This is a genomic window from Paenibacillus pinihumi DSM 23905 = JCM 16419, assembly GCF_000422505.1.
Lineage (GTDB): Bacteria > Bacillota > Bacilli > Paenibacillales > Paenibacillaceae > Paenibacillus_D > Paenibacillus_D pinihumi.
Window position 1 is genome coordinate 57,672 of record NZ_AULX01000030.1, and the last position, 42,240, is coordinate 99,911.

The 42,240-nt window shown below is 38.7% G+C and carries 20 protein-coding genes and 2 pseudogenes (1 of these 22 cut by a window edge); 1 reads left to right on the forward strand and 21 read right to left on the reverse strand.

Translation table 11 applies throughout. From position 1 onward, the window contains the following. From H583_RS0111480 to H583_RS0111500, 6 genes are all read right to left on the reverse strand, one after another. On the reverse strand, nucleotides 1–3,657 hold the 5' portion of the coding sequence (locus H583_RS0111480) for a non-ribosomal peptide synthetase (RefSeq protein WP_028560595.1). It extends 6,324 nt beyond the left edge of the window; only the first 3,657 of its 9,981 coding nucleotides appear in the window; it begins with the start codon at nucleotides 3,655–3,657; the stop codon falls past the left edge of the window. Further along, nucleotides 3,657–11,387, reverse strand: coding sequence for a non-ribosomal peptide synthetase/type I polyketide synthase (locus tag H583_RS0111485; protein ID WP_154665867.1), 7,731 nt, complete (start codon nucleotides 11,385–11,387; stop codon nucleotides 3,657–3,659). Before H583_RS0111485 ends, H583_RS0111480 begins: the two co-directional genes overlap by 1 nt. 11 nt (nucleotides 11,388–11,398) lie before the next feature. Beyond that, nucleotides 11,399–18,781 carry a non-ribosomal peptide synthetase gene (locus tag H583_RS0111490; protein WP_028560597.1) on the reverse strand — a complete coding sequence of 2,461 codons (7,383 nt, stop codon included), beginning with the start codon at nucleotides 18,779–18,781 and terminating at the stop codon, nucleotides 11,399–11,401. A 93-nt stretch (nucleotides 18,782–18,874) separates the two neighbouring features. Continuing rightward, a complete protein-coding gene (locus H583_RS37985) occupies nucleotides 18,875–19,003 on the reverse strand; it encodes a transposase (RefSeq protein ID WP_081667150.1) in 129 nt (42 codons plus the stop codon). 24 nt (nucleotides 19,004–19,027) lie between these two features. After that, entirely contained in the window at nucleotides 19,028–19,279 is a 252-nt protein-coding gene (locus tag H583_RS0111495; protein WP_028560598.1) for a phosphopantetheine-binding protein, read from the reverse strand. Nucleotides 19,280–19,557: 278 nt separating this feature from the next. Then, nucleotides 19,558–21,180, reverse strand: coding sequence for a B12-binding domain-containing radical SAM protein (locus H583_RS0111500; RefSeq protein ID WP_028560599.1), 1,623 nt, complete (start codon nucleotides 21,178–21,180; stop codon nucleotides 19,558–19,560). A 132-nt stretch (nucleotides 21,181–21,312) separates the two neighbouring features. Between H583_RS0111500 and H583_RS32645 the strand changes: the two genes are divergently transcribed. Then, nucleotides 21,313–21,549 carry a transposase gene (locus H583_RS32645; RefSeq protein ID WP_051236332.1) on the forward strand — a complete coding sequence of 79 codons (237 nt, stop codon included), beginning with the start codon at nucleotides 21,313–21,315 and terminating at the stop codon, nucleotides 21,547–21,549. A 73-nt stretch (nucleotides 21,550–21,622) separates the two neighbouring features. Here the strand turns inward: H583_RS32645 and H583_RS32650 are convergent, their stop codons facing one another. The 15 genes and pseudogenes from H583_RS32650 to H583_RS37015 all read right to left on the reverse strand — a co-directional run. Further along, nucleotides 21,623–23,521 carry a carbamoyltransferase C-terminal domain-containing protein gene (locus H583_RS32650; RefSeq protein ID WP_051236334.1) on the reverse strand — a complete coding sequence of 633 codons (1,899 nt, stop codon included), beginning with the start codon at nucleotides 23,519–23,521 and terminating at the stop codon, nucleotides 21,623–21,625. 111 nt (nucleotides 23,522–23,632) lie between these two features. Then, the gene (gene fabD, locus H583_RS0111515) at nucleotides 23,633–24,862 is read right to left on the reverse strand and encodes an ACP S-malonyltransferase (RefSeq protein WP_028560600.1); all 1,230 of its coding nucleotides are present in this window, start codon (nucleotides 24,860–24,862) and stop codon (nucleotides 23,633–23,635) included. Between the two features lie 9 nt (nucleotides 24,863–24,871). After that, nucleotides 24,872–26,467, reverse strand: coding sequence for a non-ribosomal peptide synthetase (locus tag H583_RS32655; RefSeq protein ID WP_036709312.1), 1,596 nt, complete (start codon nucleotides 26,465–26,467; stop codon nucleotides 24,872–24,874). A gap of 4 nt (nucleotides 26,468–26,471) precedes the next feature. Further along, the gene (locus tag H583_RS0111525) at nucleotides 26,472–27,650 is read right to left on the reverse strand and encodes an acyl-CoA dehydrogenase family protein (RefSeq protein WP_028560601.1); all 1,179 of its coding nucleotides are present in this window, start codon (nucleotides 27,648–27,650) and stop codon (nucleotides 26,472–26,474) included. Then, the gene (locus H583_RS0111530) at nucleotides 27,647–27,901 is read right to left on the reverse strand and encodes an acyl carrier protein (protein ID WP_028560602.1); all 255 of its coding nucleotides are present in this window, start codon (nucleotides 27,899–27,901) and stop codon (nucleotides 27,647–27,649) included. Before H583_RS0111530 ends, H583_RS0111525 begins: the two co-directional genes overlap by 4 nt. Nucleotides 27,902–27,938: 37 nt before the next feature. Further along, nucleotides 27,939–28,790, reverse strand: a complete 852-nt coding sequence (locus H583_RS0111535) for a 3-hydroxyacyl-CoA dehydrogenase family protein (protein WP_028560603.1) — start codon at nucleotides 28,788–28,790, stop codon at nucleotides 27,939–27,941. A 27-nt stretch (nucleotides 28,791–28,817) separates the two neighbouring features. Further along, nucleotides 28,818–29,078 carry an acyl carrier protein gene (locus H583_RS0111540; RefSeq protein ID WP_028560604.1) on the reverse strand — a complete coding sequence of 87 codons (261 nt, stop codon included), beginning with the start codon at nucleotides 29,076–29,078 and terminating at the stop codon, nucleotides 28,818–28,820. A gap of 30 nt (nucleotides 29,079–29,108) precedes the next feature. Beyond that, on the reverse strand, nucleotides 29,109–30,137 hold the full coding sequence (locus tag H583_RS0111545; RefSeq protein ID WP_028560605.1) for an HAD-IIIC family phosphatase: 1,029 nt from the start codon (nucleotides 30,135–30,137) through the stop codon (nucleotides 29,109–29,111). Between the two features lie 47 nt (nucleotides 30,138–30,184). Beyond that, nucleotides 30,185–30,895, reverse strand: coding sequence for a thioesterase II family protein (locus H583_RS0111550; protein WP_028560606.1), 711 nt, complete (start codon nucleotides 30,893–30,895; stop codon nucleotides 30,185–30,187). Between the two features lie 41 nt (nucleotides 30,896–30,936). Beyond that, nucleotides 30,937–34,047, reverse strand: coding sequence for a cyclic peptide export ABC transporter (locus H583_RS0111555; RefSeq protein ID WP_028560607.1), 3,111 nt, complete (start codon nucleotides 34,045–34,047; stop codon nucleotides 30,937–30,939). Nucleotides 34,048–34,077: 30 nt separating this feature from the next. Beyond that, entirely contained in the window at nucleotides 34,078–38,598 is a 4,521-nt protein-coding gene (locus H583_RS0111560; protein ID WP_028560608.1) for a non-ribosomal peptide synthetase, read from the reverse strand. Nucleotides 38,599–38,881: 283 nt separating this feature from the next. Further along, nucleotides 38,882–39,427: an antiterminator LoaP gene (gene loaP, locus H583_RS0111565; protein WP_028560609.1), complete on the reverse strand. Its 546-nt coding sequence runs from the start codon at nucleotides 39,425–39,427 to the stop codon at nucleotides 38,882–38,884. 901 nt (nucleotides 39,428–40,328) lie between these two features. Beyond that, nucleotides 40,329–41,345, reverse strand: coding sequence for an ROK family transcriptional regulator (locus tag H583_RS0111570; RefSeq protein WP_028560610.1), 1,017 nt, complete (start codon nucleotides 41,343–41,345; stop codon nucleotides 40,329–40,331). Nucleotides 41,346–41,390: 45 nt separating this feature from the next. Then, nucleotides 41,391–41,861 (reverse strand): annotated as a pseudogene (locus tag H583_RS38130) (transposase family protein); the annotation flags it as partial. Between the two features lie 120 nt (nucleotides 41,862–41,981). Then, nucleotides 41,982–42,240: pseudogene (locus H583_RS37015) on the reverse strand (ISNCY family transposase); the annotation flags it as partial.

A 42,240-nucleotide genomic window follows, 5' to 3' on the forward strand; every position in this document is an offset into this window, starting at 1 on the left:
AAGCATCTGCCCTTTACTGCAGCTTCCAACAAAAAGAACACAACTCTTTTCATTGAAGTCCGGGGTAACATTAATATTCTTTCGCCCTATCCATTCAGGTTTATAAAATACTTCCTCAACAGGACGCTTTTGCTCCAGGAATAAATTAAAAAGCTCATCATAAGATTTTCTGCTTTTTTCGATTATTTCCCGGGGATGACGCTGACTGAGAATGATTTCCGTCGAACTGCCACCAAAAGACAAAGGAGGATATATATTAGAATCATCCTGCCCATCGGGTGCCGGATACGATAAAAAGGTATACCATTTCTTCAAATTAAAACGATCTGCATAGGCACAAAGCCCATTGATCGCATGAAGCAAACCTGCCCCCAGGCTATTGCTCTGTTTCCCGGTATAGAGAACCCCAGGCAGACAGAACATAACAAATTTATAATTCAGATCTTTTGTTCCGTTAAACAAGTTCATGACAAAAGACCATTTTTCTCCAGTGTAATCCAACTCGCGTTGCTGCTCATGAGCCTCTAGTATAAAGCGTGAATATTCATCTTCCTTAACCAGGCCTGCACAGAAAATTCCATCTATACTCTCCCGTGGTAAGGCTGCTAACAAGGAATCTAATTCATTTTTATTATAAAAATCACACTCTACGGTTTCGACTTCGATACCCTTTTCTATTAGTTCCTCTAATGCTTTTACATTATTTAATGGCCTCCGGCTCACAAGGGTCAGTTTTCCCTTTTTCAATCCCGACAAGGCAGACCTGACAGGTAATAGATAATCATCTTTTAGACGATCATCTTCACAGAAAAGAATATTCCATCCTCTGTTTTCGGTAGAGAAGTCAGGAAACTCCTGCATCATTTCAATTGGCTTAAAGTCTTCAACATAACGTTTTTTCCCGCGATATGCGAGCAGGCAGCTTCCTTCCGGCCTGATGACCTCCCCGGCAATTTGCCGGGCAATCAGTTCAAAATTTACTCTTCCCGAAAGGAAGTCAAAATCGATATGTTTTAGCTTTACCAGCGGGAACTCAATCGGAATATTGCGGATCAGCCCCGTCAAACCCGCTTTATCAACAATGACCTCTTCATTTCCTCCAACAGAGTGAAGATTATTGGAGATGACAAAAAGATTCTTCTCATTCTTATTCGCTGTCTCTATATACCCCAAGGCCTTGGCCAAGTGCAGAAGACTGTAATAACTGCTATTCGTCAATTGAGCAAACGGGAAATCGCTTGCCCCGGCTGCCGCCTCTTCCGTCAAAGAGAATTGATGAATATAGGTTAAGGTGCTGCGCTTCTCTTTCTCCAGCAGATACAACAATTGAACGTAATCTTCAAAATTGTTTTCACGGATGATGTACTTACTATCGCTTTCTTTATAGAAAGAGTCCCCTTTTGTGACAACAATAATCGTGCGGTCCCATTTTTCCATAGCTTTTAATAAAAATTCTTGAAGTTTCGAATTATCGGCGAATAAAACAATGGTATCCCCAGGTATGGCGGCAGCAGCTGCTGCTGCCGGCCTGCTTTCCCAAGTCCGTTCGAACAACTTAAAATCTTTATTTTCATCCGGATTATCCAGGGGAGTTTCCTGTTTCAAATTAATGCTATCCAGCTTTAAGGTAAACTGGGCTTTATCAAAAACATAAGTTGGTAAAGGTACAACATAGTATTCTTTACCTGCATATACCTTCTCCCACAAAATTTCCAGCCCATGTTCCCAAAGAGAACCGACAGTTTTAAAAATGAAGGGAGAATTACTTAAAGCTTCATTTGACTCTCTAACAAGATGTATATATTCAATACAATCATTCTGTTTTGCCAAGTCATCAAAGACCTTTTTAAAACCGGCGGAGTTCCCTGCTTCAACAACAACTGAAACTACATCTTGTTCTTTTTGAATATTCTGTTTTAGAGCTTCCCAATTTTCCGGAGTGATGAGTTCACAGGCACTGCCGGTGTATTCCGCAATGAGATCTGCATATTTACTTTGCACCGAGGCGTTATCGGTGGTAATTTGCCCATCAGAAGAAAAGAGCAGAAAAATCTTCTTTTCTTTCTCGGGATATTTAACATCGCGGCAGCCGGAGAACAAGTCGGCAGCATCTAAACGTTCTATTGCTTCATTTTTATTCCGGCAGACAATGTATCGACGCAGGTTAAAATGCTTTCTTCCGGAACGCGTAGTATATGCTGCATCAGAGATATCGATATCGTTATTCTCGAAATATCCTTTATAACTGGCTGCTATACCCTTTAAGGATTTTTCCGTCTTGGCGGAAAGTAATAACAGATGAAAATCCTCTTCCTCTGTCCGGTTATTGCGAGCGATTTCTTCGGGACGTTCTTCGAGGACAAGGTGAGCATTTGTACCGCTGATACCAAAAGAGCTGACACCCGCTCTCAAAGGGGTATTTCCTACGGGTACAAAATCACGGGTTGTCTCATTCACATAAAATGGGCTGTCTTCAAAATTAATCCCTTCATTGGGTTTCTTATAGTTCAAACTGCGTATAAGTTTCTTATTTTTCAAAGATAAAGCTGTTTTTATTAATCCTGCAATCCCTGCGGCTGTATCCAGATGTCCGATATTGGATTTTACCGATCCGATCGCGCAATAATTTCTCCCTTTGGAATTAAAGGCTTTTTTCAAAGCCTCGATCTCGATCTGGTCACCGATTTGTGTCCCCGAGCCATGAGCTTCCACATAACCAATACTTTCCGGCTCCACCTCTGCCATATAATGAGCATTAGCAATAACTTCCGCCTGGCCATCGATACTGGGAGCTGAAAAGCCGATTTTCCGAATGCCGTCATTGTTTACTGCCGAACCTTTAATTACAGCATAGATATAGTCATTATCTTCCAGAGCCTGATCCAGCCTCTTTAAAAGAACTACACCGCCCCCATTTCCTCCTACAGTACCGCTGGCATCTTTATCGAAAGACCGGCAATGTCCGTCTTTGGACAGAATCATCCCGTCCTGATATACATACCCTTGTTTAAAAGGAAAATTAATACACGCACCGCCTGCAATTCCCAAATCAATAGTTCCGCTTAAAAGACTCTGGCATGCCAGATGGACACCAACAAGGGAACTGGAACAAGCGGTACTCAAATCAAGGCTTGCTCCCGTAAGATTCAATCTGTAGGATGCAATCGTTGATAAAAAATCCTTATTACTCAGTATTGAGGCCTGGTAGTATTCGGATAGCAGTTTATCTGCGGAACTTGCAGTAGCCACCTGCCAGAGCAAATTATCAGAGGCTGTGCCGAATACACCGGTACGGTATTTATCCATTTTATCGGCATAGCCGCTTTCTTCCAATGCCGCCCATGAACATTCAAGAAAAAGGCGAATTTGAGGATCCAATAATAAAGCCTCTTTATTTGAAAAGTCAAAAAAGGCTCCGTCAAAATAGTCCGGTTTATCAAGATACCCGCTGGCAGGAATATAATTCTTATCATCCACCCGAAACTCGGCAGGCATATTTTTCGCTGTTTCCTCTTTATTAAAAAAGGTAATGGATTCTTTTTCTGTCAGAAGGTTTTTCCAGAATTCATCCGGAGTGTCAGCGTCCGGAAAACGACATCCTATTCCGATAATTGCTATTTCAAAGCCAGTCTGTGATTTTATATTTTTATAGCGCATTATTTTCTTCGACTCCTCCTTAACATATTTTCCATTCTCTTTTTGCCCTCAGCAAGAGAACTCTCGATCGTAAGATGATTATTGGATTCGGAATTAATTTCTCCACTATTCATGAAGTGAACTAAAGATCGGATGGTTGTATACTTAAACAAATATACTACCGGTATATCAATCTCTAGCTCATTACGAATTAAACGGTTTAAATGCATAATCTTCAGGGAATTCCCGCCAAGATCGAAAAAGTTCTTAAGCACACTGATTTTTTCTTCTTCCAGTTGAAGTACATTACTCCATAGTGTCAGCATTTTTCGTTCCGTTTCATTTCCGGGGGTTACAACCTGCTCCAGTTCCATCGCTTCTTTTGGATCCGGCAGAAGAATATAATTAATTTTCTTATTGGAGGTTAATGGTACTTCTTCTATTTTAAGAATAAAAGAAGGAATCATATAATCAGGCAAAACCTTTAACAGAAAAGTCTTTATTTCTTCAGCTTTATATTCATGGTTTGAGACATAATAGGCAATAATATATAAATTCTCATCACTGCCATTGTTTATGATGACTACCGCATCAGATACACCAGGTATCTTCAGAAGATTATGTTCAATTTCGCCCAATTCGATGCGGAAGCCGCGAAGCTGGACCTGCCTGTCGACCCGACCGGCATATTCAATCTCGCCTTCATCTGTCAGCCGGGCTTTATCTCCGGTCTTAAAAACTCTTTCGGCGGGTTGATAAATATTTTTTGGAAAAACCTTCTCGGTTAATTCCGGTCTGTTCAAGTATCCCCTGGACACCCCGGCACCACCGACAAAGAGTTCACCATAAACACCCGGAGGCAGCGGAGCACCGTTGTTGTCAAGAATATAAGCACACATACCCGGTAAAGGAGTACCGATACTGCTCGTATTATTTTCAATATCTATTGGAGTTATCTCTTTAATTGTGACATGAACAGTTGTCTCCGTTATACCGTACATATTAATAAATTTTACATCCGGAAAAAGCTCTGACCATTTCTTCAACTTGGCCGGAGTTAATGTTTCACCACCGAAAATAACATAACGGATATCAAGAGAAATATCTTCATCAGAAACGGCTTCCTTACTTAAATTATAAAAAGAGGAAGGCGTCTGATTTAAAACGGTTATATTCTCTCTGGACAGTAACTTTAAAAACTGTCGGGTATCTTTTCTTTCTTCCCGGGATAAAACACATAATTTACCCCCGAACAGCAAAGCACCCCAAATCTCCCAAACAGAAAAATCGAAACAGTAGGAATGAAATAAAGTCCAGGCATCTTTTTCATTAAAACCGAAAATAGCTTCGGAATTTACGAATAGGCTATACAAATTTCTGTGTTCGACCATTACTCCCTTCGGATTGCCGGTCGTCCCCGAGGTATAAATAATGTACGCCACATCCGCAGGATTGTTAATATTGTCGATCTGTTCCGGCTCGTCCGCATAACTGCTCTTATCGCCTACATAATAAACGTTGCCTGTCTCGAACAGATGATCATGTTTAATGTCACGCTGTGTCAGCAAGCAGCGGCTGCCGCTGTCTTGCAGCATAAACTTACAGCGCTCCTCGGGATACTCCGTATCGATCGGCAGATAAGCCCCGCCGCTTTTCAATGTCGCAAGAATGGCAATAATCATTTCTATAGACGGCTGGAGGTACAAAGCAACCACAGTACCGGGACCGACGCCATCTCTTCTCATTTTATTAGCCAGCTTATTGGCACTTATCAGGAGTTCACCATAAGTTATTTCCTCATCACCAAAACGAACGCAGGCCTTTGAGGAATACCTGCGAGCCTGTTCATCAAACAACTCTATTATTGTGCCAGAGGCAGGAATCGCAGCCGGCTCCCTGCCGGTAATAAAGGAGCAGGCTTCCTCCTCTTTTGTCATCAAATCCAAACGGGAAACCTTTTCATTTATTTTTTCTTTAACCTGGCCTGCCATCCGGATAAAGCAATTGCTCATCCTTTTAATCGTCGATTCTTTAAACAGGGAAGCATTATAATCGAAAATTAGCTCCAGCTCATCACCTTGTAAAAAGGCAGTACACTGGAGATCATATTTCGCCACCTTGTGCTGGCAATTCAATTTACTGATATTCAAGTCAGCTAAATCGGCGACAAAATCATCGGACGACTGCATGACAAACACAATATCAATAAAAGGATTACGGCTTGGATCACGGTCAACATTCAGCTCTTCGATTAACTCCTCGAATGGGTATTCCTGGTTATCATAAATCCGGATCATTTTTTCTTTGAAGCGCAATACAAATTGTTCCAGACTTAAATCAGAATCGATTTCGGTTTGAACGGCAAGCAGATTTACAAATACACCAATCAAATCTTCAAGTTCCGGACTTCTCCTCCCGGCCACAGGGACCCCGACCATGATCTTATCTTGTCCCGTCATGCGGGAAATGAGCAGATTAAACAGGGAGAGCAGAAGAATGAAAAGAGTCGAATTGGTATTTTTCGCTATATCCTGCAGCAGTCGGGTCGTTTCTTTGTCAAATTTAAAAGCGACCTGCTCGCCTGCTTCTTCACGAATAGGCGGACGCTTATAGTCCGTCGGAAGATTTACAACAGCATATCCGTTCTTAAATTCATTCAGCCAGAATTCCCGCTGTCGTGCTTTAATCTCCTGCTGTTCAATCGAGTTCAGCCAGTCGGCATAATCTTTGTATTGAATTTTCATTTTCGGCAGTGCTTGCCCATTATAATAATGCACAAAATCCCTCACGATGATTGTGTCAGAAACACCATCAGTAGCTATATGATGGATATCAATGATGAGCAGATGTTTGTTTTCTGCGACTTTCCCCAAGCCGATTCGGATTGGAAGCTCCTGATCCAAATCGAAGGGACGACGGAAACCATCTACCACAGCCTCCAGTGCACCCGGATCAGCTATCACTAGTTTTGTTATACTAAAGTTATGCTCGTCCATGATGACCTGACACGTTTTTTCCTGTACCAACTGATAGATTGTTCTTAAGATTTCATGACGGTCGATAATATTTCGGAAAACAGCCTCCATTTTCTTATAGACTATTTCCCCTTCGATGATGAATGCCTGAGTTTCATTGTACAGACAGCTATCCTTGGCTATCGATTGTATAAGGTACAGTCTATTCTGGGCCGGGGAGATCGCATACGAATCTTTCGGCTCCGCTTTGGAAATGGAAAGAGAAGTACGAGTCATATACTTTTCCAAATACTCGGCTGTTTCCGCAATAGTAGCATTCTGAAAGAATTGCATTAAAGGAAGCTCATTTTTAAACTCCTTTGAAATTTTGGATATCATTACAACTGCTTTCAAGGAATCTGCACCAAGCTCAAAAAAGTTGTCCAGCACACCTATATCTGATATGCCAAAAAAGTCTGTCCAAATGGCAAGCAGTTTTTTCTGTATATCCGTTTCGGCCTCTTGGTAAGGTGTCAGCAGATGGGGTCTAGTTTTACTAGGGCCGCCAAAGGAAGTTTTCCCTTCCAAAGCGGTTGCTGCTACTTCATCGGCTGTTTTAACGGAAGACAACCCGACCCATTTGTCGATGCGCAAGGCCAGATCCCCGGAAGAAACAACAAAATGATTTCCCCGGTGAGGCAATAACCGTTCCAAAATCCGGTAACTCTCCTCCTCCGGGATAGCGAGCATCGAATTACTTTCACCTAACTTCGAAACACTTTCAGTTTCATCAAACTTAAAATCCCATGTTTCCCAGTTCACACAAATTAAGAAATCCCGCATTTCTTCATCCAAGGATTCAAAGAAACCATCGAGATAATAGTTGGCGGCAGCATAAACCGTATATCCCAACCCTCCTAAGATCGGCGAGAGAGAAGACATTAGCAACATAAAATCGAGACCATAATCTTTGAACAGATCATACAACACCCTGGTGCCATTAATCTTTGGCTCGAACTGCTCGTAGCATTCCTCAGGAGTAATATGGGAAATTGTCCTGGAAAGTTCAGCCCCGGTAATCCCTGCCGCGTGTATGACTCCGTTAATCTTGCCCCAGGCCGCCTCGCATTCAGCTACGATTTTTTTCATCTCTGCAGGGTCTGCTGCATTAGCTTCAAAGATTTTAAATTCTCTCTTGTCTTCTTTAAATTTATGGAGCTGTAATACCCTGTTATAATTTTTGTCTGTCTTATTTTGAAGAATACTGTCCCACTGCTTTTCATCCGGTATAGCGGTTCTGCCAACGAGTATAACCTTGGCATTGTACTGTCTGGTCAGATAATCGGCAAAAGACAGACCGATATTTCCCAATCCTCCGGTAATCAGGTAGACGCCATTATCTTTCAACCGCTCTCCGCCCGTTCCAACCGACACTCTTTCATAGCCCCGTTCCCAGCGCTTATTGTTGCGTAAAGCGATTTCTCTGGCGGAGTGAAGATGATTAAATTGAGCAAGCAAAACCCCGGTTTTAGTGGACTCGTCCATGTCGATATAAAAACAATCGGTATTTATATTCTCCTGGGACATTGTTTTAATCAACGCCAGCATGAGGGACTTTTCGGGATAAACCTGTTCATGACCATAAACCCGGTACATTCCTTTGGATACAACATAAACAGAAGTCTTTTTATTGAACTCAAAAGATTGAAAGATATTTAATAGACTGAAAAAACCTAACCCAAGTCCAGTATCAAATGCAGTATTTTCCCCATACGCACTAAACAGATGCAATATTTTATCAGGGGAATTACCTAGTGATTTAAGTCTTTCAAAGAGCTTTTCATAGTCCGCCTTATTACCGGGATTAATGATATACTCCTGATTATTCACCTCGGAGAACTCTTCCCCGCAAATGACAGTTATTAATTTATTGCCTTTGGAAAGTTGATTGTTAATTTGACTGGCCCTGTCCGTGGAATCACTGAATATTAAAATACAGGAGTCAATAATCTCTTGGACTTCCGGCAGAGGGGCAAGCTTCCACGAAGGCTGGTAATACCAATCATCCGGTGCTTCTTGTACCTCACTACTTCGAACCGTATGCCTCTTCGAGGCTGAAGGAAGATAACCGTCTTCTTTGTAAATAGGATATACTTTTCTCTCGAAGGGATAAGCAGGCAAAGGCACCCTGAAAAAATCCCCGCTTCCATAAAAGCCTTGCCAGTCTACGTTCATGCCTTGAGTCCATAAACCCGTTAACCGGCTATATAAATAATATTCTTCCGAAATATTTTCGCCGTCGGCTTTTACCAACTCATATGCCCGGGAACCCTGGGCTTTGCTTTGATATCGCTTCAATAAATTAGTTAAATCCATCCCCGGCCCGAGTTCAAGGAATACAGCATTGTTTGCAGTAAATATCTCTTCGGCACCTTTGCAGAAGTTTATCGTCTCTCCGATATGTCTTGCCCAATATTCGGGAGAAACAGCGAGCTCAGCGGATAATTCTTTCCCGCTAATTCCGGATACAATGGGTACAGCAGGCTTTTGCAGTGACAGTTGAGACAGGAAAGCTTCAAGTTCAGGTATAATCGGGTCCATAACATACGTATGGCTGGCAAAAGGAACATTCACGGGAAAACAGAATATTTTTTTGCTTTTCATCTGTTTTTCAAAAAGCCGTACATCTTCTTCCAGACCGCCGACAATACAGGTTTCACCGTTATCGATTGCTACTTCAACATTATGGTCCAGCAAAGCCTTCACTTCGGCATAAGGGAGAGGGACGGATAACATCGATCCCTTGGGTACACTTTCCATTAAATTGTTTCTTAATGCTATAAACTTAATGATATCCTCCAGCTTAAAAACACCGGCGATATAAGCAGCTACCAATTCACCAAAGCTATACCCAATCACCACATTTGGATGTATACCCCAGGATTGCAGTAGTTTCGCCAGGGCGCATTCGAAGCTGAATAGAAGATATAATTTGCCCTTGCCGGATTCGGAAGGAGATACAGGCGCAGCTGCCTCCATAAAAGATTTAACATCATAAGCAGCATAGGATTTAAAATACTCGAAGCAGCGGTCCATTTCGTCCCGGAACACCGGCTGCAGCCGATAAAGCCTTTTTCCCATTTGCGGATATTCCGCTCCCTGACCAGGAAACATGTAAACAATTTTATGTCTGCCCAAAAGAGCCTCGTTTTCCACAACCTGACGAGGAGCGCTTCCTTCCAGAGCATGGATGCACTCCTGCTTGTCTTTACAAATAAAGGCCCTTCTGTACCCGAACTCCTCTCTCCCGGTCATCAACGTGTAGGAGATATCCTCCAGCCTTTCACCGGAGGAGTTCTTAACGTAATCCAATAAATTCGAAGTCTGCTTATCCAGAGCGGATACACTCTTAGCAGACAAACCGATGATTTTATATTCTTCTTCGGAAGAGTCTTTTTCGACTACAGGAGGAGATTCGAGAATAACATGGACATTAGTCCCCCCTACTCCAAAAGAACTGACGCCACCGTAAATCTTCTCATTCCTACCTGTCTTTAAATTTACCAGCTCCGTATTCACATAGAACGGGCTATTTTCAAAATTCAAATTTTCATTCGGACTTTCGAAATGAAGGGTCGGGAAAATCTCACCATACTTTACTTCGAGAATCGCTTTTATCAGTCCGGCTACTCCTGCTGCGCTGTTTATATGACCGATATTCGTCTTAATGGAGCCTAGAGCGGTTTGTTTCCTTTTAGTAGTATTAAAAACTTCCGCTAAAGCATTAAACTCTATCGGATCACCTATACTTGTTCCGGATCCATGAACCTCAACAAATTGAATATCGTCGCTGCTAAGCTCGGCAAATTCAAGGGCTTTCTTTATGACGTCGACCTGACCATCGAGGCTCGGTGCAGCATAGCCAATTTTCCTGTTACCGTCATTATTTATGGCAGATCCACGGATAACAGCATGAATCGTATCATTATCCTTCAGCGCATCTTCCAGCCGTTTTAAAACTACAACCCCTACTCCATCGCCGAATACACTCCCGGAAGACTTTTTGTCGAAGATTCTGCAATGGCCATCCCTGGACAAAATCAGCCCTTCTTTATATATATAGCCATTTCGCTCAGGAGTCATAATGGAGGCACCGCCTGCTATAGCCATATCACTGTCTCCATCCAAAAGAGACTGACAGGCATAATGGACAGCCGCTAAAGATGTCGAACAGGATGAAAACAGATTCATGCTTGGTCCGCGTAAATTGAGTTTATAGGATACTCTGGTGGACATCAGGTCCATATCATTAAAAAAGGAATTTGAAAAAAGCTCTACAATTTTTTCAGGATCATACATATGTTCTTTTTCAACCTGTTTAAACAAAGTAATATATTCCCAATATTGATTGGAAGTGCCCCCGACAAACAGACCTATCGGCTTATTATACCTTGAAGGGCCATAACCCGCGCTTTCAATTGCTTCCCATACACACTCATGCATGACCCTAATCTGGGGATCCATGATTAAAGCTTCTTTTGGGGTATATTCAAAAAAGTCTGAATCAAACTCTTCAGCAGACTTAAATGTGGATCTCGCGTTAACAAAATTTGGATTTTCGATTACGGACTGCGAAACACCCAAGTCCAGAAGCTCTTCCCTGGATAAGAACTCGATTGATTCAACCCCATTTTTTAAGTTATTGTATAACTCATCAATCGATTCAGCTCCCGGGAAACGACCGCTCATTCCAATGACTGCTATTTCCAAACCTGTTGGCTCTATCTCTCGACCCAAAGCTAATTCACCTACCCTTTGCGTTTTTGCAGTCGCCGTTGTTTTCTATCCTTAATTTTACTTAATTCCTCTTCGCTCGTTATTTTTACATCATCGGCACCTTTAGGAGCATTCAGTTTATATAAATATTCAGCTAAAGCCAGCACCGAAGAATACCTGAAAAGTTCTACTATTGTGAGGCTGATATTGAATATCTTACGTATATTCAGACATAACTGAATAACATCCAGCGAGGAAGCGCCCATATCAAAAAATGTAGCATTTTCTTTAATCTCAGCGAATCCGAAATAGTCCCTGACGATCGCCCCCAGAGATTCTTCAATCTCTCTTAAAGACATGGTTTGCAGAGTCAATTGCTTCTCAGATGCGGCATTATTTAACGCAAGATCCTTTTTATAAACCCATTTTTTCAATCTTCCGGACAATGGCACAGATGAGACTGCGACCTGGGGAATATTTCGCAATGCCAGCACCCGCTCCATAGCTTCTATCCCCTCTGCTATGCTCATAAAGTAATCGGTGACGGATGCATTGTTGTAATCAAATCTCGTTTCTTTATTTTCGATATCCCAGCCTTCCCAGTTGACACTGATCCAGCGGGTCTCTGAACTATCCCTTGTGCCAGCAAAATAATCCAGATAAATATTAGCTGAGCTGTAAGCTGCAAATCCCAGTCCGCCGACAATGGAAGAAATGGAAGACATTAAAAGGCAGAAATCCGGCTTACGGGTTTTTATAAGCTCTGCGAGCACCTGCACGCCTTCTATCTTCGGATCAAATTGCAAGTTGACATCATCCGGTGTAAGCTCATTCAGTGAACGGAACAAAGATGAATCACTTGAAGTCGGGGCGAATATAACCCCGTCCAGAGAACTGTATTTCTCATCAATTATTTTAAAGACCTTTTCCATTTCTTCGGATTTATGAACACCAGCGGCAACGTAGATACACTCGGAGCCTAGAGACTGGAGTTCTTTCAATCTCTCTGCTTTTCGCGCGGCACCGGCATCCCTTGAGCTTTCGCCAGTGTCCGAAGAAAGCTCCGTCCTTCCGGTTATGATAACTGTAGCCTTATAATTCTCCAGAAGGTAACGGCACAGGTGGAATCCTACCCCTCCCAAGCCGCCAACCACAAGATAAACCCCTTGTTCCTTTAGAGCCCCATTCCGCTTTACGGATTCTTCAAGTTTTAAAGGCTGATAATCCAATTCCCAGCGGATTTCATTTCTGTAAGCCGTCATAGGGTTTTCGGAATTTTGCCTAAGTTCCTGTTCGATATATCTATAGGAAGAATCATTGTTGCCAAGTGCTTTTTCATCCAGCTCCAGGCATTGGAATGATAAATTATTGATTTCTTGAGCGGCGACCATTGAGGCACCGATAACCAATGATTTCTCAGGTACTCTTGATTCTCCGCCTGAAATACGGTGAAGATTGGTAGCCAGATTCATCAGCTTAACATGATTTTGAAGATTACATTCCTGAATCGCATCAGTCATATACACAGTAGCCAGAAAGTAGGTCTCATTTATATCACCGGCTGCCCGTTGCCTGCTGTTATCTTCAGCTGCAAGACCGAAACAGTTAATAATATAATCGAGTTGATTACCATCGCGGGTGATTTCCGTCACCAGCTCCTTATATTGCGAACGACAACCAAGATTAAGCACATAGGAATTTTCCTTTGCAGGAGCAAAGGATTTCCCAGGAAATACGACAAAAACTTTATATCCTGCATGATTCAAGTATTCGATCAGCCCTTGAGAAAAATCATTTTCCTCGCACAGAACCAGTACACCGGAATTTATTTTTTCTGGAGTGCTCTCCAGCAGCAGACTCTGCTTCCAGACAGGAACATAAAACCAGTCAGGCAAAGATTTGCGGCTGTCATCGTTCTCAACGGGAAGAGCCTGGGATGTTTTGCTCTCTAGCCAAAAGGATTCTTTTTTGAAGCTATACGTTGGCAAGGATAACCGTGAGACCTGTTCGGTAGAGCAGAAATACTCCCAATCGACAGCATATCCAATTGACCATAAAAAGCCGGTAATATTGTTGAACGCGTCTTTTTCCGTTTCGAGAGGATTTAAGCAGGTAACTCCCTCTTGCTCAACAGACTCTCCGGCAAAACACATGATTCCTGCCCTGCCCTTTTTATTTTGATTTACCCATTCGACAAACTCTTCCACCGGGGACTCCCCCTTCTCCTGTAACAGGAAGGAGACAGGCAGTTGGTCATTTTCCCTGGAGAACCAGTTCCGGGACTTATGAGACCAGCACGGGATAGAAGGAACAGCCAGATCCCCCGCATAACCTTCAAGCCCCCTGCCCTTTTCTTTCATCATTTCCAGGGCGTTTTCAAAGCTTAATACCCCGGCCAGACACAAAGCGATGATCTCATTGTCCCCGTATCCTGCCACCCCGGCAGGTTTAATCCCAAGAGAGATAAACATCTTGGCATAAGAGTAAAGAAAAATTGTATCTATTACTCTGTTGAATTCTTCATTAGCAACTTCGCCGGCATTGGAAATTCGCGCTGCAAAATATTCACTGAGTCCGGGGAAGGAAACGCTATCCCCAATCAAAATGTTTTGCTCCAACTCCTTTTTCAATAAAGGCTCGGCAAAAAAGCAATCTATATTTTTAAAGAATACGCCGTCAGTATCATTGCCAAAAACAAAGTAGATGGCATCCTCTCCATTGCTTTCATCGGCAACACCTGCCTGCTGAGTTTTTTCCAGCTGTTCGATCCCCTCAGACAGATCTCTGCAACTTACATATCTGCGATATTTAAAATGTTTTCTGCCAACTTGTAAGGTATAAGCGATATCCGGCAAAGCAAGGCCAGAGTTGGCCTTGAAAAATTGAATGTACTTTTCTGTCAGCTCATTTAAAGATTGTTCCGTCATGGCGGAGACCAGAATCAAATGATTGGATCGCTGTGACGGTCTCCTCTCATAAGACGGAGCCTCTTCCAAGATAACATGGGCATTTGTTCCGCCCTGCCCGATCGAGTTTACAGAAGCCCTGAGAGGATGACCTGTTTCCGGGAATTTTTCGGCTTCGCTCCCCACATAAAATGGACTGTCGATTAAATCGATATCCAGGTTAGGGACATTAAAATTCAATGTCGGAGGAATCGTTTTATTCTTTAACATAAGAACGGTTTTTACAAAGCCTGCAATACCTGAAGTACAATCAAGATGACCAATATTAGTTTTAATAGAACCTATGGCACAAAAAGCTTTCTCCTTCGTATCAAAAGCCTTTGTGGCAGCTTCTATTTCTATTAAATCGCCCATCCTTGTTCCGGCTCCATGGGTTTCCATGTAACTTATTGAAGTCGCAGGTACCCCGCTTACCTTTAAAGCATCCTGGATAACATCAGCTATTCCTTCTACACTGGGAGCATAATAACCGACTTTTCGGTCACCGTCATTATTGACAGCAGATCCTTTGATTACCGCATAAATATGATCTTTATCAGCCAGTGCATCCTCTAGCCGTTTCAGGACGACAGCTGCCGAGCCTTTGCCAGGGACAAAACCATCCGCGTCATTATCAAAGGTTTTACACTGGCCGTCTTTTGAATAAATCATCCCATCTTCAAAAAGATACCCGCTCTTATCCGGCAGAGGAACGATCGTTACACTTCCCGCCAGAGCCATAGAGCATTCTGAACGCAATAAGGATTGAGCTGCCGTATGGATCGCGACAAGAGATGTCGAACAGGCGGTATACAAAGATACAGCTGGACCTTTTAAGCCAAGTTTATAGGCAACAAGCTGGCTCATATAATCTTTATTGCTATAGAGCTCTGTAGTAAATAAACCGATTCTCTCCGCCATTTCCGAAAACATGGATGTCTTTTCCCAAAACAAATTCGGGGAAGCGCTCGCAAAGATCCCGATAGGTTTAGGATATTTCCCGGGATCATACCCTGCATCTTCAAGTGCTTCCCAGGCAACTTCATGAAAAACCCTTACCTGAGGGTCCATGACCGCAGCTTCATTCGGTTTATAACCAAAAAACTCCGGATCGAATAAATCAATCCCTTTCATAACTCCCTGAGATTTCACATAGTTCGGATTATTCTGCAGCTTTCTGTCAACGTTTGCCTTATCAAGCTCCTCTTCAGAAAGGACAGAAATTGAATCGACTCCGTCAGCGAGGTTGTTCCATATTTCATAAATATCAGAGCCGGCAGGAAGACGGCCGGACATCCCTACCACGGCAATGTCATGGGCAGTTCCTTCTTTCGGCTCCATTCGTTCGCTGATGATAGCGGTTTCAATTCCACCTGAAATCAATTGAGCTTGTTTTCGAATCGTCGTATACTGGAACAACTCTGCGATTTTAATTTTTTTGTCGAATGTACTATTGATCTTATTATTCAGCTGAATAAGAATGATCGAATTACCGCCCACATCAAAGAAATTTTCCTCTAGCCCGATCATTTCCCTTCCGAGGAGTTCTTTCCATATACGCAAAAGTTCTTTTTCGTGATTCGTGTTAGCATCTCTTGAAGGAGTCTCCTGTAATCGGACAGCGTTCATGTTATTTAATTTTTTGTAATCAATCTTCCCGTTTAAGGTATACGGAATCTCCTCGATCTGCTTAAATTCCGCAGGAATCATATAGTCCGGTAAGTAGCGTGCCAGTTGCTCCCTCACGTAAGCGGGGCTCAAGCTGCTATCGGCTTTATAGAAGGCAAGAATTCGCTTCCTGCTGTCATCATATTCATTAACAACGGCAATGCCTTCCTCGATCCCCCGGATATTACGCAAGTTTGATTCGATCTCTCCCAGCTCGATCCGATATCCCCGGATACTAACCTGATTGTCAATTCGGCCCATGAAATCAATATCGCCACCGGGAAGCCATCTGGCCTGATCCCCGGTTCTATAAAGGGTTTTGCCTGCTATAATCTCCGTCGTGAATTTTTCTGCTGTGAGCTCCGGGAGATTTAAATAGCCACTGGCGACTCCGAGCCCGGCTATGCATAGCTCTCCGGGAACTCCGATCGGTGCAAGTCTTGATTCGGCATCCACAATAAAAATTTGTGCATTTTCTATTGGTTTTCCAATAGGGATTTTAGTAGTACCGGCGTCCAAATCTGCACAATTATAAAATGCAGCACAAACGGTGGCTTCCGTCGGTCCGTAAGTATTATAAACAGAACAGTCTTGCTTCAATCGGTCGATATATTCATTCTTGAGCACATCGCCGCCGCTGATAAACAGTCTGACATCTTTCAACTTTTCCAGCTTGTTCAGTTCATTCAGCATCAGCGGCGAGCAGGAAACAATGGATACTTTCCGTTCTCGTATAAACTTATGAACCTCATCGATATCAAGGATATTATCATGATTCAGTATGGCTACTTCCCCCCCGTTTACCAGGGCAGGGTAGATCTCCTCAATACTCGCATCAAAAGCCAGAGATGCCTGCTGGAGAACAACATCTTCTTTATTAACAGCAAACTCTTTCGAGAAACAATTGACATAGGATGCTGCATTTTTATGGCTTACCATAACTCCTTTTGGATTCCCCGAGGTTCCTGAGGTATAGATGATGTAACAGCAGCTATTAATATCAATATCAACTTCAATACTGGAATTATCTAAAGCAGTTGAATTTTCAATATGCGTAAGATTAATTATTTTCCCGTCATAAACTTTTGTGACCTTTTGAGCCGTTGAACCTGCAGCTATCACGCAGGAAGCCCGGCAGTCATTTAAGATATAACGGAGTCTCTCTTCCGAGGTCAACATATCGATGGGTACATAACAGCATCCAATTTTTTGGACTCCCAACATGGCGGCAACAGCCTTTACTGACTTCGGAAGGAATAAGGCAATTGTACTGCCGGGAGTAATGCCGCTTTCAGTTAAAGCCCGTGCAATATTATCGCTCATGGAATTCAGTGTTTTATAATCTATCTTCTCATCAGCTGTACTTATAGCCATTTTTGCAGGGTAAGTATGAGCGGCCTCTTCAAATTGCCTAACTAGAGGGATAGAGGCATCCAAAGTAAGATCCTCTTTATTAAACTCTTCAAGAATGATCCTCTTCTCCTGAAGACTGAGCAGACTCAGTTCATCGCAAGTCCCGTTAAGATTAGCCGCAACCTGCTCCAGCATAAATAAAAAGTCTTTGCTCAATCTTTGGATAATAACCGGATCTATTGCAGCCTTATCATATGAGAAGGTTATTTCCATAGAGTCAAATAATTCAATTCCGACAATCAAGGGATAATTGGAAAATTCCCAAGAGGCGAAGGATTTCAGCTGTAATTCGCTATTACTCAACTTCTTCATGTCCACCGGATAATTTTCAATGACCATAATGGAATTGAATAGTTCCCCGCTCGTATTGCCGTATTTCTTAATATCGACTAATGGCGTCGTACATACTTCCTGCTGTTCACCGATAGCCCGTGTTATCTCTTCAATAACATCCAGTATTTTTTTATTTGCTGAAAAGTCTATTCTTAACGGAAGCGTATTGATAAAAATTCCGATTGTATCCTCAAAAGATTGTCCGTCTATCCCTCTTGAAGACAGAGTATAACCGAGGGTGACTTCCTTATTGTTTTGATACGTCTTCAGCATAGCTCCATACACAAAATAGCAGAAGGATGAAAGGAGGACGTTCCTTTCTTTTAAAAGACTTTCGATTCTCTTTTGCAGCTTACTTTCGATGACCATCTTTTCTTCCATATATAATGCTGCTTTATTATCACGGGGGGTAATGAACCAGTTTAATTCAACATCATGCCCCTTTAAGTAATTGGTCCAATAGGCCTCTTCTTTCTTTTTATCTTTTCTTACCAGATTTTTTATATAGTCCTGATAAGTCCCCTTGCCTGCCGGAAATTTAATATTTTCAGGTTCAAGACCGTAAAAACGGAAAAAATCCTTTAACAGGATATATGTACTCCAGCCATCATACAAAATATGGTGATGAGTGATAAGCATAAAATGTTTATGCTCATCAAAGGTACACAAGGTTACCCGGAAAGGGACCTCATCCAAAGAAAAAGTATCATTTCTGTCTTTATCCAGAATTTCAGCATACTCCCGCTCACGATTGTCCGGAGATACCGTGGAGAGGTCAAAAAAACGGATGGGAAGGAGATGCTTCTTCAGGTTAATCTGAATCGGATTATTCAAACCTTCCCAGCGGAAAAGTGTTCTAAGCATCTCATGTTTCTCAACGATCTTATTCCACACTTTATTAAAAGTGACAGGAGTCATCCGGCCTTCCAATTCTATAGCCAATTGGGCATGATATATTTGAGAGGCAGGCTCCATAAGATAGTGAAAAAGCATCCCCTCCTGCACAGGTGTAAGCCGCAATATATTTTCCACATTATTCTTATTAAGAATTCTCATTTATTAAACCCCCTTCTCAAATGAATAAAAATGCTGAGTTGCTCATAGCTCGATCCTGGTCATGATCCTGGAGTCTTCATAAGATCCCTGCGTTCATAACTGTTCTTGTATGTATTTTTTGATTGCATCTGCTGTGATATTTCCTACTGTAAACACATAATATCCTCTTGCCCAAGATGCCTTGTTCCCTTTGGTTGTTTGATCGAGATGCTTATCAAATATTTCTCAGACATTTATTCCATGGCGTCATTCGTATAAACGGGTCTCAATGTAAGATAACAAACTGCTCAAAGTTGACAATTTGGTATACTCAAGATTTTCATCTTCAATTTCAAAATTAAATTCGTTCTCAAGTAATACAATGAGTTTAACAAAAGCAATAGAATTGATACCATAATTAGTTAGTACATCATCTAACTTGATTTCATCCACATCGGTGGTAAGTTCCATGTTTTCTTTCATAATCCTTCTAATCTTTGCTTCTGTTGATTCTGACATATATACCTCCAATAAAATATTATAGTATTTCTTTTCATTATATTATGAAATCATCTGATAGCATCTTATGGTGAATGTATTCCAGAGTGTAATAGTATCTATTATCTGAACGACCCTGCACTAAACGTGCAGGGATTCACCTCTGCGACTGAAAGTCGCAATTCCGGCTAAAGTTCCGACGAAATCGTTATGACTACACTGAAAGTGCACTGAAATGTCCTCTTGCTTAAGCAAATGGAAGTCTGCAAAATAGCCAGATGCCCAAGATGCTGTGCTCCTTACAGTAAAACCTTACTTAGGTATTCAGGATTTAGTTTGATCAGGCTTCGAATCAGCGAGTATCGTTTGTTTTGCATTTTACTCATCATTTCCGTCAAATACTGGTGATTCAATTCATCATCAATGATTCCTGCAAACAAATTTCTATCGTTAGTGGTTTGAGACATGTTCAACAGCTTGCTATAACAGCTGTAATTCTTTTTGTTCAAATCAAGGATGAATGCATCAATATAATTCACGAATTCCTGAACCAACAGCTTTGCCGGAATATGTTCATCTCCATCGTAATAATTAAAAAACACTGTTAGAAAACACTTGTATCTTGAAAGAGGCTCAAAGATATTTCCAAACATCTTCCTTTTTTCCAAGAAATAATTCTCCAAAAACTCATAAAGATTTCCAATTCTTTCGTCGGCAAAACGATACCCGATTGCTTCGTCATATTTCGCATCTTCTAGCAATCCATCTTTCTTTGTAGCTTCATACAGTCCCGCTCCTTTTGAAAGATGCAGCTTACTCAAATGGCCAAAACCACCCAATAAGTTATACTGATTCATAAATTCCATATTCTCATATAATTTGTCGTAGGTGGAATATGGGTTGAAATTAATGAATCCCATATGGTAATTTATATCGTTCTTTTCGAGATCGTCCAGTAGTTTTCTTGAATCATCGACTGTTACCCCTTTGTTATACAGCTTCAAATCGTCATCGTTGCCAGCCTCTATCCCAGCAAATACACCAACTAATCCAGCTTTTTTCAGTAGGCCCAGATAGTTATCCGTTGCTTTTTTATACATATCCGCCCGTAAATCCAGCATAAAAAAAATCTTCAAATCCCTGCGCAAGATTTCTTCAGCAAGTTTTACTCCTCTATCTAATGTAGGGATTTCAAAACTGCCATCGGCAATCGAGAAGTTAATGATACCAAGATCTCTATTTATCTCTTCCATCTCGTCGACGACCTTTTTGATGCTCCTTCCCCTCCAACCACGAGTTTCGCCGCCCTTCCAATATTCAGGAATAATGCAAAAGCTGCAATTCATATAACATCCTCTGGAGGTTGACAAATAAGCTTGTTTTAATTTATGTTGCACGATAAGGTCCCTACTTGGAAAGGGAAGGATGTCCAGATCAGGAATCAATGTCGCCTGCTCATTCATGATGATTTCACCATCATGATTCCGATACGTCAGCCCTTTTACCCCGGATGGATCTCCGTCGCAATTTAGGCACTCAAGCAATTCAAAGGTTGTAATTTCGGCTTCTCTTTCTATGGCGTAATCGATATACTCCAGCTCAGACAGTATTTCACACGAATAATTCAACACAGCTGCTCCTCCAATAAATAGCGTGGTATTCGGCAGCCTGTCATGAAAAACATCAAGCAATTTATAGCCGTACTTTTTCGTAGGTTCATTAATGCATAATCCCAGAAAATCCGGACGGTAATTAACAATATCATCAATATAGTCCTTATCGACGGTATCATCATCCTCTTTTATAATGGGGGTAGAGATTTTAACCATGTAACCCTTTTCTCTCAGATAGGATGCAAGGAAACATATTTCCACTTCTTCAGGTTCACCCACAGCACTTAACAAGACTTTGTTTTTTTTCATATATTATTCTCCTTTTTTCATTTTTTTGTAAAAGAAAGAACCGCTTCGGAACTATAGCGGCCAAAGGCGTAAAAGTTATCCTTATACAAAGCCTACAAAGCTTCGTCGCGTCTAGCCAAGGTAGACTGGGCTTTGCAGATACGAGAACTGTTACATGTCCATTATGCACAAGCCAAGCGAATCCGGCTCGTAATGGACAACTTAAACATGGATACGATTGCATCACTTTATGAGGCATTTCTTCCTTCTGAGGTACTCAGCCTGGCCAAACGCTTGGAGATCCACTATATATCCAAGCATGACAGTTCAGCAAATATTGCCGAGATCGAACTCAGTGCACTTACGCTGCAATGCTTGACTCGGTCATAGGACTAGCTGCTTTCCAGAAATACCTTATACTGAAACCGTTAATGAAAAACAAAGTATGCTGACCTCTTTAATGTTATTCATTAAATTTCTTAAATGACTTTAACATTTTTTTGAAAATACGCTTTAATACTATAATATCGTCGTCATTATCAACACTATATTCATGCAAATCAGATGCTGAAAAATACAAATCATATTCAGCCAGAGTTAATTTTTTTTCAACCTGATTTGCATAAATTGAAAAGCACTCATGCTTTCTTGATTTAGGAGTATCTGTAGAAAATTCTGAATGGTTTGTTAAAACAATTCTATGCCCGTTTATGTACATAATCTTAATTCTTTTCCTTAAGGCAAAATTCAAAGCTTCTTCAATTGTATTAATTATAGGTTCTCCCTTATCATTTAAGGATGTATTACATATAATGGGTACCCCGGTAGAAGCATAGTATTTTTTCATACATAAATACAATTTCTCATTCATTTTTTCGTTTAAAGTTTGAACTCTTGCCGTTTGATCCAAATGAATAATCGCAGGGACAATATCTTTTTTTTCATCTCTCAACACAAAATTATTAAGCATGTATGGGGATTCAAAAGAATCTTTAAACCAATTTTCCAATTGTTCATTAAGAATTATTGGGGCCACAGGCCTCCACCATTGTCTATTTTTATATAAATTAAGTAAATCCTTTGAACGCTCCTCTGTAGCAGTAGCTAATATACTGCGATGTCCCAAAGCACGTGGTCCAATTTCTGCCCTTCCATCAAACCAAATAATGGGGCCATTTGATATATCATCTGCAAAGTAATCTATTGTATTTTCAATAGAAACAATAAATTTTTTATATTGTTCTTTATGTAATACATTTATATCATCATCCCTATCTCCATAATAGGCATGTTCTAATTTGAAATTAATTCTATTGCAATATTTATAAAAATAATACAATCCCATACCTATAGCTTGTCCGCCATCATTAGCAGATGGTACAATTAATTGTTTTTTAAATCCATATTTATGCATTAAATGAGTGTTAGTTGGACAGTTTAATGCGTATCCGCCTGATAAAGAAATATTTACTTTTGAAGGTTCTAATTTAAATCTCATTATAGCTTGGTCTATCGTATTATCAATTTGTTTTATAGAAATTTCTTGAATTATTTTAGCTGCCATGCTAATTTTATTTTCATCTTCTGTAAAACGCTCATCAAAAAAATTATACTTATTACCAATATCTTTTTGAGTATAGGAATTAACATGTTGCAAAATTTTATTTATTAATTTTGCAGGGCTATCTTGGAGTGTCTTATAGATTTCCAACAAATCATCATCATTATAAATTGTTTCTAACGTTGTGCACTGCGTAGCGGTCGCTAATGCCATCAAAGTTCCTTCTTCTAATCCCGTTTTACTTGCTAATTCTCCCCAATATGGACCTGGTGATGGAACATGAAAAAATTGAATTTTACCTTTTGAACTAAATGCTCCTATATAATCATTTCTTTTTTCAAAATCTCTATTATCAAGAAGAAAATCAGCTCCACCATCAACTGCTATAGCCAATATGTCTTCATTATAAAAAATATCAGTATCTATCATCAATGATGAAAATAAATGCGCCAAAGAATGGTAGGTATACTCCGGGCCTAAATCTTTATCATAATATTTATTTACATTTGATATTATAGGGGTACCAATTATATCTACTATATCGTCTATACATAGATCATAGTCACTTAATAACATATTAATAAATTCTATGGCACTTTCTTTATCGTAAAATGATATGGAATGATGTTTGTATCCTGTGATACGTTCAAATTCCCAATGATGGACCAATTCTAAATTTTCATTTTGTTTTTTCCATAAAGACATATTATGATCATGCCTTAAACAACTTTCATAGTTGTTCAAATATTTATTAACACAACTATAAATTGATATATAGTATCCATCTTTTAAATTATTCATTAATACAAAAACCTCCTGCGATCTTAATTTTAGTAAAATGGTTATTTTTGTATTCTTTACAAATAAAATTATTAATGTAATCATTTTTCAATTCCACTCATGATAAGGCCATTATAAAGCCTTTCCTTCAAGAATCTGATGTAATTTTCGACTAAATAACTGCTGGGGTATCTTTTTGGTTTCCATAACTGATATTGCCATCTTGACTGCTTCTCTAACATTGTTTTCAGAAGGAAAAATATTCTCAGCCAATATATCCTCATATGTCTTTTTTACTGCATTATAAGGCAGAACTGCTCCATTTTGAAACTCGTTATAATTCGTATTGTAATTTCTTAAACTAGTTGCGATCTTCAAGCACCTTTCCATAATTGTTAAGTACTCATCATGACTCACAAATAGCATATTCCTTAGCTCATCACACAATTTATAATTATTAAATGAATAAGGAACCAACTGGGATGTAATTTTTTTAATCAGAAATTTTAATACGTCTTTAGGCCCTATTTCAATCACATATTTGACATTACAATTCATAAGATTCATAACAGATTCCTGCCATCTGACAGGTGACATTAGCTGTTTCGACAAGTTGTCAATCAGAGACTCCGTTCCTTGGTAAGGCTGTGTGTTGTAATTTGAAATCACTTGGCATTCAGGAAAGCGGTAACGATATCCGCGCAATACAGCCTTCATCTCATCTGCCGCATTAGCCATAAACGGCGAATGAAAAGGTCCCGACATTTTTAAGGGATAAACAATTGCTCCGCTGCCTTCCAGTGTCCGTGTCAAACTCTTGATCGTATCATTTCTCCCGGAAATTGAGCACTGAGCCGGTGAATCATAAGCGGATATATATACATCACCACATTCTATATATTCTCTGCATACTTCTTCTACGGTTTTATAATCGATATTTATAACCCATATCATTGTTCCATCACATGAGGAAATTGTTTCTTTAATAATCCTTCCTCTTTGTTTTACAATTTGAAGTACATCTGAGAACTCGACTACTCCAGCTGCGCACAATGCCGAATATTCACCCAGGCTGTGTCCAAGGCAGTATGACGGGCTTAAACCTATTTCCTTCTGGAAAACTCTGAATATGGCCATACTGGCAGTCACCAAGGCTAATTGCGAAATATCTATTTCATTCAACTTATCTGCAGAATCATTTGAAAAGCATATTTCTGCCATATCCATTTTCAATGTATCACTGGCTTCTTCAAAGGTTTCTCTGGCTATGTCGGAGTTATCGTAAAAACTCTTGGCCATATTCGTGTGTTGAGAACCAACCCCTGGGAAAACCAGTGCAATTTTTGGTTCTAATTTGTGCATACAGCTCCTCTATTCCTTTGATTTTTTCAATAATGCTAATGCATTGCGGTCAACCTTCCCATTCATCGTTTTTGGGAAACTGTCCATTATAATATAATGATTTGGAACCATATAATCAGGAAGAAAATTTCTTAAAAACATTTTCATTTTTTTGTCTGTCAGGCTACTATCTGCAGTTAGTAAATATGCTGTCAATACAGGATTGATGCTTTCCACATCCTTTAAAACAACGACACACTGACTAACTGCTTCATGCTCGCAGAGCCTGGCTTCAATTTCTCCAAGTTCAATCCGAAGTCCCCTGATTTTCACCTGGTTGTCCATCCTCCCCAGGTATTCAATATTACCATTGGGCAACAGACGTGCATAATCCCCAGTCCTGTAAATCCTTGCTCCTCTACATACCGGACTATCTACAAATCTTTCATCTGACAGCTTGGGCTGGTTCAGGTATCCTCTGGCCAGTCCGACACCGGCAATGCAGAGCTCCCCTTTTTCCCCGGGCGGCATAAGACCCGATTCCCCCAAAATATACATTGCTGTATTATCGATTGGCTTTCCTATGGGCACCTTGATAATTTCCCCGCTGCCAGGACAATCATAGTAAGTTACGTCAACTGTTGCTTCAGTTGGTCCATATAGGTTAGTCAATCTTGTTCCGTTCTTTTGTCCTAATAATGTGTTGAACTTTTTAACATGCGCGGGCGTAAGTGCCTCACCGCTGCAAAAAATCTGCCTCAGTGACAAGAGCTTTGCAGTATAGTCCTCACTGCCAATATAATTCAGAAAAGAATTGAACATAGAAGGTACAAAATGCAGTGTAGTGATTTTGCTTCGTTCAACTTCTTCAATTATGCCCTGGGGGAATTTCTCAAATCCGGGCTTCAATATACTTAATTTTGCGCCTGTTATAGACCACCAAAACAGTTCCCATACAGATACATCAAATACAAACGGTGTTTTTTGCATTATTGTATCGTCATGTGTAACAGGGTATCTTCTTTGCATCCAATTCAACCTGTTAACAACCGAATGATGTTCAACCATAACGCCTTTTGGATTACCGGTTGAACCTGATGTATAAATCACATACATTAAATCATTAGGCCTTGCATAATCCGCATAACTGTATTCTGGCAGTTCATAAATATATTCATCGTTAAGATTTATACATTTTGAATGAAATCCGATTATTTTATCTATTGTTTTGCTCTGCCCTATTAGACAGCCTGGTTTACTATCAGAAAGTATATACTCCATTCTTTTTTCAGGATAGTCAGGCGAAATGGGCAGGTAAGCCGCACCGTATTTCAAAATACCATATAGACCAATAATCATTTCCAATGAGCGTTCCATCATTAGACCGATTATTCCATTTTTTTCAACTCCATTTTGATGAAGAGCATATGCTAATTGCCCTGCCTTTCGGTTCAGTTCACGGTATGTAAGGACCTCTTCACCAAAAATAACTGCTGTTGCGTCGGGTGTTTTTTCAACCTGCGCTTCAAATAGCTGGCATATCGTTTTATCTTTAGGATACGGAAATACTGTATCATTTAACTGCCTATATATGATATCAATATTGCTTATTTCATGGAAATTCATACTATCATTTACTCCCGAGCCCGGCCTTTATTTCTGAGCTCCTGTACTTTCTTGCAAAGCTGTTTCCTAGTATCATTTCTATAATTTGATTACTACCTTCAATAATTTCAAGTGTCTTGGTATCCCTATAATACCTTGCCACTGGGTGGGACTCATTACAGCCCATTGCTCCAAGGATCTGCACGGCATTATCTGAATGCTTGCGCGCTGCCTTAGTAGTAAAATATTTGGCGATTATCACCTTTTCAGCCGAACTTGGATGATGATTTTCCTTATCATGGCATGAGTGTATACATAAATGGGCTGCGGCTTCATAATCCACTCCCATTTTGGTAATCATCTCTTTTATTGTACTATGGGAGATTAACTTTTCCCCAAAGGTTTTCCTTTTCAAAACATGGCTGGTGCAGTATTCAAGGCAGCCTCTCATAATACCAAGTGCTGTAAATGCAACACTAATGCGTCCGTAATCCAAAGCATACGGAGCTATATGTGATAATGCAAAACCGGGTTTTGCAAGTACGTTTTCCTTGCTTATTTCACAATTATCGAATTCCAGCACTGCTAAAGCACTCGCTTTAAAACCAATCATGTTTTTGATTTGAACCACATTCAATCCGGGTGCATTCTTCTCTACGATTACTGCAGTTGCTTTTTCATCTTGTCCGTTCATTTTGCCAAAAACAATGAATACATCCGCCAAGCCTCCAAAAGTAATCCATCTCTTGGTTCCATTTATGATTATCTTGTCCTCTGTCTCGGTAAATGTAGTAGTAATTCCCTGGATATCACTTCCGGCTTCCGGCTCTGTCAATGCAAGAGCCCCTAGCACTTTGCCCTGAGTCATGGAGGGCAGCCATTTCTGTTTCTGCTCTTCCGTTCCCCATTTGAGTATAGATTTCATAACCATGGTGTGTACATTGAATAAACCGCTTAAAGATGTACTGGCTTTGGCTACTACTTCAGTAAATACACCATATGTGAGATGGTCCCATCCCTGTCCTCCAAACTCTTCCGGCAAAATTCCGCCCATATATCCAGCTTCTGCGCATTTATCAATAACTTCTCTTGGGATACACTCATTTATTTCCCATTCCCATGCAAACGGCTGGACATTGGATTGGACGAATTTTCCGAATTCAGTGTATTTTTCTTTTTGTTCTCTTGAAAGCAATCCGATCATCCCAGATCACCAGCCTTCTTTTTGCATACGAATTCAGTAATACTGTTGATACATTTATAATTGTTCATATCTAAATCATTTGTTGTTATTTTAATTTCAAAGTTTTTCTCTAGAAATGTCATTAATTCGATTGCAAATAAGGAACTTACCAATCCCTCTTCAAAAATATCCATGTCAAAATCAATACGATCAATGTTTACACTATCCAGAACATATTTATTAATTTTTTCAGCAATTGAGTTGTGTTCCACAATAACAAACCTCCCAAATATATTGAACTACCTTATTTTAATAGTTATAAAAGCCTTTACCCGTCTTTCTGCCGAGCAAGTTTGCATCAACCATTTTTCTTAGCAGCGGACAGCAGCGAAATTTAGGGTCCTGATAACTTTCATACAATATATCCAGCGAGTTTACAACCGTATCCAATCCGATCAAATCAGCAGTTTCCAAAGGTCCCATCTTATGCCCGTAGCATTTCGTGAAAATTTCGTCTACTTGGGCTGGTGTTGCCACATCGTCCTGCACCACAAACGCAGCCTCGTTCATAAATAGATGAGATATCCTGTTTGTAACAAATCCCGGCAAGTCATTTACAAGGATAACTTCCTTTTTCATTTGATCAAGTAATGCCTTCGCGTTGTTTATGCACGCTTCTGAAGTGTGATATCCTTTGATTGCTTCAACGCAATTTTTCAAATATGAAGGATTCATAAAATGTATCCCGATTACTTTGTCTGGACGATCTGTTATACTTGCCACCTTTGTGACAGAGATACAAGAAGTATTGACAGCAAAGTTGACTTCCGGTTTGCACACTTTTGTCAATTCCCTATAAACAGCTTCCTTCATTTCCCATTTTTCCGGTACATTTTCAATAATGAACTCCGCATTATATACATCTTCAATGTTAGTAGTAAATGTAATTTTGCTTATTGCCTCTTCAACGTTCAACTTAGGTAACGAAGGATTAGCCAGTGGAGCAAAACGGATAATACGAATGATTTCAGCTTTTGCCCTTTCAAGGGCCGCTGTGGTAATATCAACAAGTATACAGTTCATTCTATGAAACAGCAGATCAGCAGCTATTCCTATACCCATAGTTCCGGCACCGATTATACCAATTGTCTTAAATTCCATGTTTGATCACCTTCCATAAAATTTATTTTAAGAATTATTGGCAGTGCCTGCTTTTTTATTTAAAAAGCTAATTATGTTATTAACCGATGAAAAATTTGATAATTCCAATTCATCACTGTCAACCGTAATGGAGAATTCGCTTTCAATATAATTCAATAATTTCATTGCAAAAAGTGAGTTTACAAATCCCATTGAGAAAATATTATCTTCATCAGAAAATATAGTTTCCTCGTCATACCGAATTAAATTATCTTCAATAAACATTCTAACTTTTTCTTTGTTATCCATAATAGGCTCCTTTTCTTCGGTCCATGTATATTATTTGATTTCAACATTTACATAATGAGGAAATTTTTGGACCATCGACAAATCATTTTCAAGAACGGTAATGCCTTCTTCGTTTGTAGATACTTCTTTAAAATTCGCAAATTTATAAGTGACATACATCACTTTGTTTCGATCAGTCTTTTTAAAATCAGCAAGCAGGATTTTATTTTGGGACTTTGCCATCTGCATAATATAGGATAATAGTATCGTTCCTACTCCCCTTGACATTACTCTGCATGACATGAGAAGCAGCTTTAAATGAAGAGCGCTTTCTTTTATTTCCAGCAAAGCCAACCCTATTTTCCCATAAGAACCATAACGGTCAGTAAGCTCACAAACTAAAAGTTTATGATCGTCTGAGGTTCTGTAATTATTAAGCTCATCATAGCCGTAAGTATAGCCGGTGGTATTCAGCTGATGGGTCCTTTCAGTCAATTCTATCGCTCTTATCAAGTCTTCTTCCTGTGCTTCAGATATAACGAAAGTCATATCTAGAGATGCAAGAAAATTCTCAGGTGCACCATTGAACCGTTCTTCATCTTCCCTTCTTTGTTTGTCCTCCATGTACATAAGACGCCGTCTTTGAGCATCTCTAGTGATATATTTATGTTGCAAACGGCTATTGTTGAGTAAAGATTCATATTCTAATGCATCCATACATGTAATATCCGGGTGTGCATATTTCACTTCGTCTCTTTCAAAAATCTGATCATCAATAAAAAGTATGGAGTCCATCCCGATATTTAAGCTTTTTTGTATATTAGATATGGATATAGACTTCAGATCCCAATTGATTTCAGGAAAAAGAAAATACTCCGATATTCCGAACTCCTCCAACTTTCGAATAGCGTAATCGAAGCTGTTTTTACTTGCTATGGAATGTAGTATGCCTCTAGTATCCAATTCTCTAATGATTTCAACGATACCGGGCTTTAAAGAAATATCATCGTTCTCCAATAATACTCCATCCCATAAAGTATTATCCAAATCCCATATAATACATTTTATCTCTTTATTCAAAATATCTACCTCTCTTATTTTATTTATGCTCAATATTCGTTTATTCATTAAGCATAGGGCATTAATACATCATTGATTACTTTCACAACATCCTCAACGTCCTCATTAATAAAGAAATGCCCCCCTTCAAATTTGTAAATCCTGCATTTGCCTGTAGTACAGGTCTGCCACAGCTCTAAAGATTTATCTTCCATATCCTTATCCTTCTTACCGCTTAATACGGATATGTCAAAATCAAATTTCAAATGATTCTTTAAACAATTATAGGTTTCTACTATCTTATAATCATCCCTTATAATCGGAATGAAGGTTTTAATAAATTCATCATTTTCCAGTAATTGTTCAGGTGTTCCTCCATTCTCTTTCAGCTCTTCTATAAACATCTCTAATGGTGCATCATGAAGGTTAAACTGATTCTTTTTTTCAAAAGGAGGATAACGTCCGGAAAAAAAGACATGTTCAGGATTATGCAAACCTTCAGCTCTAAGTTTATGAACAAGTTCATAGGCAATTATACTCCCCATGCTATGTCCGAAAATTGCATATTCCGAATCTTGCATCCAGGGTCTGACCATCTCATAAACATCATTTACAGCTTCATCCATATTTTCATATCGGGGTTCTGTAAATCTTCTCCCCCTTCCGGCGAGCTCAACAGGGTGAAGCTCTATTGAATCATTTAAATAACCTATCCAGCTTCTATAAGCCTGAATACCACCACCGGCATACGGTATACAAATCAATTTTATTTTCCTCATTTTATTAAGCCTCTCAATTATCCTTTTTGAATTGGTGTTTGCTATACTAATTTACCCATTTCCAGCTTAATGACTTTATCAGCAATAGAATAATATTTATCGTCATGAGTGATTGCTATGACACACTTTTCCCTTGCTTTCAATTCCGGAAGCAAATACTCGTAAAAGAAACTTCTAAATTCGGGATCCTGATCTGCAGCCCACTCATCAAAGAAATAAATCTTTCTATCTTCCAAATAACTGACCAAAAGTGCCAGTCTCTTTCTTTGTCCGCTTGATAGTTTAGTTGTACTGAATACTCCATTATCAATACTCAACTTATCTTCAATACGTAGTTTTGTTAACAGTTCCTTCATCAGTTCTGCTTTACCCACATAATCAATTCCGTATAATTTTTCAAACAAGAAATAATCACTCAGAACTGTCGAATAATACTGATATAATTCATCAGATTCAACTTTAACGTTGTTGAGTGTTATTTCACCCGTATCCGGCTTATAAAGCCCTGTAATAAGTTTTGCAAGCGTTGATTTACCACTCCCGTTTCCTCCAGTGATAAATGTAATTTCACCTGATTTGAAAGTGCAGCTAACGGGTCCTACTTTGAAAACTTCGTCTTTACTGTTTTTGTAACTGTATTCTACATTGTTTAACTCCAATTTGTACTGATTTCCCAAGCCAGCTCCTGCATCTAATGTCTTATCACTTTTAATCGTCTCTGAAGAATCTATTTCTTTTATTAATTGATTTAATCTTTTATAACTTATTTTCGCAAAAACGATTTGTGGAATTGAATCCAGAACTCCATGAATTGGCCCCGTCATATACAGAAAGACAAATACATAATTAGTTAAAGAACTGGCTGGAATGTCTTTGAAAAGTATAGGAAAAATAAATGCTACAACTCCAATTACTAATGTAAAAAGTAGTTCACCTATAACAAAAACATTTGCAAAACCAAGATCACCCTTGATCCGCTTGTCTTTATATTCTTTACTGCTTGCTTGCATATCGTCTCTAAATTCACTTTGTCTTTTGCTATGCATTTTAAGTTCTTTAAAACCATTGATTAAACTATTTATGAATTTAAAAAAATCATTTTGAATATCTCTTGTCTCTTCCCATAGCTTGTTCGCATGTCTGCTCACCAAAAAATATAAACCTGCTGCAACAATGATTACAATTATTGAAATCAACAAGCCATAAATATTTATTATCCCTAAATAAACAAAGCAACAAATTAGTGTTACCAAGCTAGTTGCCGCATTGATAATTATATTCGCAAAATGACTAATCGTTTCCGTATCATTGTTTAGGCCGGCTTGTATTTTTTCATTTTCTATTTGCTCAATTTTTTCATAAGAAGATCCCAGAATTTTATTGATAAGTAAAATTCTCTTATTATAAACCAATTCATTTGTCAACTTTAAAAGCTTAATTCTAACCAACCGCTGCCCATACACATAGATTACAATACTCATAAAAAAAAACAGTAATAATCCGGATTGAAAGCTTTCTGTTCTATTCAATGCCTCATTAATTATAAATATGATGATTGCATTACCAAAGCCACTAACTATACTTAAAGCTGTAATGACAAAAATGGATTTATCATTACTCTTCTTGAATATTGTGGTAAGAAAATAATATATGCAAAATAATACTATTGTAATAAATAGCGAAAAAATTGCTATTATAAGGCTCTGCGGAGCCCAAACTTTAATAAAATCCCACGGAAGTCCAAAATATAAAACATCAGGTATTCTATAAAAACAATATCCTATACCCGATGTAAAAATCAAAAGAATCAATAAACTAATAATTGTCCTTTTAGAATGCCCGATATACTTTCTTTTACTCTGAATGATTTGAATTAATAAAAGAATCAACAAATAAACAGAAATTAACAATACCGGTAGAGATATTATGACTATCATAAACGAAGCGTTATCAATCGAAATGTACTGATCAGAAATATTCTCCCTTGGTCTTTCTCCCTGAATAATTTTATCTATACCGTCTGCAATTGAATTCGTATAGGAAGAATTTAAGTTAGCAAGAATACCTAACCCCAATTTTTCTTGAGGCCTAAACCTAATATCTGAAGAAAAATTTGGATTGCTTCCATCATGGGCAATCATTCCGCCACCATACTGATATACAGACCACCCATATGCATAAGATGATCCATCCTCACCAGGAGCTACTGTTCGATCAGGTAGATGAGAAATATCTATTAAGTCGTTGTCAAATTTCATTGCGTTTTCAGTACCAAGCTGTATTTTAATCCATTTTGCCAAGTCTTCAGCATTTGTAATAATATATCCTGCAGGAGTATTACCTCTGTAGACGGGTGCGTTGTATTCTGCCGGCTTAAGAAATCTTACTTTATAGCCCTTTGAAAAATTATTTTCAGCCGCTTCATTGCTTGACATATATGTGTTATTAAGCCCTAATTCTTCTATGATATATTTTCTCATATAGTCTTCATATGACATATTTGAAACAATTTGCATAACAAGTCCAAGGACATCATAATTTATGGTTGCATAAAGATATTTTTCTCCGGGATAAAAATCAAGCTTTTTACCTACTTGGGTCCTTACAGTGTTTTCTAGCGCATTATCGCTTTCATCAATGGGAATATCTCCAATTGATTTAAAGGGAATTCCGCTTGTATGATGTAATAAATGCTTTAATGTAATATCCACATATTCGTCAATTTGTTTACCTTTATAATTGCCTATATACTTCATTTTGAACCAAGGTATATATTTGCTTACTGGTTCATCTAAATTTATCAGACCCTCTTTTTCGAGTCTAAGTATCCCAAGAGCAGTAAACGCTTTACTTGCGGACCCAAGCTCAAATAAAGTCTCTGAAGTTACGGGTTTCTCTGATTTAATATCCGAATATCCAAATCCTTTACTATAAACCGTTTTATCTCCCTCAACGATTACAACGGATACACCAGGGATTTTCCCATCCTTCATGTTCTTTTTTATCCACGACTCAATACGCTCAATCTTCTCTTCAGTCAAGACGGATGATTCAGAATAATCTGCTCTTTGACTAGTCTCGGCAAATACCGAATTTGAAAACGCAATAATACTTACCAGTATTGACAGAAATGCGATAAATCCTTTTTTCATTTATAGTCCTCCAATATTGTCCTCCAACTTTCACTGGTAAAAAAGGCTCTCCAATTCATCCTGAGATATATCTACTGTATCAAAATCAGAAGGAGTAAATTCAACGGATTCCTTATCACAGCAATGGTTAATAACTATTGTCAAATTCTTAACATAATCATTTAAAAAATTTTCCATTTTATTTCTGGAAAACATATTTGCACTATATGACAACTGTATATTAAATTTGCCGCTTACTATGAAAGAATTCAATTCAATACGATAAGTTAAATGGTTATGCTGATCATAGTCACAACCTGGATGTTCATCCAATAATTTCACAGAATTATCTGCGTGTCCAGAACTGAAGTCCCCCAGGTAATTGAATCTAATATGCTTCTGCTTAATCTCTTCATTAAAAGCCATTGTTATATACTTAAGTATACCAAAGCCAATTCCCTTATTAGGTATTTCCCTAATCCTCTCTTTAACCTCTTTAATCTGATATGATAAATCATCCTCTGTGAGCTTTATATAAAAAGGATATAAAGAAGTAAACCACCCAACTGTTCTTGAAATATCTATGTCTTCAAACATCTCATTCCTGCCATGGCCTTCAAGCTCAATTACAATTTCTTCATTTCCAGTTAATTCTTTTAACGTTCTTACTAGAGAGGTTATTAATAAATCCTTTGGTTCAATATTATATGACACAGTAGCCTTTTTAAGCAGACGCTCTGTAAAATCTTCGTCCAATTGTACAGTTAGTGTTTCACTGCTATTAACAGTATCTTCTCCTACTTCATTATCCATAGGGAAAGTAAAGTCTTTTATTAAAACCTGCTCCCAATAGCTCTGTTCTTTCTCTATTTCTTTCTCAACATAGGTTTCAAGCATCATAGTCCATTCTTGATAGGAATGTGTTTTTAAAGGAAGTTTAATTGTTTGCCCACTATTTATCTGTTGGAACATAGCATTAATATCTTCCAAAATAATTCTCCAAGATACCCCATCAACTACTAAATGGTGGGCAGTAATCAGCCATTTTTTCTCCTCTTGTCCCAGCCTAAAAATACATGCCTTTATCAAAATATCTTGTTCAATATTAAACCCTGACTTTAGACTCTCAGCTATGCATGTCATCCTATCGGCTTGCTCAGCATTTGATAATCCTGTCAAGTCATGCTCTCGAATGCTACATTGCTTGCCCAAATGTTCATTATTATAATATAATTCGCCAGTTGCTGAGTTGTAATTAGTCCTTAATGAATCATGATGTCTTATCAATTCGTTAAGCATTATTTCAAGTTTCCTGGTTTCTATTGCTTGTTTTATCTCCAACAAGATACTCTGATTATAATGGTTAGGATTAGTAAAATTCTGAGAGAAAAACCAATTTACAATTGGGGTATGTTTAATACTGCCTTCACTAAATCCTTGATCAGCCAACAAGCCTTTGCTTTCTTCAATATACAATGCCATTTCTTCGATTATTGGGTTGGAAAGTATATCTTTCACTTTTATTTTGAAGCCTTTATCATTTAGTTTTGAAGTAATCTGTATAGCTTTGATTGAGTCTCCTCCGAGGTGATAAAAATTTTGCCTGATACTTATTCTTTCTATATCTAGAACATCGCAGATTGCATGTACAAGATTTTTTTCCTTCTCATTCCTGGTTGCAATAAAGTCTCCATTCTCAAACATATCTTTCTCGGGCTTAGGAAGTAATTCTCTATTCACTTTACCATTTTTAGTCAAAGGCATTTGTTCCAAGTCAATAAAATACAGCGGAATCATATAATCAGGTAAATATGTTAATAAAAAACTTTTTAATTCTTGTGTCTTAATCTCAAGCTTTTTAACAAGGTATGCACAAAGGTATCTTCCCTTAAATTGATCCTCTAAATCAATTACAAGTGCATCTTTTACTGCTTCATGATTTAGTAAATAGTTTTCGATTTCACCCAATTCAATACGATATCCACGGATCTTGGCCTGTTGATCTGCCCTTCCTACATATTCAATTTTCCCATTATTCAAAAATCGTGATACATCACCTGTCTTATACATTCTCATCCCGGTTATAAAAGGATTATCAATAAATTTTTCCTGTGTCAGCTCTGGCCTGTTTATATAGCCTCTAGCGACTCCATCACCGGATATATACATTTCTCCCACAGTGTTCACAGGTACTGTATTAAGATTTTTGTCTAAAATATAAATATGCACATTATCAGCAGGCACTCCTATTGGAACAGATACCCTTGTATCACTTTCATAATCGTACTTATGAATCATACACCCTACTACGGTTTCAGTAGGACCATACTCATTCAATATTTCAATATTCCCCTCAAATTTTGTATAAATATCTTTTGCAAGGCTTACTTTCAAATCTTCTCCACCTACAACAAAACGTTTAACTGAGGAATTTCTGATATTTGTGTGTTTTAATAAAGACAGATGGGAAGGAGTAAGTTTAATGACGGTAGCCTTATTATCTTTCATGATCCTATAAAGAATGTATTCCTCTTCATCACTATTCTCATCATATACAATAATTTGGTTTCCACTGATTAGAGGAGTGAAAACAGATGTTACCGTCAAATCAAAAGCTAGGGACGAGTATAGCGGAAACACCTCATCGTTAGTATTAACATACATCTTTTTCGCCCACCAGATATAATTAACCAGCCCCTGATGTTCAATCATGGTTCCTTTTGGCTTTCCGGTAGAGCCGGATGTATAGATTACGTATGCTAAGCTATTAGCTTTATTTCTTACATCTAAATTTGATGCATCTCCTGAATATAGGCCTTCTTTCCTGATATCAATGATCTCACCATCAAACCTTACATTTTCATGCAATTCTAAATTCGCAAGCAGTATTTTACAATCCGAATCCTCAAGCATATAAGATATTCTGTCATCCGGATAGCCTGGATCAATCGGCAAGTACGCTCCACCGGCCTTTAAAATAGCAAGAATACTGATAACCGTTTCAATAGAATGTGTGGTTAGCAATCCAACGATTGTTTCCTCTTCTACTCCTTTTTCAACAAGACATCTTGCAAACTGATTCGCTTTTTCATTTAATTCGTTATAAGTAAATTCAGTATGATTAAAGCTAATAGCTGCCTTATGAGGTGTCTTTTCTGCTTGTTCTTCGAATAGTTCATATATCATTTTGTTTTTCGGATATGCGTTGTAGGTATTGTTAAATTCATATAATAACTTTTTTTTCTCATCATCTGACAATAGACTTAAATCTCTTACTTTTTGAAATGGATCCGTTATGATTTGGTATGTAATATTCAATAACTGATTATAAATATACTCAATATCCTCATTGGAGTAATCATTAATCTTGTAGTCAAAGTCTAATGTCAGACTCCCTGTATCAGACCAGTCTTTAATAACCATTTGCAGAGAGTAAATCTGATTGCCATTATAAAATTCAACATTCTCTATTGGATAGCCATTCAGTTCTGAATCGAGCTTTGTATTATAATAATTTACACAGACATTAAACAAGCTATCATATCCATTTTTCTTAAGTTCTAAATTCTGAACGAGAAGATTATACGGATATTTCTGATTAAAATAACATTTCTTAAGCTCTTCATTTACGTACACCATCGTATCTAATAAGCTTAAATTAGCATCTATAAAAAATCTAAATGGCATTGCACTTGTAAACATACCAAACATTCTCTTTTCTTTTTTGCCTGATCTGTTTAACACAGGAGTCCCTATCACAATATCATCTTGTTGAGTCGTTTTATGTAGGTATATAAAATACAATGCTACGAAAAATGTGTTCAGAGAGCATTTATTATCTGCTGTAAACTTCTTTATCTTAGAACAAAATTCGGTATCCATTTCAAAAGTTATCCTTTTTCCTTCTATGATGCTTGAACTTTGATTTGCCCATGCATCAGGAATTTCCTTGAATTTCTCATTCCAAAAGTTTTTATTCTTCAGAAATCTGTCTGATGAAAGATATTTATTTTCATGATCTATATATTCAGTATAAGAGTACTCTATGCTGTCTACGATTTCTTCACCATTGATCTGTTTCATATAAATACTGCAAATTTCATCGGTCATGATATTTATTGACCATCCGTCACAAATGATATGATGAAACTTTGCTAGATACCCATTATCGTTGTCTGATATTTTAAATAATGCAAAATAAAAAAGCCTTTCGTTTTCTAGAACAAAAGGCTTTCTTGCTTCTTTATCTACCCATTTATTGAACTCATCTTCAGGGTTGTCATACTGAGAAAAATCTATAAAATCCAGCTTAACTTCTTCATAACTCCTTACGAACTGCTTAACTTCGCCGTTATCTTCAATTAACCTTAATCTTAGTCCTTCATTCTTCTTTATAAGTACATTTATACAGCTTTCAAGTATATTAAAATTAACATCGCCTTTAATCCTTATCGGACCACCGATATTGTATAATGATGTATTCGGATAAATTTTTTCTATATACCAAATTCTCTTTTGGGGATGTGTTAGAGGATAAAGAACTATATCATTATTATAATTTATATTATCCATAGTAACAAAACCTCTTCTATGTTTTTTTGTCAACAGCCAGCTATAGCACACTTTTCATGTTAACCAAAATAGTTGGATAAGCACATAGCCTCATCGATTGTACAAAAGCAAAGTTTACCTATTAGATTACAAAAGGGCATAGTTTCACCCGGTCATCTATATGTAAACATATACACTACTTAGGCATAAGATGGACTCAGGGCTACCCCAACGTGCCGGAACATCGATTGGATTTACGCTGATTATTTTGGTTTTTTTAGAATCTTGTGAGCCTGTATTAATATCAAGTATCCAAGTAACAACTTTTATCTGAAATATGCACGCCTACATCAAGCGTCCTTGATTCTCCCATCAAATTCAACTCTATCTTCGCTCTTCTTTTTCTCTTGTCAACCTTCTTAATTAACTCTTCTTTTCCTTCTAAAGGACCTTCCAGCACTTTAACTTGCTTATCGACAATATCTATTCTCGAATAACGAACAACCCCATCTTGATCGACCAATGCTAATATATTGTTCATTTCATGGTTCGCGATTCTAGAATACCAACTATAACTTTGATCCTGTTTGTATTTACCTGTATAAACAAAATAATGAACTTTAGGGATGTTACGAATATTATAGTATATATCTGGAGTTAATAATGTTTGTATAAATACATACCCCGGAAACAAAATCTTGAGAACATCCTTAAAATCCCCATTCTTTTTTTCAGGAACTAACTTTTTCGGAATAAAACTGTTTATAGGAGTTAAAATCTGAGCTTCCCCCAAGAGTCTACTCACTAAATCTTCTTTACCGCTTTCGACAAATAAAGCGTACCAATTCATAACATCACCTTAAGTGCAAAATAAAGTGCTTTCAATATTGAAATAACAATCAAGATCGAAAGCACTTTTCAATTCATAGTTCTTAAGATACAGAAATCAACTCTATTTTAGTTCATTGATAAATTTTTCATTCATGTATTAAATCAGATAATCTGACAAGATGCATCAAACTTATACGTAAAATTACAATTTTTTTACGAGTATTTTGATTATTCCATATAATAACAACATTGTCAATGTATTTTTTTGAATAATTTGGCATAGATTTAGATAATATTCATCCTCATGTTGTCTCAAAAAGAGATTATTAATTCAAAAAGACTCTTCAATTTTATACGTTATCTCCTATAACTTTAAAACTATAAAATCTGATGGCCATCCAATCGTTAAAAGATGTAGTATAGACTAAATAAGACTTTCCAAGAAGCCCTTAATAAATTACTTATTATCTTCATTGCCGTTGATTCGCAAGCTGTTAAAAACTTGCAGATTCTGTTGGCGGTTTGTTGCTGCTTTCCGGAAATTTGAGCATAAAAATAAACCGTCTTTGCAGACGGAATCAATCATTGCGAAGTTAAAGACCCGCAAGCTGGAGTCTGTTTATGTTAGTGATCTTTGAACACCGTTCCTTCCATTATATAATAAACACAGGATATACCTGTAAACTATTTAAGAATCCGCACATATTTCCACATATTCTTTGACTAAGAACACCTGGCTCAGCCCCACACGATCCACATAGTTCCGCGCAACCAGGGATAAGACGAAGCTTGCTCCATTACCGGTGATAAACGTCAAGATTGTTCCATGCACGCCATTGAATTAAAGGGCGACCGTCGATAACAGCTCGCTCTTATGTACTTTCTTCATCGTAGTGGATAACACGTAAAATGTAAACAGATCAAGTCCTCGAGACCATAAGGTCAAGCGCAAGGCTCTGCAGCCCGGATAAATAATCCTGCATCCAGTTGCTGAGAACAAGCTTTGGCAGATGCTCTCCGGTAATGTATACAGCGCTCTTTTTGCGAATTAGCTCCAGCATAGGCCCGTCTATTTCAGCGGAATTAAAAATAACCATATGCGGGTTCAACAAGGCGGTAAATGTAGTTACCATACGGCTTATCGCATCGACTGTTTTCTCCTGATGAGTGTCTGATTCCAATCGATGCTCTAAAGCCTGCCCGAAGTTTTGTTCATTGTACAGCGGGATAAACTGAATCTCACCTGAGAAAAAGGTGCTGCCGCGTATCAGGTTTCCGTTTACGATAATACCGGCTCCCGGACCATTTTGCCCCAGATAAATATAAATCAAGGTAGGATTTTCCTCGTCACTATGGACATGGTTATAACCAAGCACAGCCGCATTCATGTCATTCTCGATGACAACCGGGATGGAGAATTGCTTTTCAAAGTGTCCTTTTAAATCAAAGGAATGGAACTGCTTATAATTTGGAATGTAAATGATTTCCCCATTTTTAACGGAGCCTGGAACCCCAATGGCAATGGAAGCGATTTGGGGATATTTCTGCATAATGATTTCAATATGTCTGGTCACACTTGAAACATCATCCATCAATAAACTTCCGGTTTTGCCCTGCTCTTTTAACACTCCCAGACAATTGAATACGCTATAATTCGTTTCATTTTTCTCCAGGAAAATTGCCAGGCCAAGCATATACTCCGGGTTGTACCGGTATCGCATCGCCCGTCTGCCGCCGCTGGAATCATCTATGCCGGACAAGACAACCTCACCCTCTTGTTCCATCCGGGACAAAAACTTGCTGACGGTCGGAAAACTGATACCGAGCTTTTGGCTCAGTTCAACCTTCGTCGCACTGCCAAGCTCCAGCAACAGGAGGCGCAGCTTCTGAAGAATTGCCTTTTGTATATCCTTGGAGTTGGTAAATAATTCATTCATATCAAGGTTCACCCCGTCAGCCATCTTAGTAAACGCATTAGTTCGAATGGTGTGCCGGTCATTGTACAGACCGAGCGGCACCAGTAATTCCGGTTTCCTTCTTGCATGGCGCAGGAGTAGCCCTCGAAACACTCGATAGGACGAAACACAGCGGCTACAACGGTCCCGGTTGCGTCATCGATCGCGGCGTGCAGTGCAAAAGCAAGCGCCTGATCCTCCAGCCATGCAAATGGTTGCATCGATCTGCCACATTATGCCGGCTTGTGCCTTGCGCGGACTCGGTTGATGGGCTTTCGCGCGCCGACACTGCTTGTATGCTTAATTATGTGCTCCAACAGGATGTGTCTTACGCTTGCTGGACTTAAGCGCAGGGATTCGTGCTCTGCCAAAGCTCTGCAAAATGTTGCTTCCGTGGTATTTCTCCGTGTAGAGCGTCAAGCCCGCTTCTTGATTTCATCAGCCAACGCATGGCTCGGATTCCTCCCGGTTTCCATGGGCAAGGGCCTGTGTTCCTCCTGTCCCATAGTGACATTATCACAGAACAATAACAGTTTTCAACTTTTGATGTCAAACGTCTGTGAAAATGTCACTCTAATTGTGCTATGAAAATGTCACTTGTTAAAATGAAGGTCTCTGTTACCAGAAGGCCTCTGGATAGCTATTGTGCTGCGAATACATGGCATCTTGGAACGAACGTTGTTTTGTGTTACGCTTAGTGATGTTGTTGTCATACGTGGTTTTCCACGGATGATCTTTGGCGGGTTTGCGTGGCTGCGCAGAACCCGTCTTTTCTTTTGGGGTGAGAACGGGATCACGGCTTGGACGGTCCGTCGCTTGGAGCGCAAACGCCTGTCCGTACATCCAGAGCAATACCTCACCTTCCAGCGTTTCGCGT

Coding starts and splice junctions, on each gene's coding strand:
- H583_RS0111490 (WP_028560597.1), bottom strand. CDS start 18,781: ATGAGAATTCTTAATAAGAATAATGTGGAAAATATATTGCGGCTTACA.
- H583_RS0111495 (WP_028560598.1), bottom strand. CDS start 19,279: ATGTCAGAATCAACAGAAGCAAAGATTAGAAGGATTATGAAAGAAAAC.
- H583_RS0111500 (WP_028560599.1), bottom strand. CDS start 21,180: ATGAAAAAAAACAAAGTCTTGTTAAGTGCTGTGGGTGAACCTGAAGAA.
- H583_RS32650 (WP_051236334.1), bottom strand. CDS start 23,521: ATGAATAATTTAAAAGATGGATACTATATATCAATTTATAGTTGTGTT.
- fabD (WP_028560600.1), bottom strand. CDS start 24,862: ATGCACAAATTAGAACCAAAAATTGCACTGGTTTTCCCAGGGGTTGGT.
- H583_RS32655 (WP_036709312.1), bottom strand. CDS start 26,467: ATGAATTTCCATGAAATAAGCAATATTGATATCATATATAGGCAGTTA.
- H583_RS0111525 (WP_028560601.1), bottom strand. CDS start 27,650: ATGATCGGATTGCTTTCAAGAGAACAAAAAGAAAAATACACTGAATTC.
- H583_RS0111535 (WP_028560603.1), bottom strand. CDS start 28,790: ATGGAATTTAAGACAATTGGTATAATCGGTGCCGGAACTATGGGTATA.
- H583_RS0111540 (WP_028560604.1), bottom strand. CDS start 29,078: ATGGATAACAAAGAAAAAGTTAGAATGTTTATTGAAGATAATTTAATT.
- H583_RS0111550 (WP_028560606.1), bottom strand. CDS start 30,895: ATGAGGAAAATAAAATTGATTTGTATACCGTATGCCGGTGGTGGTATT.
- H583_RS0111555 (WP_028560607.1), bottom strand. CDS start 34,047: ATGAAAAAAGGATTTATCGCATTTCTGTCAATACTGGTAAGTATTATT.
- H583_RS0111560 (WP_028560608.1), bottom strand. CDS start 38,598: ATGGATAATATAAATTATAATAATGATATAGTTCTTTATCCTCTAACA.
- loaP (WP_028560609.1), bottom strand. CDS start 39,427: ATGAATTGGTACGCTTTATTTGTCGAAAGCGGTAAAGAAGATTTAGTG.
- H583_RS0111570 (WP_028560610.1), bottom strand. CDS start 41,345: ATGAATGAATTATTTACCAACTCCAAGGATATACAAAAGGCAATTCTT.